Genomic DNA, 57,671 nt, shown 5'->3' with positions numbered 1-57,671 from the left:
TGCTGTGAACCACGCCGTGCGCTGGCTTGCCCCGGACCTGCTGGCGGCCCCTGCCGCCCCGCAGGACGACCATTACGACCTCGACGAACCGGTTGCCGAACACGAGCCCGAGCCGCTGCTGCAGCTGCCGACCCTGGAAGAAATCCAGGCGATCCAGGACGCTGCGGAGAAAGACGGTTTCGAACAGGGCCACGCCGACGGCCAGGCCCAGGGCCAGGCCGAAGTGCGCCGCCTGGTCGCGCAGATCGAAGGCATCCTGGACAACTTCGGCCGTCCACTGGCCCGTCTCGAAAACGAAGTAGTGGCCGCGCTCGGCGAACTGGCCGTGCGCATCGCCGGCACCCTGGTCGGCCGCGCCTACGAGGCCGACCCCGCCCTGCTCGCGCAGTTGGTTGGCGAAGCGGTCGACGCGGTGGGCGGTGCCAATCGCGACGTCGAAGTGCGCCTGCACCCCGACGACATCGCCGCACTCGCCCCGCTGCTGCAGCTCTCGCCCACCCAGCGCCTCACCGCCGACCTCACCCTGAGCCGTGGCGACCTGCGCGTACACGCCGAAGCCGTGCGCATCGACGGCACCCTCGAGGCGCGTCTGCGCGGCGCGCTGGATGCAGTGCTGCGCAAATCCGGAGCCAGCGCATGAACCCCGAACCCCTGCCCCCGCCCGCCGCGGACTGGTCCGCCGCGCGCAACCTGCGCCTGGCCGCGCGCCTGGACGGTATCAAGCCCGACGGCGCACATGGTCGCGGCCTGATCCGCGAAGGCGTGCTGCGCCGCGCGGTCGGCCTGACCCTGGAAGCGGTCGGCTGCGAATCGCCGATGGGCGCCAGCTGCAAGGTCGAAGTGGCCGATGGCGGCTGGGTCGATGCCGAAGTGGTCGGCTTCGCCGGCGAACGCACCTACCTCATGCCCAGCGCCGAGCTGCACGGGCTGCTGCCCAACGCCCGCGTGGTGCCCTCGCTGGGCCGTGGCGGCGTGGAAGTCGGCGAAGGCCTGCTCGGCCGCGTCATCGACAGCGACGGCGTGCCCCTGGACGGCAAGGGCCCGATCCGCGCCGAAGGCACCGTCGGCATGGCCGGCGTCTCGATCAACCCGCTCGCCCGTGAACCGATCACCCAGCCGCTCGATGTCGGCGTGCGCGCCATCAACGCCCTGCTGCCGATCGGCCGTGGCCAGCGCGTGGGCCTGTTCGCCGGTTCCGGCGTCGGCAAGTCCACCCTGCTGGGCATGATGACCCGCTACACCGCCGCCGATGTGATCGTGGTCGGCCTGATCGGCGAACGTGGCCGCGAAGTGCGCGATTTCGTCGAAAGCACCCTCGGCGAAGAAGGCCTGCGCCGCGCCGTGGTGGTGGCCAGCCCCGCCGACCGCCCACCGCTGGCCCGCCTGCACGGCGCCTACCGCGCCACCGCCATTGCCGAATGGTTCCGCGACCAGGGCCTGAACGTGCTGCTGCTGATGGACTCGCTGACCCGCTTCGCCCAGGCCCAGCGCGAAATCGGCCTGTCCGTCGGCGAACCGCCGACCACCCGCGGCTACCCGCCCTCGGTGTTCGCCAAACTGCCCGCGCTGGTCGAACGCGCCGGCAACGGCGCCAAGGGCCGCGGCTCCATCACCGCGTTCTACACCGTGCTGACCGAAGGCGACGACCCCCAGGACCCCATCGCCGACGCCGCCCGCGCCATCCTCGACGGCCACATCCTGCTCTCCCGCCGCGTGGCCGACAGCGGCCTGTACCCGGCCATCGACGTCGAATCGTCGGTCAGCCGCGTCGTCACTGAAATCGCCGACGAACCCTGGCGCCTGCGCATCCGCAAGCTCAAGCGCCTGGTCTCGGCCTACTCCAGCAACCGCGACCTGATCGCCATCGGCGCCTACCAGCGCGGCAACGATCCGGCCACCGACGAAGCACTGGAACGCTGGTCGGACATCGTCGATTTCCTCGGCCAGGACGTCGGCAAAGCCGCCGACCTGCCGCACAGCCAGGCCGCGCTCAAGCGCCTGGTGGAACCTGAGGGCTAACCCATGCAATCCAAGCGCATCGATCCCCTGCTCAAGCGGGCCCAGGACCACGAAGACGAAGTCGCCCGCGACCTCGCCGAACGCCAGCGCGTGCTCGACACCCACCTCTCACGCCTGGAAGAGCTGCGGCGCTATGCCGAGGAGTACGCGAACGCACAGATGGCCGCCACCAGCCCGGCCCAGCTGCTCAACCGCCGCGCCTTCCTCGACCGCCTCGACACCGCCGTCGCCCAGCAGCGCCAGACCGTCGACAGCAACCGTGAAAAGGTCGAAGCCGAACGCGCCCGCCTGATCCTGGCCAGCCGCGACAAAGCCGTGCTCGAACAGCTCGCTGCCAGCTACCGCGCCCAGGAAAAAGTCCTGGTCGACCGCCGCGACCAGCGCGAAATGGACGACCTCGGCGCCCGCCGCAGCCGCCTGGCCCGCGCCGAAGACACCGACAGCGGAGACACCCCGTGATGCCCCCCAGCCTGCTTGGCAGCAGCGCCGGCCCCACCGCCAGCAGCAGCGCCACCCCCACCAGCCCCAGCGCGCGCAGCACCGCCAGCGGCGGCAGCGACCGTCGGGACTTTGACGCCCTGCTGAAAGCCGACGGCGGCCCTAAAGACGCGCCCGCCAAGGCCACCAAAGACAAACCCACGACCGCCGACGCCGGCGGCAGCAGCACGGGCGACGCCCCCGGCCGCCCCGGCGCGGACGCGCCAGCCGAGGCCACCGACCCGGCCACCGCCCCCACGACTGCCGCCAGCGACACGCCGACCGCCAGCGACGCCACCGACGACGCCGACACCGCTCCATGGCCGCCGCTCGGCCTCGCTGGCCTGGCCTTGGCCGGCGTCGAAGCCGTCAGCGTCATGGCCGCCCCCGCCGCCAATGCCGACACCGCGCTGGCCAAGGCCGACCCGGCACTCCCCACCGCGCCCACCACCCCCACCAGCGCACTGCCCGCCGCGCTGCCCGGCCTCGCCCCCGCCGCCACTGCCAGCAGCGCCGCGCCCATCGCCCTGCCGGCCGACGCCCAGGTCACTGAAGACGTCGCCCTGCCCGATTCGCTGAAAGACGCCATCGCCAACGCCGGCAGCGACACCGACGCCCCCACCACCTCGCTCCTGCACGCCCTGCACGCCGCCGCCGAACTCAAGGCCGCCGCCACCGCCAGCACCCCGTTCCAGGGCGACCCCACCGCCACCCCGCACATCGGCGGCGACGACTTCGACGACGCCATGAGCGCCCGCATCGGCTGGCTGGCCGACCAGAAAATCGGCCACGCCACCATCAAAGTCACCCCGCACGACCTCGGCCAGATCGAAGTCCGCCTCCAGATGGACGGCGACAAGGTCCACGCCAGCTTCAGCAGCGCCCACGCCGACGTCCGCCACGCCCTCGAATCCAGCATCCCGCGCCTGCGTGAAATGCTGAACGACCAGGGATTCCAGCTGGGCAATGCCGACGTTGGCCACCAGCAGACCGCGCAGGATGGCAAGGCAAACGGCGGCCAGGCAGGCCACGGAACCACCGACGGCGACCCGGCATTGGTCGAAACGACAATTTCCCCATCGCAATTGATGCGCCAGCGCGGTTTGGTCGACGCATACGCGTAAAGCCGGCCCGACCAACGGTCGGGCCCTACCGCTCTTGCCTTCCGTGAATGACACACTGTCATAGGTGGGTCGGGGCCGGTTTGCGGGGGTGTGAGCGGCATGGATGCCGCGACCAAGCCCCCAGGGATGGGTTCACGGCGTCCCCCGCAAACCGGCACCGACCCGCCAAGCCTCAGACAGCGCACAGCCGACGCCGTTGCCGTTGCTGTTGCCGTTGCTGTTGCCGTTGCCGTTGCCGTTGCCCTTGCCCTTGAAACGTCAAATTCCCGACAACGAAACACCGGCGCATTACGGCACGCCCTTTGCATGTAGCCAGGAAGCAATCCTATGGAGCTTCCCCTCGTGGCCGCAGCCGCTGACAAAACCAAGAAATCCACCGACAAGGACAAGGCCGCCAAGCCGCGCAGCCCCCTCCTCGTCACCGCCCTGATCGCCGTCGTCGCCGCTGGCGCCGCCGGTGGCGGCGTGTGGTACTTCACCCAGTCCCACGACGAGAAGACCCCCGCCAAAGCCGCCACCGCCAAATCGGCCGTGCCCGCCCCCGCCCAGTACTTCGGCCTCGAACCCCCGTTCGTCGTCAACCTCAGCAGCAGCTTCGACGGCCCCCGCTACCTCCAGGTCGAAGTCCAGCTCATGACCCGCGACCCGGCCGCCCTTGAAGCCATCAAGCTTCACGCCCCCGCCATCCGCGCCAAACTGCTCATGCTGTTCTCCCAGGTCGAACCGGCCCAGATCGCCGACCGCGCCGGCAAAGAACGCCTGCAGGCCGACTCCCTGGCCGAAGTGCAGAAACTGCTCAAAGCCGAAACCGGCAGCAAGGGCGTCGACGAACTGCTGTTCACCAGCTTCGTCACCCAGTAAGGGCATCCCATGAATGACCTGCTTTCCCAGGACGAAATCGATGCCCTGCTGCATGGCGTCGATTCCGGCGCCGTCGAAACCGAAGTCGACGCCATCGCCCCCGGCGAAGCGCGCAACTACGATTTTGCCAGCCAGGACCGCATCATCCGGGGGCGCATGCCGACCCTGGAAATGGTCAACGAGCGCTTCGCCCGCCTCTGGCGCATCGGCCTGTTCAACCTGATCCGCCGCTCCGCCGAACTGTCCGTGCGCGGCATCGAACTGATCAAGTTCAACGACTACATGCACTCCCTGTATGTACCGACCAACCTCAACCTGATCCGCTTCAAGCCCCTGCGCGGCACTGGCCTGATCGTCTTCGAGCCTACCCTCGTGTTCGCCATCGTCGACAACTTCTTCGGCGGCGACGGGCGCTACCCCACCCGCATCGAAGGCCGCGAGTTCACCGCCACCGAAATGCGCGTCATCCACCTCCTGCTCAAGCAGACCTTCGCCGACCTGCGCGAAGCCTGGGCCCCGGTGATGGATGTCGAACTCGAATACATCAACTCCGAAATCAACCCCCACTTCGCCAACATCGTCACCCCCCGCGAATACGTCGTGGTCTGCCGCCTGCATGTCGAACTCGACGGCGGTGGCGGCGACATCCACGTAACGTTGCCGTACTCGATGCTCGAACCGATCCGCGAACTGCTCGACGCCGGCATCCAGAGCGACCGCAACGACCGCGACGAAAGCTGGGGCACCATGCTGCGCGAACAGCTCAACATCGCCGAAGTCACCCTCTCCAGCGTGCTCGCCACCAAGCGCATGAGCCTGCGTGACCTCACCCAGCTCAAGATCGGCGACATCCTGCCCATCGACCTGCCTCCCCACGTGCCGCTGTGCGTGGAGAACATTCCCGTGTTCACCGGCCAGTTCGGCGTCGCCAACGGCATGAACGCCGTGAAGATCACCGCTACCCATCCCCCGGGCACCCGCCCGCGCGCTCCCGTTATCCAGGAAGACCCGCAATGAACGACGACATCGAAACCAACGAACCGGCACCGGCGCAGTTCACCACCCTGCAGTCCGACGAGACCAGCGGTGGCCCGGATCTGAACCTCGACGTGATCCTCGACGTACCGGTCACCCTGTCGCTGGAAGTCGGCCGCGCCCGCCTGCCCATCCGCAACCTGCTGCAGCTCAACCAGGGCTCGGTGGTCGAACTGGAACGCGGCGCCGGCGAATCGCTCGACGTGTTCGTCAACGGCACCCTCATCGCCCACGGCGAAGTCGTGGTCATCAACGACCGCTTCGGCGTGCGCCTGACCGACGTGGTCAGCCCCAGCGAACGGATCCGGAGACTGCGTTGATTTCCCTGGCACTCATTGCCGCCGGTGCACCGGCGGCCAAGGTCGGCCAGCACGCCGCCGCGGCACCCAGCATGTTCGGCGCCGTGCTCGCACTGCTGGCCGTGCTGGCGCTGATCGTCGGCCTGGGCTGGGTGCTCAAGCGCATGCCCGGCAGCGGCTTCAAGCCCGCCGACGGCCTGCGCGTGGTGGCCAGCCTCAACGTGGGTGCCAAGGAACGCGTCGTCGTCGTCGATATCAATGGCGAACAGCTGCTGCTCGGCGTCACCGCCGGCGGCATCAACACCCTGCACCGCCTGCCCGAACCGCTGCCCACCCCGGAACCGGCGCGCCTGCCGGATTTCAAGAACCTGCCGAATTTCGCCCAGCTGCTGCAACAGCGGCTGCGCAAGGAAAAATGATCATGCGTGGCCCCCGTGCATCCTGGACCCGTTACCTGCCGTTGCTGCTGACCCTGCTGCTGTGCGCGTTGCCCGCGCTGGCCATGGCCGCGCCCGGCGCGCCCGCCGTGCCCAACCTGCCCGACGTGAATGTCGGCAAGATCGGGGGCGCCCCGGTCAGCCTGCCGCTGCAGACCCTGCTGCTGATGACCGCGATCACCCTGATCCCGTCGATGCTGCTGGTGCTCACCGCCTTCACCCGCATCATCATCGTGCTGGGCCTGCTGCGCCAGGCACTGGGCACCGGCCAGACTCCGTCCAACCAGGTGCTGCTCGGCCTGGCCCTGTTCCTGACCGCCATGGTCATGCTGCCGGTGTGGCAGAAAGCCTGGGGCAGCGGCATGGCGCCCTACCTCAATGGCGAGATCGACTTCCAGACCGCCTGGACCCTCACCACCCAGCCGCTGCGCGCCTTCATGCTGGCCCAGATCCGCGAAACCGACCTGATGACCTTCGCCGGCATGGCCGGGCATGGCACCTATGCAAGCCCCGATGCCATTCCGTTCCCGGTGCTGGTCGCCTCGTTCGTCACCAGCGAACTGAAAACCGCCTTTGAAATCGGCTTCCTGATCTTCATCCCGTTCGTGATCATCGACCTGGTCGTGGCCAGCGTGCTGATGTCGATGGGCATGATGATGCTCTCGCCGATGCTGGTCTCGGCGCCCTTCAAGATCCTGCTGTTCGTGCTGGTCGACGGCTGGGTACTGGTGGTCGGCACCCTCGCCGCCAGCTTCAACGCCGTCTGAGGTCGTCATGACACCCGAACTTGCCCTGACCGAACTGCGCGGCGGCCTGATCACCGTGCTGTGGGTGGCCGGCCCGCTGCTGTTGACCGTACTGATTGTCGGCGTGGTGGTCGGCGTGGTGCAGGCCGCCACCCAGCTCAACGAACCCACCATCGCCTTCGTGGCCAAGGCCGCCGCGCTCACCGCGGTGCTGTTCGCGCTCGGCAGCCTGCTGATCGGCCACCTGGTCGAATACACCACGCTGCTGTTCCAGCGCATACCGCACCTGATCGGATAGCCCCGCGATGGATTCGGCAACCCAGATGGCCGCCGACGGGCTCAACGCCTTCGGCATGATCGGCACCGTGCTGTGGACCATGCTGCGCATCGGCGCCATGATCATGGCCATGCCGCTGGTCGGCAGCCGCGCGGTGCCGACACGGGTGCGCGTGATGCTGTCCGGCGCACTGGCCATCGCGCTGTCGCCGATGCTGCCGCCCGTCCCGGCCTGGACCGGTTTTGACGCGGCCACCGTACTCAGCATCGCGCGCGAACTGGCCATCGGCATCTCCATCGGCTTCCTGCTGCGGCTGGTGTTCGAAGCCGGTGCCATGGCCGGCGAACTGGTTTCGCAGGGCACCGGCCTGGCCTTCGCGCAGATGAGCGATCCGATGCGCGGCGGCACCTCGGGCGTGATCGGTCAGTGGTTCTATCTTCTGTTCGGCCTGCTGTTCTTTGCCGCCAACGGGCATCTCGCGTTGATCTCACTGGTGATGGACAGCTACAAGGCCGTGCCGATCGGCGCATCGCTGCCCGACCTCGATGCGTTCATCAGCACCGCGCCCACGTTCCTGCTGCAGGTGCTGCGCGGTGCGTTGACGCTGTCGCTGCCGATCACGGTCGCCATGTTGGCGGTGAACCTGGCCTTCGGCGTGCTGGCGCGTGCCGCACCCGCGCTCAACCCGATCCAGCTGGGCCTGCCGGTCGCCCTGTTGCTGGGCCTGTTCCTGCTGACCGTGCTTGCCGGTGAAATGGGCCCCCCGGTGCAACGCCTGTTCGACGCCGCGTTCCAGACCGCCGACGGCCTCATCCGCTAGCGCCGGCCCCGTCGCGTACGCGGCCGTATGCAAAACGGGTGACGGTCGCGTGATGGCTGCATGAAATTTGGCCGGATTTGCGCTTGCTTTCGCCCCCTCCTGTGTCGTTACCATGCGCTCACGGCAGGGGGAACGTGCCTGAGCAGTCCGCGCAGAAGCGTGGCCCAGTCTTTTTTAGATTGCAGCTGTGTACGCCAGGGAGAGTCATGATGCTCGTCGGCAGTTACACCCCATGGTTGGTCGTGGTTTCGCTGCTGGTCGCCATCATGGCGTCCTTCACCGCGCTGGACATGGCCAATCGGGTCACCACCGCGCCATCGCCAAGGATCAGCGTGCTGTGGCTGCTGGGCGGTGGCTGCGCCATGGGACTGGGAATCTGGTCCATGCACTTCATCGGCATGCTGGCCTTCAAGCTGCCCATCCCATTGGGGTACGACCTTGAACTGACCGCAGTATCGCTGCTGGCGGCGATCGCCTCCTCGATCTTCGCGCTCTGGCTGGTCTCACGCGCCACCTTGCCGCATTCGCGCCTGGCGCTGGGTGCATTGCTGATGGGCAGCGGCATCGCCAGCATGCACTACCTGGGCATGGCGGCCATGCTCATGCGCCCGGGCATCGAATACCACCCGGGCTGGTTCACCCTCTCTCTCATCATTGCCGTCGCGGCGTCGTGGGTCGCGCTGTACGTTGCCTTCCGCCTGCGCCACAACGACACCCGGCTGCAGCATCGCGTGGCGCCGGCGGTGGTGCTGGGCGCGGCGATCGTCGGCATGCACTACACCGGCATGGCCGCGGCACGGTTCCCGGCCGACAGTGTGTGTGGCGCCGCCGCCGGCACCGGCCTGCAGACCCAGTGGCTGGGGGCGCTGGTGATGGTGCTCACCATCGGCATCCTGGCCGTGGTGCTGCTGGTGTCCTGGCTGGACCAGCGCCAGCAGGCGCAGCTGCTGCGGTTGCGCAACCTGCACCTGCGCACGTCGCTGGACGATGCGCACGCCGAGCTCAGCCAGGCCGCCCTGCATGATCCGCTGACCCACCTGCCCAATCGCCTGCTGCTGCAGCAGCGCATTGAACAGGCCCTGGTGGATGCCGAACAACGCGGCGGGCGGTTCGCGGTGATGTTCATGGACCTGGATGGCTTCAAACAGGTCAACGACGCCTACGGTCACCAGACCGGCGACGCCCTGCTGGTCGCGGTGGCCACGCGCACCCGCCAGCTGCTGCGTGCCGCCGACGTGATGGCCCGCCTGGGCGGCGACGAATTCGTGCTGGTGGTCGGCATCGACAACGACGAGGACGTGTCCAACCTGGCCGGCCGCATCATCCAGGCCGTGGGCACCGGCAACCTGGTGCCCGGGCATGAGCTGCAGGTCACCGCCAGCATCGGCATTTCCATCTGCCCCGACCACGCCACCACCGAACGCCAGTTGATGGGGTATGCCGACGCGGCGATGTACCAGGCCAAGGAAGCCGGACGCAACGCGTTCGTGGTGTTCGCCGAGTGGATGAGCGACAGCGCCGAACAGCAGTTCCGGCTGCTGGCCGACCTGCGCCGCGCGATCCAGTCCAACCAGCTGTTCCTGCACTACCAGCCCAAAGTGCGGGTCAGCACCCACCAGGTATGTGGCGCCGAGGCCCTGGTCCGCTGGAACCACCCCGAGCACGGCCTGATTCCACCGGATCGTTTCATCCGCCTGGCCGAACGCAGCGGGGTCATCCACGAGATCGGGCGCTGGGTGCTCAACGAAGCCTGCCGCCAGCTGCGCCGCTGGCATGACGCCGGCCATGACAGCTGGTCGGTATCGGTGAACCTGTCGCCGATCCAGTTCGGCTCCCCGAACCTGCTCGGCGAGATCAGCGACGCGCTGAAACTGCACCGGGTGGAACCGCGCCGGCTGGTCCTGGAGATCACTGAAAGCGCGGTGATGCGCGACACCGAGACCAGCCTGCGCCTGCTGCAGGCCCTGGCGCGGCTGGGTGTGGGCATTTCCATCGACGATTTCGGCACCGGCTATTCCAGCCTGCTGTATCTCAAGCGCCTGCCGGCCACCGAGATCAAGATCGACCACGCCTTCGTGCGCGACCTGGAAAACAGCTCCGAAGACGTGGTGATCGTCTCGGCCATCGTGGCGCTGGGGCATGCGCTGGACATGGACATCGTGGCCGAAGGCGTGGAAACCGCCGGCCAGCGTTCCTACCTGGAGCGGCTGGGCTGCGACTTCCTGCAGGGCTACCTGCTCGGCCGCCCGGTCGACGCCGAGCGCTTCCTGCAACTCCACGACCTGCCACGCCCACGGATGGTGGTGTCACAGGACCACAAAGCCTCGCAGGGCGGGCATTTCCTGGATTAGCCGCACACGCGCAGCACCACCGCTCCTGCAACGATCAATCCGGCGGCGACCCATCGTTGTCGGGTGACCCGTTCGCGTAACACCAACGCAGAGATCAGCACGCCAAACAGGATCGAGGTCTCGCGTAGCGCCGAGACCATCGCCACAGGCGCCTGCGTCATCACCCAGAGCACCACGCCGTAGGATGTCAGCGTACCTACGCCGCCGACGAGGCCATAGCCCCAGTTCGATCGTGCATAGGCGAAAAGCTGCGGCGCGCGGGTAGCGAGGGCCCAGACCAGCAATGGCAGCCCCGACAGCAGGAACAGCCACAAGGTGTAGCCCAGCGCCGAACCGGACTGGCGCGCCCCCAAGGCGTCTACCAGCGTGTAAGTGGCAATCACTCCGGCGTTGAGCAGAGGCAGCCACATCTGCCGACGCACGATCCCGTGCGACATGCACAGAATACCGAAGCAGATCAGCCCGATGCCGGCCCATGCCAATCCCGGCAGGCGCTCGCCGAGAACGACCCCGCCCACCACCGCCACCAGGATCGGCGCGCAACCCCGCATCAACGGATAGGCCGCGCTCATGTCGGTCACCCGGTAGGTACGCGCCACCAGCAGGTAATACCCCGCCTGCAGCACGGTCGACGCCGCCAGCCACGGCCAGCTGCGCGGATCCGGTGCGGTCACGAAAGGCAGGCAGAGCGCCGCGATCAACGCCGCCGAGCCGGTCACCAGGATCGTGGTGAACAGCGTATCGCTGCCGCGTTTGACGATGGCGTTCCAGCTGGCATGCAGCAGCCCGGCCAACAGGACAACGCAGAACAGGAAAGGCGACATCGATTACCGCAGCAGCCAGTTGGACCTGGATGATGCCATTGATGATGCCGGTGGCGCCGGGCTGTTGGGCTGTTGGGCTCTTGCTGGTAGGGTCGCATCCCGATCGACTGCACGTGGATTGCCCGCGTTCGATGGCGGCATGACCTCCGCCGGGGAAAGCTTCTGCGCTTCCCGTCATGCGTTACCGGACGTTGACCCCGTATCGGCGGTCGTTTGGGAACCGACCCTACTCTCCCGTCGCCGTCGCCGTCGCCGTCGCCGTCGCCGTCACCATCACCACCCCGATCCCGATCCCGGTCCCGAGCCCGAGCACTGTCCCTGTCACGTGCTCTGCTCCCGGCACGTCGTCCGCAATGGAACACTTCTTGCACCACCCCGGGTAATCCCCGCGGTGCCCTGCTCCCGATGTCCGACGAAGAACAAGCCGGCGAAAAAACCGAACAACCTACCGAAAAACGCCTGCGCGATGCCCGTGAACAGGGCAATATCCCGCGTTCGCGCGAGCTGGCCACCGCCGCCGTGTTCGGCGCCTCGGTGCTGGCGCTGATGGCGTTTTCCGGGGGCATGGCCAGCAGCGCCAAGGACTGGATGAAGCTGGCCCTGACCCCGGAACCGGGCCTGCGCTTCGAGCCGCTGGGGTTGTTCAACCATTTCGGGCACCTGTTCCTGCAGCTGATGCTGGCCCTGTGGCCGCTGCTGCTGGTCTGCCTGCTGGCCAGCTTCCTGGCCCCGGTAGCCATGGGCGGCCTGCGCTGGTCGAACAAATCGCTGATGCCGCAGTTCAACCGGCTCAGCCCGATGGCCGGCATGAAGCGCCTGTATGGCGCCGAAGCCATCGGCGAATTCACCAAATCCCTGCTGCGCATCGTGTTCGTCGGCACCGCCGCCGGGCTGGTGGTCTGGCATGGCATCCGCGGGCTGCGCGACCTGGTCCACCAGCCGCTGGAGGCGGCCATGGTCCACGGGCTGGGCTTCACCCTGAAACTGATGCTGGCCACCGGCGGCGCCATGATGCTGCTGGCCGCCATCGATGCCCCGTACCAGCGCTGGAACTGGATGCGCAAGCTGAAGATGACCCGCGAAGAGCTGCGCCGGGAAATGAAGGAAAGCGAGGGCAGCCCGGAAGTGAAGGGCCGCATCCGCCAGCTGCAGCAGCAGATGTCCAACCGCCGGATGATGGAAGCGGTGCCCACCGCCGACGTGGTGGTGGTCAACCCCACCCACTACGCCGTGGCCCTCAAATACGACGGCGGCAGGATGGGCGCCCCCACCGTGGTGGCCCTGGGCGTGGACGAAACCGCCCTGCGCATCCGCCAGGTGGCCGACGGCAACAAGGTCGCCATCGTCTCGGCCCCGCCTTTGGCACGCGCCTTGTATCGGGAAGGTCAACTTGGAAAGGAAATTCCCGTGAGACTGTATTCGGCCGTTGCCCAGGTGCTGTCCTACGTCTACCAGCTGCGTACCTGGCGGGGTGGACCGATGCCGGCCGCGCCCAGCATCGACGTGGATGAGTTCGGCAAGGGAGGCCGCCCATGAGCGCCCAGCCCGCCGGCATGAACACCCGTCGCGCCCTGGACATGATCCGCCAGGGCCTGGGCGCCCCGCTGATCGTGCTGGCCCTGCTGGCCATGGTGGTGGTGCCGCTGGCCGCCCCCGTGCTGGATGCGCTGTTCACCTTCAACATCGCCATCTCGCTGATGGTGCTGCTGGCGGTGGTGTACGTGAAGCGCCCGCTGGATTTCACCATCTTCCCGATCGTGCTGCTGATCACCACCATGCTGCGGCTGGCGCTGAACGTGGCCTCCACCCGCGTGATCCTGCTCAACGGCCAGAACGGCCATGAAGCGGCCGGCAAGGTGATCGCCGCATTCGGCGAATTCGTCATCGGCGGCAACTACGCCGTGGGCATCGTGGTCTTCGCGATCCTGACCATCATCAATTTCGTGGTGATCACCAAGGGTGCCGGCCGCGTGTCCGAAGTGACCGCGCGCTTCATCCTGGACGCCATGCCCGGCAAGCAGATGGCGATCGACGCCGACCTCAACGCCGGTTTGCTGACGCGTGAAGAAGCCAAGCTGCGCCGTGAAGAAGTCCGCGAGGAAGCCGACTTCTACGGCGCCATGGACGGTGCCAGCAAGTTCATCCGCGGCGATGCCATCGCCGGCATCCTCATTCTTTTCATCAACATGATCGGCGGCCTGGCGGTCGGCGTGCTCCAGCACGGCATGCCGTTTGGCGAAGCCGCAGCCACCTACACCCTGCTGTCGATCGGTGACGGCCTGGTGGCGCAGCTGCCGGCACTGCTGGTGTCCTCGGCCGTGGCCATGCTGGTCACCCGCGCCTCGCGCTCGCAGGACATGGCCCAGGCCATGATGGGCCAGGTGTTCGGACAGCACCGCGCTCTGACCATCGCCGCGGCGATCCTGGGCCTGGTCGGCCTGGTCCCGGGCATGCCCAACGTCGCCTTCTTGACGCTGGCTGCCATCCTCGGCTTCATCGCCTGGAAGCTCTGGAAGAAGAGCCAGGCGGCCGAGCGCGCCGCCGCCGCGCCTGCGGCCGGCCCTACCAATGCGCTGGGCCTGCCCGGCGCCAGCAGCCCCTCGCCCACCGCCGAACTGACCTGGGACGAACTGCGCCCGGTCGATCCGCTGGGCCTGGAAGTGGGCTACCGGCTGATCCCGCTGGTGGACAAGAACCAGGGCGGCGAACTGATGGCGCGCATCAAGGGCGTGCGCCGCAAGCTCACCCACGACATCGGCTTCCTGATTCCGTCGGTACACATCCGTGACAACCTGGAACTGGGCGCCAGCGCCTACCGGCTGCTGATCCACGGCGTGCCGGTGGCCACCGCCGAAATCCACCCCGACCGCGAACTGGCCCTGGACCCGGGCAGCGCGCTCGGCGCGCTGGAAGGCATTGCCGGCAAGGACCCCGCGTTCGGCCTGGATGCCACCTGGATCCAGCCGCACCAGCGCGCCCACGCCGAATCGATGGGCTACACCGTGGTCGACCCGGCCACCGTGGTCGCTACCCACCTCTCGCACCTGATCCGCGAACACGCCCCGGAGCTGCTCGGCCACGAAGAGGTGCAGCAGCTGCTGGCCAACCTGGGCAAGAGCGCGCCCAAGCTGGTCGAGGACCTCACCCCGAAGGCATTGCCGCTGTCGGTGGTGGTGCGGGTGCTGCAGAACCTGCTGATCGAACGCATCCCGGTGCGCCAGCTGCGCAAGATCGCCGAATCGCTGGTGGAGAACGCGCCGATGAGCCAGGACCCCGGCGTACTGACGGCCGCCGTGCGCAACGCGCTGGGCCGTTTCATCGTCCAGGAGATCGCCGGCATGTCCGCCGAGCTGCCGGTGTTCACCCTCAACCCGCAACTGGAACGCGTCTTGCAGGAGTCCACTCAGGGCAACGGCGCCGCGCTGGAACCCGGACTCGCTGAGCGACTGCACCAGAGCCTGGCCGAATGTGTCAGCAAGCAGGAAGCGAAGAACGAGCCCGCGGTGGTGTTGGTGCCCGGTCCGGTACGTGCCGCGCTGGCACGGCTGGTACGCCACAGCGTTCCGTCGCTGTCCGTGCTGGCCTACAGCGAGGTCCCCGAGGACAAGCGGCTGAAGCTGGTCGGCACGATCAGCTGAGCCGGAACTCCGACAGCAACGCGTCAGAAAACAGACACCCCCATTTCGCAATCACCGCAGCAGGACAAGAAGGGAAACCCGGACCGTGCAGACCACCGACAACCAGCGCTTCCCTTCCACCCCCCAGCCGCCCCAGTCCCGGTACCACAGCATGAAAATCAAACGCTTCGTCGCTCCCGATATGCGCTCTGCCATGAACCTGGTGCGCAAGGAACACGGTCCGGATGCCGTGATCCTGTCCAATCGCCGGATCGAGGAAGGCGTGGAAATCGTGGCCGCGGCGAACTATGACGAAGGCGCGGTGCAGCGTGCGCTGGAAGCGGCGCGCAAGGACGTGGCGCCGCCGCCGCCGGCCCCGCGCCCGCGCAACGCCGCCGATGCGGTGATCGCCGCGGTGACCCGCCGCAAGGCGCCGGCCGCCGCGCCGGAACCGGTGGCGGCCACCACCTCGGCCGTGGCCGCCCTCGCCCGCGCCGCCGTGGGCGCCACCGGCCGCACCCTGGACAGCGCCAACGAAATCGTGCCGCCGCCGGGCAGCAGCGGCTTTGCCGCCACCCTGGCCCGCGCCAACGTGCAGCCGGCCACCCAGCTGCCAGAACAGATCTTCGCCCCGTTCAATGTTGAACAGGCTGCCGCCGCCGAACGCGCCGTGGTTGCGCCGGTCGCCGACGCCGCACCGGTGGCGGTTGAAGCACCGGTCCGCGCCGCTGCGCCGGTCCCGGCCAACCGCGCCCGCTTCATCATCGACCCGCCGCTGGACGAAGCACCGCTGTTCGAGATGCACGCTCCGGCAGGCCGCACCAGCGTCCCGCCGCAGCTGCCGCAGATGCCGGCGCAGCAGATGCAGCGGGCTCCGCTTGAAGCCCCGGCGGCTCCGCTGTGGGAAACCGTGCCGGTGGTCCCGGCCGCGGCCAGCCCGGCCATCCAGATCGACGATTCGGCGGTGTTTGCCGCGCCCGCTCCGGTGGTTGTGGACGCCATCGCCGCGCCGGTCGCCGCCATGACCGTTGCTGCACCGGTCGAGCCGTCGCTGCAGGCCGCCAACGAACCGACGGTGCCGGCCGAGGTCATCACCGCCCCGGTGCCTGCCGTCGCCGCCCCGGTGACCCTGGTCCGCGACGATGAGGAACTGCGCCAGCTGCGCAATGAAGTGGCCGGCATGCGCACCGTCATCGAGCGCGAAATGAACCGCTTCACCGACGAGCGCCTGCGCGGCTCGGCGGTGCGTGCCGCCGCGCTGGACCTGATGGACGAATACGGCTTCGACGCCGGCATCTGCCGCGACGTGGCCCTGCAGATCCCGCTGGACACCGAAGCCCACCGTGGCCGTGGCCTGATGCTGGGGCTGCTTTCCAAGAAGCTGCCGATCGCCCCGGTCGACCCGCTGGAAGCCGGCGGCGTGATCGCCCTGGTCGGCCCCACCGGTGCCGGCAAGACCACCACCATCGCCAAGCTGGCCTCGCGCTTCGCCGAAGCCCACGCCGCCCGCGACGTGGCCCTGGTCACCACCGATACCGCCCGCATCGGCGCCCGCGAACAGCTGTATGGCTTCGGCCGCCAGCTCGGCATCGCGGTGCATGAAGCCAACAGTGGCAGCGACCTGGCCCAGCTGCTGGAGCGCCTGAAGGACTACAAGCTGGTGCTGATCGACACCGCCGGCCTGGGCCCGCGTGACCGCGCCCTGGCCGCCCAGCTGCAGTGGCTGCGCGCCGCCCCGCAGATCCGCACCCTGCTGGTGCTCCCGGCCAACACCAGCTTCGGCGACATGGACGAGGTGGTCCGCCGCTTCAGCGGCGCCAACCCGCAGGGCGTGGTGCTGAGCAAGCTGGACGAGACCGGCCGCTTCGGTACCGCCCTGTCGGTGGCCGTCGACCACCGCCTGCCGATCACCTGGGTCACCGATGGCCAGGACGTTCCCGAAGACCTGCACCGGGCCAGTGCAGCCAATCTTGTACTTCGCCTTGAAGATTTGCGCCGCGCGGCCGATATGCCCTGCAACCCGGAGTTGAACCATGCCGTCGCGTGAGTATGAAAACCTGACCAGGACCTTCCCGTTGTCGGCCACCCGCAGCCAGCCGCTGGGCCCGGTCCGCACCATCGCCGTCACCGGCGGCAAGGGCGGCGTGGGCAAGACCAACGTGTCGGCCAACCTGGCCGTGGCGCTGGCCGACATGGGCAAGCGCACGCTGCTGCTGGATGCCGACCTGGGCCTGGCCAACATCGATGTGATCCTGGGCCTGCAGCCCAAGCTGACCCTGGCCGACCTGGTCGCCGGGCGCTGCACGCTGGATGAAGTGATCCTGGAAGGCCCGGGTGGCGTGCTGGTGGTGCCGGCCGCGTCCGGCCGCCGCCACATGGCCGAACTGCAGCCGGCCGAACACGTGGGCCTGGTCAACGTGTTCTCCGAACTGGAACGCGATCTGGACTTCATGGTGGTCGACACCGCCGCCGGCATCACCGACGGGGTGCTCACCTTCTGCCAGGCCGCCCAGGACACCGTGGTGGTGGTCTGCGACGAACCGGCCTCGATCACCGACGCCTATGCGCTGATCAAGGTGCTCTCGCGCGAACGTGGCGTGGACCGCATCCAGGTGGTCGCCAACATGGTGCGTGATCCGAACGAAGGCCGCGTGCTCTACGAAAAGCTGAGCCGGGTCTGCGACAAGTTCCTGGCCGATGTCTCGCTGAACTACCTGGGCTGCGTGCCGCAGGACGACTGGTTGCGCCTGTCGGTGCAGCGCCAGCAGCCGGTGGTGAAGGCCTACCCGTCCAGCCCGTCGGCGCAGGCGATCGCCGAGATCGCCCGGCGCACCGCCCGCTGGCAGGCCCCGACCGAGCCGCGCGGCGGCGTTGAATTCTTCCTGGAACGCATCCTCAAGCAACGCGGGGTGACCGCATGAAAGGCGCCGCACAATACAAAGAGGTGCAGCGCGCCGCTGCCAACGAGTGCATTGCCCAGCACTCGGACCTGGTCCGGCGCATCGCCCACCACCTGGCCGCACGCCTGCCGGCCAGCGTTGAAGTCGACGACCTGATCCAGGCCGGGATGATGGGCCTGATCGAGGCCTCGCGCAGCTACGACGCCGACCAGGGCGCCTCGTTCGAAACCTACGCCTCGATCCGCATCCGCGGCTCGATGATCGACGAGATCCGCCGCGGCGACTGGGTGCCGCGTTCGGTGCACCGCCGTGCCCGCGACGCCGCGTCCACCATCCGCCGGCTGGAGCAGACCACCGGCCGCGCCGCCAGCGCCACCGAAGTGGCCGCCGCGATGGACATGCCGCTGCCCGACTACCTGCGCCTGATGGAAGACGCCGCGCGTGGCCAGGTGCTGAGCCTGGAATCGCGGATCGAAGACCAGGGCGAGCTGGATACCGTCGCCCAGGGCGGCCCGACCCCGCAGCAGGTGCTGGAGCGCGGCGAGTTCGGCCGCGAACTGGGCAATGCGATCGGCCTGCTGCCCGAACGCGAACAGCTGGTGCTGTCGCTGTACTACGAGCAGGAGCTGAACCTGAAAGAGATCGGCGCGGTGCTCGGCGTCAGCGAGTCGCGCGTCTGCCAGATCCATGGCCAGGCAGTGCTGCGCCTGCGTGGCCGACTGAAGATCTTCGAGGCGGCCGACGCCGGCCTCGAGAACACTTGATACCGAGGAAAGTGCTTTGAACAAGAACATGCGTATCCTGATCGTCGACGACTTCTCGACCATGCGTCGTATCGTCAAGAACCTGCTGGGCGATCTGGGCTTCACCAATACGGCCGAAGCCGAGGACGGGCATGCCGCGCTGGCCCTGCTGCAGAGCCAGTCGTTCGATTTCGTGGTCACCGACTGGAACATGCCGGTCATGACCGGTATCGACCTGCTCAAGGCGATCCGCGCCGACGCCAAGCTCAAGACCCTGCCGGTGCTGATGGTCACCGCCGAAGCCAAGCGCGAGCAGATCATTGAAGCCGCCCAGTCCGGCGTGAACGGCTACATCATCAAGCCGTTCACCGCCCAGACCCTGGAAGAAAAGCTCGGCAAGATCTTCGAGCGCCTGGCGGCCAGCGCGTGATGGAAACCCTTCGCGACAAATCGGCGCTGGTGCAGCGCCTGCAGGATGCCCTGGCTGCGCTGGAAAGCGGCGACGAAGCGGGCTGGCGCCGGGAAATCGACGCCCTGGCCGCGCTGCGCACCCAGCCGATGATGGCCGGGCTGAACCGGCTTGCCCGCGAACTGGGCCAGGCGCTGGGCGAACTGCCCACCCTGCCCAGCGAAGCCGGCGAGCTGGACGATGCCTGCGCGCGCCTGGACCACGTGGTGGCGATGACCGAACAGGCCACCCACCGCACCCTGGACCTGGCCGAGGAATGCCGCGCGCTCACCGAGCAGCTGCGTGCCAACGGGTTGAGCCCGGACCAGGACCAGCAGCTGGACCGCATCCGCCACAACCTCACCGAGATCGCGCTCACCCAGAGCTACCAGGATCTCACCGGGCAGATCATCCGCCGCGTGGTGGGCATCGTGCGCCGCGTGCACGAAGGCTTCGGCGCGCTCGGCCTGCCGCCGCCGGACGACAGCGCGCACAAGCGCGACAACGGGCTGGCCGGTCCGGCCGTGAGCGGCCTGGACCGCCATCAGGTGTCACAGGTCGACGCCGACGACCTGCTTTCCGATTTGGGGCTTTGAAACCATGAGTGCTGTTCCAGACGACATTGCTGCAGACTTCATCCTCGAGGCCCAGGAGATACTGGATCGCCTCGGCGAACAGCTGGTGTCGCTGGAGCAGTCGCCCCAGGACAGCGACCAGCTCAACGCGGTGTTCCGCGGGTTCCACACGCTCAAGGGCGGTGCCGGCTTCCTGGGCATCCAGGCCATGGTCGAGCTGTGCCACGCCGCCGAAGAAACCCTTGGCATGGCCCGCTCGGGCCAGGCCGTGCTGCAGGCCCACCATTTCGACGCCGGCCAGCAGTCGCTGGATTACCTGCAGTCGATGCTGGATTCGGTGGCCGCCGGCACCGAGCCGGGCTATGCCCCGCCGGAACTGATCGCGCAGTTCGACGTCAACGGACCGGCCACGCCGGCACCGGCCGCGACGGCGGCCGCCTCCAGCGGCGACCTGATCACCGACGATGAATTCGAAGCCCTGCTGGATACCCTGCACGGCGGCGCGGCTCCCACTGCCGTGGCGAAAAAGAACGACGATGGCCTGATCGGCGAAGACGAATTCGAAGCGCTGCTCGACCAGCTGCATGGCGGCGCCGCTCCCGGCGCGCAGAGCGTGGCCGCAGCGGCACCCGCCCCGGCCATCGCACCGCGCCCGGTCGCCGCTCCGGCCCCGGCCAAGCCGGCCGCCAACAAGCCGGTGGCCGAAGCCGAACACACCGTGCGCGTGGATACCAAGCGCCTGGATGCCATCGTCAACCTGATCGGCGAACTGGTGCTGTCGCGCAACCGGCTCAAGACCCTGCGTGCGCGCCTGCACGACGAAGAACTGGACCGCGCCGTGTCCACGCTGGATATCGCCACCGCGCGCCTGCAGTCGGCGGTGATGCGCACCCGCATGCAGCCGGTGGGCAAGGTGTTCTCACGCTTCCCCAAGGTCGCCCGCGACGTGGCCCGCAACCTGAAGAAGGAAGTGGAGCTGGAACTGATCGGTGCGGAAACCGAACTGGACCGCAACCTGGTCGAAGCCCTGGCCGACCCGCTGGTGCACCTGGTGCGCAACGCGATCGACCACGGCATCGAAATGCCCGAGCTGCGCGAAGCCCAGGGCAAGACCCGCAGCGGCAACGTACGCCTGTCCGCGCAGCAGGAAGGCGACTACGTCAGCATTGAAGTGCAGGACGACGGCGCCGGCATCGACCCCGAGCGCCTGCGCGCCAAGGCCCGCGAAAAGGGCCTGATCGATCCCGAAGCCGCCGCCCGCCTGACCAGCGAGGAATGCCTGCACCTGGTGTTCCTGCCCGGCTTCTCGACCAAGCAGGAAGTCACCGATATCTCCGGTCGTGGCGTCGGCATGGACGTGGTGCAGTCGCGCATCCGCGAGCTCAGCGGCCAGATCCAGATCCAGTCCGAACTGGGCCGCGGCAGCCGTTTCATGATCCGCGTGCCGCTCACCCTGGCGATCCTGCCAACCCTGCTGGTGCAGGCCGGCGAGGACGTCTACGCACTGCCGCTGGCACGCGTGATGGAAGTGCTGCACGCGCCGAACACCTCGCTGGGCTGGTTCGACGGCCGCGCCGTGCTCGACCGCAGGACCCATACCCTGCCGCTGGTGGACCTGCGCCACTGGCTCGATGTGGATCCGGCGCCCTCGCCCCTGCTCACCATCGTGGTGCTGCAGGCCGGCGAAGCCCGCTTCGGGCTGGTGGTGGACCAGGTGCGTGGCCGCGAGGAAGTGGTGATCAAGCCGCTGCCCAAGGCCCTGCGCGGCCTGCGCGGCTACGCCGGCGCCACCCTGATCGGCGACGGCCGCATGTCGCTGATCCTCGACGTGGACGGCCTGCGCACCCCGCACGATTGATCCAGGGCCACCGCATCGACGGGTGCCCCCAACGCGTAGAGCCACGCCATGCGTGGCTGAACCGCCGATAGCCCCACAACTCAAGTCCCCCCCAAGCAAGCCGATATCGGACAAATGGACAGACTCAGCCTCATTGGACTTTTCCTCGCCCTGGCCTCGCTGGTCGGCGGCAGCATCCTCAAGGGTGCCGGGCTGGCGTCGCTGTGGTCCCCTGCCGCCTTCGTGATCGTCATCGTCGGCACGCTGGCCGCCATCCTGCTGCACACCTCGCCGGCCGTGTTCAAGCACGCCTTCAGGATCGTGCGCTGGGTCGTGCGCCCGCCGGCCAGCGACCGTGCCGAGCTGATCCGCCAGATCGTGGAATGGAGCAACATCGCCCGCCGCCAGGGCCTGCTCGGCCTGGAAGCCCAGGTCGACGCCCAGGACGACCCGTTCCTGCGCAAGGGCCTGCAGCTGCTGGTGGACGGCGTGGAGCCGGAAACCATCCGGCACATGATGGAAATCGAACTGGGCAGCCAGGAAAGCCAGGACCTGGCCGCCTCCAAGGTGTTCGAAGGCATGGGCATCTACGCGCCCACGCTGGGCATCATCGGCGCCGTGCTCGGCCTGATCGCGGTGATGAAGAACCTGGCCGACCCGAGCAAGCTCGGCCACGGCATCGCCGCTGCGTTCACCGCCACCATCTACGGCATCGCCTCGGCCAACCTGCTGTTCCTGCCGGTGTCGGCCAAGCTCAAGAGCGTGATCCACCACAACAGCCGCGACCGCGAAATGATCATCGAAGGCCTGATCTCGATTGCCCAGGGCGAGAACCCGCGCAACATCGAGACCAACCTGTCGGGGTTCCTGCACTGACATGGCCCGCCGCAAAGCCCACGAAGAGCACGCCAACCATGAGGCCTGGGCGATTCCCTACGCCGACCTCATGACGCTGCTGCTTGCCTTCTTCGTGGTCATGTACGCCATCTCCTCGCTCAACGAAGGCAAGTACCGGGTCATGGCCGATGCGCTGACCACCGCCTTCGGTGGCGCGCCGCGCACCATCAACCCGGTGCAGGTCGGCAACCAGCAGGTGCAGGGCGGCGGCTGGGACAGCCCCTCGGTGATCAAGGCGGGCAACCGCGTTGGCCCGTCGGCACCGTCGCCCAGCAACGACCCCACCCTGCTGCCGGCGATGGCCTCGCAGATGCGCATGCCGGTGTCGGTGCACAACCAGCAGCAGCTGCAGGCTGCAGAGCGCCAGCTCAACAGCATCGCCGACCGCCTCACCGCCACGCTGGCCCCGCTGATCGACCGCGGCATGATCACCGTGCGCCGCACCGAGCTGTGGATCGAGGTGGAGATCAACAGCGACATCCTGTTCACCACCGGCTCGGCCACGCTCGACGTGCACGCACGCGACACCCTGTCTTCGCTGGCGCAGGTGTTGCACGACGCGCCCAACGGCGTGCGCGTGGAAGGCCACACCGATGATGTGCCGATCGCCACCGCGCTGTTCCCCTCCAACTGGGAACTGTCGGCCGCGCGTGCGGCCAGCGTGGTGCACCTGTTCGCCGACCGGGGCGTGCAGCCGGCGCGGCTGGCGATGGTCGGCTATGGCCAGTTCCGCCCGCGCGAAGACAACACCAGCGCGCAGGGCCGCAACCGCAACCGCCGGGTGATGGTCATCATCCTGGCCGACACCGCGCAGGGCACGGACCCGCTGGGCCCGCAGCTCACCGCCGAAACCGGCACCGCGCCGGCGCCGGCCACGCCCTCCCCCGTTTCCCCCCTCGCCCCGGTGCAGCTGCCACCGGTGCCGGCCGGCAGCCGCGTTGGCGCCGCCGTTCCCCCCGCAATGAAGGAGTAAGCCGATGCGTATCTGGGCAATCGCCAACCAGAAGGGCGGCGTGGGCAAGACCACCACCACCCTCGCGCTCGGCCGCGGCCTGGCCGCCCTGGGCCACCGCGTGCTGCTGATCGACCTCGATCCGCACTCCTCGCTGACCCGCGCTTTCGGCGTGCCGCTGGATCCGCCGCCGGCCGGCGTGCTGGAGCTGTTCGGCACCCCGCCTGCGGAACTGGGCAGCCTGGCCCATGGCAGCCAGGTGCCCGGCCTGGACTTCATCTGCGCGCAGGCCGCGCTGGCCACGCTGGAACGGCGCAGCGCCAACCAGCCCGGCCTGGGCCTGGCCCTGCAGCACGCAATGACCCGCCACCAGGGCCAGCACGACTACATCCTGCTCGACTGCGCGCCCACGCTGGGCCTGCTGATGATCAACGCGCTTGCCGCAGCCGATCGCCTGATCATTCCGACCCAGGCCGAGCCGCTGGCCCTGCACGGCCTGGATGGCATGGTGCGGACCGGCGAGATGGTCGAGCGTTCGCGCCGCCGCCCACTGCCGATGTCGATCCTGCCGACCCTGTTCGACCGGCGCACCCGCGCCGGCAACGAAACCGTCAAGCAGATGCAGGACCGCCACGGCCACCGCGTGTGGGAAGACGCCATTCCGGTGGATACGCGCATCTGCAACGCCGCCAGCCTGACCGTGCCGGCGACCTCCGACGACTACCCGGGCCGTGGCCTGGCCGCGTACCGGCGTGCGCTGGAATGGATCCTGGCCGACGACGCGCTGCAGATGGAGCGCGCGGCATGAACAGCGCCGGCGTACTCGACGATTATCTAGAGGAACTGCTCGGCGATGCCGTGCCGGTGACCGCCGTGGCGACCACCGACACGGAAGACGCCAACGGCGCACCCGCCTTCGACACCCCGACCTCACCGGGCGCACCCGCCGCCATGGCGTTGCTGGACGAACTGATGAACGACCCTGCACTGGGTCCCGTGGTGGAGGCTGCTGCTCCAGCGGCGGAGTTTGATACGCCCACCTCACCGGGCGCGCCGGCCCACTTGGCCCTGCTGGACGAACTGCTCAACGACCCGGCCCTGGGCCCGGTCGAGGTGGCCGCTACACCGGACGCCTCGCGCCCCAGTTGGGACGATCTGCCAGCGGAAGCGCTCCACGACACCGTGGCGGCGCCCGTGCGCGCAGCGGTCCCGGTCGCTGCCCCGGCACCGGTCGCCCGCACTGCACCGCCGCCGCCCCCACCCGTGGCCGCACCGCGCCCGGTGGCACCCGCTCCCGTTCCCGCCCCCTCCGGCCGCCCCAGCAGCTGGCAGGAGCTGCAGGCCCAGGCCCGCAACCCGGCCTCCAGCCCCCGCGGCGATCGCCGCGCCGCCGAGCGCACCTCGCGCTGGCTGCGCCTGCGCTGCGGCCCCCAGGCCTACGCGCTGGAGCTGCTGAAGGTGCAGGAGGTGGTGCTGCCGGTACCGCTGCTGCCGCTGCGCGGCACCCCGTCGGCGATGCTGGGCATCATGAACCTGCGCGGCCAGGTGGTGCCGGTGATGGACCTGGGCATCCACCTGGGCACCGGTCCCGCCAGCGACGACGCCAACACCCGCATCGTGGTGCTGGAAGAGGACGGCGAGACCATGGGCCTGCGCGTATCGGCCGTGGAAGACGTGGCCAACCTCACCGATTCGCAGATCGAACCGCCCGATACCGCGCGCATCTGCCAGATTTCCAACGACCTGTTCCGCGGCGTGGCCCGGGTCACGGCCCAGCCGATGATTCTTTTGGATGCCACGCAGCTGTTGAATTAGGAATGTGGCCGGCCGTGCGTGGGACACGCATGGCGTGTCGCTACATCGCGGCGGCGTAGGGACACGCCATGCGTGTCCGCGGGATGTCCGTCGGCATCGGAACAACGCCCACCCTAAAGGTTTCCAGAAATACGCCGTTATAGACCTCGGAACCGTTTGTCCGGAGCAACGATGAGCACTGTGGCCCTGGGTGATGATCTCGGAATCGAGACCAGCACCGAGCTCAAAACACGCCTGGCCCCCTTGGTGGACCAGGGCGGCGACCTGACGCTGGATGCCAGCCAGGTGGGCCGTATCCATACCGCGTCGGTGCAGGTCCTGTGCGCGTTCGTCGAGGCCCGCCGCCTGGCCGGCCACCCGACCGCGTTCGACGGCTGCACGGCCACCTTCCGCGATGCCGCGCGCCTGCTCGGTGTCACCCAGGCCCTGGGCCTGGACGCAACCCATGACAACCTGAAATCTGTGGAGAACGCGGCATGAGCGCACGTATCTTGGTGGTGGACGATTCGGCGTCAATGCGCCAGATGGTTTCCTTCGCCCTCACCTCGGCCGGCTTTTCCGTCGAGGAAGCCGAAGACGGCGCCGTCGCCCTGGGCCGGGCGAAGGGCCAGCGCTTCAACGCGGTGGTGACCGACGTGAACATGCCGAACATGGACGGCATCTCGCTGATCCGCGAGCTGCGCCAGCTGCCGGACTACAAGTTCACCCCGATGCTGATGCTCACCACCGAATCGGCCGCCGACAAGAAGTCCGAAGGCAAGGCGGCCGGTGCAACCGGCTGGCTGGTCAAGCCGTTCAACCCGGAACAGCTGGTCGCGACCGTCCAGAAAGTCCTGGGCTGATCCCCACCCGCCTTCCCCTCCCCCTTTGGTAACCGGACCCGAACGCCCATGAGCATGGACCTGCAACGCTTCCACGCCACCTTCTTCGAGGAAAGCCGCGAGGGCCTGGACGCGATGGAAGCGGGCCTGCTGGCACTGGAATCGGGCCAGCAGGATCCGGAAATCATCAACTCGGTGTTCCGCGCCGCGCACTCCATCAAGGGCGGCGCCGGCACCTTCGGCTTCGACGCCATCGCCGCGCTGACCCACGTGCTGGAAACGCTGCTGGACGAACTGCGCGCCGGCAAGCGCGCGCTGGAAGCGGCGGCCGTGGATGCCATGCTGTCGTCGGTGGACGTGCTTCGCGCCCTGCTGCGCGAAGCCGAACACGGCCAGCCGGCCGACCCGCAGGCCGTGGCCGCGGTCAAGGCACGCCTGGAAGCGGTGCTGTCCGGCCAGGCGCCGAGCGCGGCCGCGCCGACTGCCGCCAAGGTCGATGACACCCCTGAAGCGTGGCAGATCGGTTTCGTGCCGGCGCCGTCGCTGTTCATGAGCGGCAACGATCCGCTGCGCATCATCCGCGAACTGGAACACCTGGGCTCGCTGCAGGTCGCCGCGCGACTGGAACGCCTGCCCGGCTTCGACCAGCTCGACCCGCTCGAGGCCCACCTGGCATGGGACCTGGGCTTGGTCGGCAAAGTGCCGCGCAGCAAGATCGAAGACACCTTCGCCTGGGTCGTCGACGACTGCGAACTGGACATCCGTCCGGCCGCACCGCCGAGCCTGGCCACCAGCGCCCCGGCCGCCGCGCCAGCTGCCCCCGTGGCCGCCCCGGCAGCGCCTGCCGCCGCAGCCGCACCAGCCGCACCAGCTGCCACCAGCGAAGCGGAAACCTCCATCCGCGTCGCCGTGGAAAAGGTCGATGCGCTGATCAACCTGGTCGGCGAACTGGTCATCACCCAGGCCATGCTCAAGCAGGTCTCGCACGCCCTGGACCCGGTGCATGCCGAGCAGCTGTTCGCCGGCCTGGACCTGCTGGAACGCAACACCCGCGACCTGCAGGAAGCGGTGATCGGCGTGCGCATGCTGCCGGTGGACGCGGTGTTCCGCCGCTTCCCGCGCCTGGTCCGCGATCTCTCCTCGCGCCTGGGCAAGCACGTGCGTCTGCGCACCATCGGCGAAGGCACCGAGCTGGACAAGGGCCTGATCGAAAAGATCGCCGATCCGCTGGTGCACCTGGTGCGCAACTCGATCGACCACGGCCTGGAAATGCCCGACGTCCGCCGCGACGCCGGCAAGGACGAAACCGGCACCATTACCCTGGCCGCATCGCACCAGGGCGGTCACATCGTCATCGAAGTCAGCGATGACGGCCGTGGCCTGAACCGCGACAAGATCCTGGCCAAGGCGCTCGAACGCGGCCTGGCCGTGCCGGACAACCCCACCGATGCGCAGGTCTGGGACCTGATCTTCCAGCCTGGCTTCTCCACCGCCGATGCCGTCACGGATCTGTCCGGTCGTGGCGTGGGCATGGACGTGGTCCGCCGCAACATCCAGTCGCTGGGTGGCGAAGTGCAGCTGGAAAGCAGGGCCGGCAATGGCACCCGCGTGCTGATCCGCCTGCCGCTCACCCTGGCCATCCTCGACGGCATGACCGTGGCGGTGGCGGGCGAAACCGTGATCCTGCCGCTGGCGTACGTGCTGGAAGCGCTGCAGCCGCAGCCGGAAGACGTGCGTTCGATGGCCGGCGAAGGCCGTGTGCTGCGCGTGCGTGGCGAGTACCTGCCGATCCTGTCGCTGAGCGAGTATTACGGCTTCGGCCGCCGCACCACCGATGATTCGCTGGTGGTGGTGGTGGAAGGCGATGGCCAGAAGATCGCGCTGGAAGTGGACGAACTGGTCGGCCAGCAGCAGGTGGTGGTCAAGAACATCGAGAACAACTACCGGCGTATCAGCGGTGTGTCCGGTGCGACCATTCTCGGCGACGGCCGCGTTGCGCTGATCGTGGATATCGGTGGCCTGGTGCGTTCGCTGCGGGTGCCGCAGGCGGCGTAAGCGTCCCTGGCTCTGCCGGCTCGAAACGCCCCCGTTTGGTGACGGGGGCGTTTTTCGTTCTGGACGCCTGATGGGTGGCTTCGGTTTGCTCTAAACGTTGGACCCACGACGGCAACCGTTCGGACGTGCGCTTCGGATGCTTGGGCCGCGCTGCGCGCGGTGTCCGGCCGACGGCCGGGGCTACGAATTGTTACGGGCCCATCCAGATCATGATCAATCAACCAGAAGCGGTAGCCCCGGCCGTTGGCCGGATGCTCTTCATTCCGGCGCCATGAACGTTTGATGGAAAACCGTGATGTCGGTCGGACGCGATACGGTCGCGTATCGGTGACCCATTCGCCACCGCATGGCAAACCCATTGGTATTGCTTGCTTTCGCAACCATCGACCGCAACCCGCGCCGCTGCGTGGGCCGGGAAAAAATGTGACATCGCGCACTCAAGAAACCGCCCCGCGCCGCCGTTATCCGCAATAGCGATGACACATTCATCGCCAGCCTGACGCCCTACCGCTTTGCCGCCTTCGCCCCTTGCCCTTCCGCCCAGCGTTCCCACGGCTGTGCGCCCCTGCCCTGCCCGGAGTTTCCCGCATGAAGTGGTTCCATGATCTGCCCATCAGCCGCAAACTCGCGGTCGGGTTCGCCCTCACCACCCTGATGACGGTCGCGCTGGGCGTGTTCGCCCTGGTGCGCCTGAACAGCCTCAACGCCGAACTCGCCGCGATGGCGAGCAACGACATTCCGTCCGTGCAGCACCTGGGCGAAGTCCGCGCGCAGCTGGGTGAGTTCCGCACCTTTGAACTGGCCCAGCTGAGCATGCTGGACCAGCCGGACAAGGTCGCCGACTACAACAAGCGCATGGATGCCACCGCCAAGACCGTGCGTGAGGAGCTGGGCGCCTACGCCGCCCTGCCGGCCGGCGAGAAGGAGAAGGGCCTCTACAGCAAGGTTGCCGCCGACCTCGAGGCCTACTTCGCCGCCAATGCCGAGATGCGCGCGGCCGTCGCCGCCGCCGATGGCGTACTGGCCCAGCAGATCTCCGATGAGAAGTCGCGGCCGGCGCGCCGCAAGATGTTCGACGACCTCAAGGAGCTCGGCGCCTTCAGCAGCGGCCTGATGCAGGCGAAGATCGCCGACGCCAACGCCACCCACCACAGCAGCGTGGTGGCCATCATCACCAGCATCGTGCTGCTGTCGCTGCTCGCCGTGGCAATGGGCGTGGTGATCTCGCGCGCGGTGACCCGGCCGATCCGCCAGGCCATGCAGGCCATCCAGGCGGTCGCCCGTGGCGACCTGACGGTGAACATCGCCTCCAGCACCACCGCCGACGAAGCCGGCCGCATGCTGGCGGCCACCCGCGACATGACCCTGATGCTGCGCCGCTACTCCAGCGAAACCCAGCAGATGGTCGAAATGCATGCCGGACCGGACATCAGCCACCGCATCCCGGAAGATTTCCCGGGCGTGTACGGCCAGCTGGCCGTGGGCGTGAACACCGTGATCTTCGAGCACCTGGACTCGATCAAGGACGCCATCAACGTGCTCAACCAGTACGCCGCCGGCGACCTGTCGCAGAACGCGCGCCGCCTGCCCGGCACCCGCGCGATCCTGCATGAATCGATGGACGCAGCGAAGGCCAGCCTGCTGGCGATCAATACGCAGATCCAGACCCTGGCCCAGGCTGCGGCCGCCGGCGACTTCAGCCAGCGCGGCGATGCACTGCGCTTCGACCACGACTTCCGGGTCATGATCGAGCACCTCAACACCATGATGGAAGTGGCCGACGGCAACCTGTCGCAGCTGTCGCACCTGCTGCAGGCCATCGCCAACGGCGATCTCACCGCGCGCATGCAGGGCCAGTTCCACGGCGTGTTCGCCAGCATGCGCGACGATGCCAACACCACCGTGGCCCAGCTGACCCAGATCGTCAGCCGCATCCAGCACGCCTCGGGCAGCATCAGCACCGCCGCCGGCGAAATCGCCTCGGGCAACAACGACCTGTCGCGCCGTACCGAACAGCAGGCCGCCAACCTGGAAGAAACCGCCGCCTCGATGGAGGAACTGACCTCCACCGTGCGCCAGAACGCCGAACACGCCCGCCAGGCCAACCAGCTCGCCATCGGCGCGCACTCGGTGGCCTCGCAGGGCGGCGAAGTGGTCGGCAAGGTGGTCAGCACCATGCACGAGATCGACGCCTCCTCGCGCCGCATCGCCGACATCATCACCGTCATCGACGGCATCGCGTTCCAGACCAACATCCTGGCCCTGAACGCGGCGGTGGAAGCCGCCCGTGCCGGCGAGCAGGGCCGCGGTTTCGCCGTGGTCGCCTCCGAGGTACGCACCCTGGCCCAGCGCTCGGCCAGCGCTGCCAAGGAGATCAAGGGCCTGATCGACGAGTCGGTCGGCAAGGTCGCCGAGGGCTCGGCCCTGGTCAACCAGGCCGGTGCCACCATGGGCGAGATCGTGGCCTCGGTGCAGCGCGTGACCGACATCATGGCCGAGATCTCGGCCGCCTCGCAGGAACAGTCGGCCGGCATCGAGCAGGTCAACCAGACCGTGATGCAGATGGACGAAACCACCCAGCAGAACGCGGCGCTGGTTGAAGAAGCCACCGCCGCCGCCCGCTCCATGGAAGAACAGGCCGGCCACCTCACCGATGCGGTGTCGCTGTTCAAGCTCGAGGGCCAGGCGGCCCCGGTCGTCGCCGCTGCGCCGGCCACGCGCCACGCCGCCCCGGCCCGCCCGCGTGCCCCGGCCGCGCCGGTCCGCCGCGCGGCGGTGCGCGAACCCGTACTGGCCAACGAAGGCGACTGGCAGGAGTTCTGATCGTCGCCGCTGCACGCCCCTGACACCACCCCGCCGCGGCGGGGTGGTGTTTCTTGGCCGAAGGTACCGCTACACACATTGGCCCTACATTATTGTGAACTGCTGCCGATAAACGGACAGAGACCTGATATCGCACGATATCCGTACCCGCCCAACGCAGCAGAGTCCATGTCCGAAGGCAGCCTTGACCCCCATGACGCATCCCATGCCGCCCATGATGACGGCACGGACGATCGTTACCTGGTCCGCAACCCCCGGCAGATCCGCCAGCTGCTGCAGGCGCTGATCGACCAGCGCTCGCTGATCAACGCGCACCTGGGCGGTCGCGACCAGTCCTTCCCGACCGCGATCCTGGAACTGGACGAAGACGACGACTGGCTGCTGCTCGATGGCAGCCCGTCTGAGCCGGCCAACCGCGCCGCCGAGGACGCCGGCCACCTGCTCTGCTTCGCGCAGCTGGACCGTGTCATGGTCCGCTTCCGGCTGGACCACCTGGAGCGCACCGGCGGCCACCGCCACGTCGCCTTCCGCGTGCCCTTCCCCACCGAGCTGGTGCACCTGCAGCGCCGCGAACTCTACCGGCTGGAAACCCCGTTCACCGACTCCCCGCATTTGCTGTTCCCGATCAACGAAGACCGCAGCGAAGCCCTGCACCTGCGCGTGGTGGACATCAGCGGCGGCGGCCTGGCCGTGACCGTACCGGTGGACTGCAACGTCTTCAGCATCCAGAAGCGTTACGACGCCCGCCTGGACATGCCCGAAAGCGGCCCGCTTCAGATCTCGCTGATCGTCTGCAACCAACTGGCGGTCAAGCTGCCCAGCGGCGTGGAAATGAAGCGCATCGGCATGCGTTTCGATGGCCTCCCCCGCGGCGGCGACAGCGCCATCCAGCGCTACATCTTCCGCATCGACCGCCAGCGCAGCGCCCGCAAGAACGGGGAATGACAGCGACGTCGGAACCGATTGGGAGGCCCGCGTAGGTCCGACCGTTGGTCGGACGCTCTTTCCTAAAGTCGTCGCCATCCAGGCCGATATCCGGAATGACGCCCCGGTTTTCCGACCGCCACGCCCGACCCAGGATTCCTTCCATGAACGACAGCAACCCCAACGCCGCCAGCAGCGGTGGCGAGTACCTCAGCTTCACCCTCGGCGCCGAGCACTACGGCGTGGACATCCTCAAGGTGCAGGAAATCCGCGGCTACGACTCCGTCACCCGCGTGCCCGATGCCCCCGATTACATCAAGGGCGTGATCAACCTGCGCGGCACCATCGTTCCCGTCATCGATCTGCGCCTCAAGCTGCGCCTGGACGAAGCACGCTACGACGCCTTCACCGTCATGATCGTCCTCAACGTCGACAACCGCGTGGTCGGCATCGTCGTGGACAGCGTCTCCGACGTGATCCCGCTCAACGCCGACCAGATCCGCCCCACCCCCGAGTTCGGCGCCGCCGTCGATACCCGCTTCATCTCCGGCATCGGCACCCAGGACGATCGCATGCTGATCCTGCTCGATATCGAAACCCTGCTCGACAGCGCCGACATGGGCCAGCCGGCCGTTGTCGAAGACGCCGCCGCCTGATCCGCCCGCTGCGACAGATCGGAACGACTTTCGTTCAACAAAGTCCTTAAGTTGTGTCGCAACTGGCCGATAGCTGGATTCAGGAACCGGACGCGCGGCTTCGCCACGCCCCGGACCACTTATCCATATCCCCCGGAGAATCTCCCGATGAAGTCCCTGCTTGCTCTGCTTTCGGTCGCTGTCCTCGCCTCGTCCGCCTCGTCCGCTTTCGCCCAGTCGGCTGAAATGATCCCGCCGGAGCTGGCCGCGCGCGCCGTTGGCAAGGATGGCATGGTCTGCGGCAAGGTCGAAAAGGCCCGTTACGCCGAAGGTTCCGAAGGCCAGCCGACCTTCCTGTACATGGGCGGCGCCTTCCCGCGCCACACCTTCTCGGCCCGCATCGCCGGTGAGAACCGCGGCAAGTTCAGCTTCCCGCTGGAAACCCTGGAAGGCAAGACCGTCTGCGTGATCGGCAAGATCGCCCGCGACGCCTCGCGCGCTGAAATCGAAGTCAGCTCGCCGGCCGGCCTGAAGCTCGCCAACATCAAGTAATCGCCACACGCCCTGCCACGCCGGCCCAGGCCGGCGTGGCCGCTGCAACCGGGCGCCACGCCCGGACGCGTCTGCCACCGGAGAGTGCACCACCATGCAATGGATCAACAACCTCAAACTGATGCCGAAGTTGATGCTGACTTTCGGTGTAATCCTGCTGGTGATGCTGCTGCAGGGCGTGGTCGCCTATCGCGGCCTGCACTCCCTCAACAACGTGACCACCGAACTGGCCGGCAACCGGATGGAAAGCATCCGCATGGCCGGCGAAATGCGTGGCATGCTCGGTGAATACCGCAACTCGGCCTACCAAGGCCTGATCCGCGCCAGCGATGACGTCAAGGCCGAAGCCAAGACCCGCGCCGCCGACCTGCGCACCAAGATCGATGCTTCGATCAAGAAGTACCCCGCCCTGATCGACAGCCCGCAACAGAAGAAGCTGTTCGACGCCTTCGCCAAGGACTGGAACGACTCGCTGGCCTCCTACGACTCGGTCACCGAGATGCTCGAGCTGGACCTGCCGGACGATGCCATCGACACCTTCGTCGGCGAAACCCGCACCAAGCATCTCAAGGCTTCTGCCGCCCTCGAGACCCTGATCGCCGAAGACAACCGCCTTGCCCGCGCCTCGCGCGAAGAGGCCGAAAGCACCTACGCCACCTCCGCCACCCTGACCATCATCGCCCTGCTCGGCGGTGCCGCCATGGGCCTGGTGCTGGTGTACCTGTTTGCCCGCTCGCTGGTCGGCAGCGTCCGTGGCGCCGTCTCGGTCGCCAACGAAGTGGCCGGTGGCAAGCTCGACGGCCATATCGACGTCACCCGCAAGGACGAAGTCGGCGACCTCATGCAGGCCATGCAGCGCATGCAGCGCGACCTGCGCGACCGCACCGAAACCGAACAGGCCGTGGCCCGCGAGAACCTGCGCATCCGTACCGCGCTGGATTACAGCTCCACCGGCGTGTACCTGACCGACAACAACCTCAACATCGTCTACGCCAACCGTGCGCTGGAGCAGACCCTGTCCCAGTACCAGGACGACCTGCGCCGCAACCTGCCGGACTTCGACGCCTCCGTTTCGCTGGTCGGCCGCCCGCTGACCGTGCTCGAACACCGCGGCGAAATGGACGCCACCCTGCTGGCCAACCTCAAGCAGCACGGCGTGGCCCGTCGCGCCATGCAGTTCGGCGATGCCCAGTTCGCCCAGGTCGTGTCCACCATCCGCAACGAAGACGGCGAGAGCGTCGGCCACGTGGTCGAATGGCGTGACCGCACCCCCGAAGCGCTGGTCGAAGCCGAAGTGGCCCGCGTCATCGCCCAGGCCGCCGCCGGCGACCTGTCCGGCCGCATCAGCGCAGAAGGCAAGGATGGCTTCTTCCTGCAGCTGGCCCAGCAGATCAACGGCCTGCTCGACGCCAACGCCTCCAGCATCGAACAGATCTCCGGCCTGCTCACCGCGCTGTCGCAGGGCGACCTGACCGTGCGCATGCACGGCGACTTCGAAGGCGTGTTCGCCACCATGCGCGATGACGCCAACGCCACCGCCGAACAGCTCAGCAGCATCGTCACCCGCATCAAGCAGTCCAGCCAGGCCATCAGCTCGGCCGCCAGCGAAATCGCCACCGGCAACAGCGACCTGTCGCGCCGTACCGAACAGCAGGCCGCCAACCTGGAAGAAACCGCCGCCTCGATGGAGGAACTGACCTCCACCGTGCGCCAGAACGCCGAGCACGCCCGCCAGGCCAACCAGCTCGCCATCGGCGCGCACACCGTCGCCTCGCAGGGCGGTGAAGTGGTCGGCCAGGTGGTCACCACCATGAGCGCGATCCAGACCTCGTCCAAGAAGATCGCCGAGATCATCTCGGTCATCGACGGCATCGCCTTCCAGACCAACATCCTGGCGCTGAACGCCGCGGTCGAAGCGGCCCGTGCCGGTGAACAGGGCCGCGGCTTCGCCGTGGTGGCCTCCGAAGTGCGCACCCTGGCCCAGCGTTCGGCCGGTGCGGCCAAGGAGATCAAGGGCCTGATCGACGACTCGGTCGGCAAGGTCAACGACGGTTCGGCGCTGGTGCACAAGGCCGGCGCCACCATGGGCGAGATTGTCGCCTCGGTGCAGCGCGTGACCGACATCATGGCCGAGATTTCCGCTGCCTCGCAGGAACAGTCGGCCGGCATCGAACAGGTCAACCAGACCGTGGTGCAGATGGACGAAACCACCCAGCAGAATGCCGCGCTGGTGGAAGAAGCCACTGCGGCTGCCCGCTCGATGGAAGAACAGGCCGGCCAGCTCAGCGACGCGGTCTCGATCTTCCGTCTCGACGAGCAGGACGTCGTCGCTGCCGCACCGGTGTTCGCACCGGCACCGCGCGCCGTGACCCGCCCGGCCGCCGCCCCGGCGCCGTCGCGCAAGCCGGCCAGCCGCGCGGTAGCCGCCGAGCTCGCCGAAGGCGACTGGCAGGAGTTCTAAGCCGCACCGCGCAGCAGCGCAGCGCTGGAAAACGCAGGCCCCGATGCCCCGGCATCGGGGCCTTTCCATGTCTGAAGCTGAATGCGCTCAGCTCACGCACCTCAATAGCTGCGGTTTTCTGCCGATAACAGCATTGCCACGACACGTTCGTCGACGTCGGCCCCCACGCAGTACGCCCCCGTTCGAAAAGACCCCACGCCCATGAATCTTTCCAGCCGCTTCTCCAACCTGTCCGTCCGGGGCAAGTTGAACCTGCTCACCGCCCTGATCGCCGTCGGCGTGATCGCCCTGGCCATCATTGCCGCGCGCATGCAGTACCTCGATCTGGCCGAGACGCGCAAAGAAGGCCTGAAGACCCAGGTCGAACTGACCTACGGCATCTTTGACCACTACAAGCGCCTGGCCGGCACCGGCGAGCTGACCGAAGAAGCGGCCAAGGCGGCCGCGCTGCAGGCACTGAACAGCATGCGTGCCGACGGCGACAGCGCGTACTACAACGTCCTGGCGACCGATTACACCCTGCTCATGCACCCCTTCGCCCCGGCGCGGGTCGGCAAGGTGCAGAAGGACTACACCTCCAAGGATGGCGTGCCGATCTACCTGCAGCAGGTGGACATGGCCAAGACCGGCGGTGGCTTCACCTACTATTCCACCACCAAGCCGGGCGCCGGCGACGACCTGATTGAAAAGGCCACGTACGCCGGCATGTACGCGCCGTGGCAGTGGGTCGTCACCAGCGGCGTCTACATGGACGACGTGCAGACCGATGCGCTGGCATTCACCGGCGTCATGGCCGCTACCGGTGGCGCGCTGGTGCTGATCGTGCTGGCCCTGAGCTGGCTGATCGGCAACCGCATCACCGGTCCGCTGCGCCAGGCCACCGGCGTGGCCGAGAGCATCGCCGGCGGCAAGCTCGACAGCCGCATCGGCCCGCAGGCCCAGGACGAACCGGGCCGCCTGCTGGAAAGCATGGGCCGCATGCAGCAGCAGCTGCACGCCGTGATCGGCGCGCAGCGCGAAATGGCCAGCCAGCACGACGCCGGCCAGACCGGCTACCGCATGGACGAAACCGCCTTCCCGGGTGAGTACGGCCGGATGGTGCACGAAACCAACACCCTGGTCGGCGCCCACGTGCAGACCATGCAGGATGTGCTGGCCGTGATGCAGCGTTACGCCGTGGGCGACCTGAGCGCCGACATCGCCCGCTACCCGGGCGAAAAGGCCGCCATCAGCACCACCGTGGACACCGTCAAGCACAACCTGGCCAGCATCAACGCCGAGATCAAGCGCCTGGGCGCTGCCGCGGCCGCGGGCGACTTCAGCCAGCGTGGCGATGCCGCCCGCTTCGACCACGATTTCGGCCAGATGATCGCCAGCCTCAACGCGATGATGCAGGTCAGCGACGACAACCTCGGCAAGCTCTCGCAGCTGCTGTCGGCCATCGCCGAAGGCGACCTCACCGCGCGCATGCAGGGCGAGTTCCAGGGCGTGTTCGCGACCATGCGCGACGATGCCAATGCCACCGTGGCCCAGCTGACCCAGATCGTCGGCCAGATCCAGGAAGCGGCGGGCAACATCAACCTGGCCGCGGGCGAAATCGCCACCGGCAACAGCGACCTGTCGCGCCGTACCGAACAGCAGGCCGCCAACCTGGAAGAAACCGCCGCCTCCATGGAGGAACTGACCTCCACCGTGCGCCAGAACGCCGAACACGCCCGCCAGGCCAACCAGCTGGCGATCGGTGCGCACAGCGTGGCCTCGCAGGGCGGTGAAGTCGTCGGCCAGGTGGTCACCACGATGAGCGCGATCGAAGCCAGCTCCAAGCGCATTGCCGAAATCATCTCGGTCATCGACGGCATCGCCTTCCAGACCAACATCCTGGCATTGAACGCCGCCGTGGAAGCAGCCCGTGCCGGCGAACAGGGCCGCGGTTTCGCCGTGGTCGCCTCCGAAGTGCGCACCCTGGCCCAGCGCTCGGCCGGTGCCGCCAAGGAGATCAAGGGGTTGATCGACGAATCCGTGTCCAGCGTGGCCGACGGTTCGGCCCTGGTGCACAAGGCCGGCAGCACCATGGGCGAGATCGTCGCCTCGGTGCAGCGCGTCACCGACATCATGGCCGAAATCTCGGCCGCCTCGCAGGAGCAGTCGGCCGGCATCGAGCAGGTCAACCAGACCGTCGTGCAGATGGACGAAACCACCCAGCAGAACGCTGCACTGGTGGAAGAAGCCACCGCCGCTGCCCGCGCCATGGAAGAGCAGGCCACCCAGCTGGCCGACGCGGTGTCGATCTTCCGCCTCGACAACCAGGTGGCGGCGGCCGTCAGCGCGGTGACCGCCCGCATCGCCGCACCGGCCACGCCGCGCAGCGTGAAGCCGGCGGCGCCGACCAAGCCCAGCACGGTGAAGCCGGCCCCGGCCGCGCGTGCACCGCGCACCACCGCCGATGACGGCAACTGGCAAGAGTTCTGAGCGCCGGCGGCGGCCGCGCGGCCGCCGCCTCCCTTCTTCGATCGAGTTCGCCCGTGACCACGCCTACCGCACCTGCTTCCGCTGCCTCCTCGACCGGACGCGAATTCGAGTTCGCCGACCGCGACTTCCGCCGCATCTGCGACCTGATCTACCAGCGCGTCGGCATCTCGCTGGCGCCGGCCAAGCGTGACATGGTGTACGGCCGGCTGTCCCGGCGGCTGCGTGCGCTTGGCCTGCGCAGCTTCCAGGAGTACCTGGACCAGCTGGAAAGCCAGGGCGGGGATGAGTGGCAGGCGTTCACCAACGCGCTGACCACCAACCTGACCGCGTTCTTCCGTGAGCCGCACCACTTCGAGAAGCTCGATACCGAACTGCGCGCGCGGGCTGGAAATGGCACCCTGCAGCTGTGGTCGTGCGCGGCCTCCACCGGTGAAGAGCCCTACTCCATGGCCATCACTGCCTGCGAGGCGTTCGGCACGCTGAAGCCACCGGTGCGCATCCTGGCGACCGATGTGGACACCCAGGTGCTGGCCACCGCCAGCCGCGGCGTGTACGCCATCGATCGCGTGTCCGGTCTGGATCCGGCCATCAAGAAGCGCTACTTCCAGCGCGGCAGCGGCCCCAATGAAGGCCAGTGCCGCGTGCATCCGGCGCTGCGCGAGCTGATCGACTTCCGCCCGCTCAACCTGCTGGCGCCCCACTACGACGTCGGCGGCCCGTTCGACGCCCTGTTCTGCCGCAACGTCATGATCTATTTCGACAAGCCCACCCAGCGCGGCATCCTGTCGCGGCTGATCCAGCAGATGGGCGACGATGGCCTGCTCTACACCGGCCACTCGGAGAACTACCTGCACGCCGCCGACCTGATCCAGCCGTGCGGGCGCACCCTGTACAAGCGCGCGCCCGGAGCCCCGGCATGAACCTGGCCGCCCGTCCTGATGACGTGATGCGTTACTTCGACAGCCGCTTCAAGGTCACCGCCGCCAAGCTGCTGCCGACCCAATACCTGGTGGTCGACGACGAGACCGCGCTGACCACCACGCTGGGTTCCTGCGTGGCCGCGTGCCTGCGCGACCCGGTGCTGAAGATCGGCGGCATGAACCACTTCCTGCTGCCCGAAGGCAATGTCGGCGATGGTGCCCCGGCGCGCTACGGAAGCTATGCCATGGAACTGCTGATCAACGACCTGCTCAAGCGCGGCGCGCACCGCAAGCGCCTGGAAGCCAAGGTGTTCGGCGGCGCCAACGTGCTCAAGGGCTTCACCAGCAACCCGGTGGGCACCCGCAACGCCGAATTCGTGCGCCAGTACCTGCAGGCCGAACATATCCCGGTGCTCGCCGAGGACCTGTGCGGCATCCACCCGCGCAAGGTGTGGTTCTTCGCCGACACCGGCCGCGTGGTGGTGCAGCGCCTGCCGCATGCGCACGAGGCCGAAGTGGCCGCGACCGAATCGGCCGTGCGTGCCCGCCTGTCCAAGGCCCCGGTCACCGGTGGCGTGGAGCTGTTCGAATGATCAACGGTTCACCCTGCAGGGTTTTGATCGTCGACGATTCGGCGGTGGTGCGGCAGATGCTGAGCGAGATCCTCGCCAGCGACCCGGCGATCGAAGTGGTCGGCACGGCGGCCGATCCGTTGCTGGCGCGCGAGAAGATCAAGCGCCTCGCCCCGGACGTGATCACGCTGGACGTGGAAATGCCGCGCATGGACGGGCTGGCGTTCCTGGAAAACCTGATGCGCCTGCACCCGCTACCGGTGGTGATGATCTCCTCGCTGACCGAGCGCGGCGCCGACACCACCCTGCAGGCACTGGCGCTGGGCGCGGTGGATTTCATCTCCAAGCCCAAGTTCGACGTGGCGCGTGGCCTGCAGGGCTATGCCGAAGAGATCATCGGCAAGGTCAAGATGGCGGCGCGCTCGCGCGTGCGCACCCTGGCCCGCCCGATCACGCCGCGCATCACCCTGGACGCCGTGCCGCCCTCGCCCGCACGTTCGATCCAGTTCCGTACCACCGACCGCCTGATCGCCATCGGCGCCTCGGCCGGCGGTACCGAAGCGCTGCGCGTGGTGCTCGAAGGCCTGCCCGCCGATGCCCCGGCGGTGGTGCTCACCCAGCACCTGCCCGCCACGTTCAGCACCGCCTTTGCCGAGCGCCTGGACCGCCACTCGGCGATGTCCGTACGCGAAGCCAGCGACGGCGAAGCCGTGCTGCCGGGCCATGCTTACCTGCCACCCGGCGGCAAGCACCTGCGGGTGATCCGTGACGGTGCGCGCTGGCGCTGCCGGGTGGATGACGGCCCGGCGGTGAACCGGCACAAGCCGGCGGTGGACGTGCTGTTCCGTTCGGTGGCAGAAAGCGCCGGTGCCAACGCCATCGGCGCGATCCTCACCGGCATGGGCGACGACGGCGCGCGTGGGCTGCTGGAACTGAAGAACGTCGGCGCGCCCACCCTGGTGCAGGACGAAGCCACCAGCGTGGTCTGGGGCATGCCCGGCGCCGCCTTCAAGCTCGGCGCTACTGACGAGCAGGTTCCGCTGGAGCGGATCGCCGAACGCCTGATGGCGCTCGCGCGAGGATAACACCCCGACGCTGCGCGTCGCCGCACGACCAACGGTCGTGCGCTACCTGCCTCGACCTGGCCGCATGACCAACGGTCGTGCGCTACCGGGTCCGACCTGGCCGCACGACCAACGGTCGTGCGCTACTTGCCTCGACCTGGCCGCATGACCAACGGTCGTGCGCTACCGGGTCGACCTGGCCGCATGACCAACGGTCGTGCGCTACCGGGCCTGACGTGGCCGCACGACCAACGGTCGCTGCCGAACCCGACTTGGTAGGTCACGACCGTTGGTCGTGACGCTCTCAACCGTCACGCCCAATACAACCGCATCGGGTTGTCCACCAGCAGCTTCTGCTGCTGGTCGGCGGTGACCGCAATCCGTGGAATGAAATCCACCAGCTTGCCGTCATCGGGCATGTGCGATTTCAGGTTCGGGTGCGGCCAGTCCGTGCCCCACAGCACCCGGTCCGGGAACTGCTCCACCAGGTGCCGTGCGAACGGCACCACATCGTCATACGTGGGCGGCCCGGACTGCGACAGCCGCTCCGGGCAGCTCACCTTGCTCCATACATTCGGGTGCTCGCGCATCAACCGCACGAAACGCTGGAACTCCGGCCCGTCCACAGGCTGGGTCACGTCCGGCCGGCCCATGTGGTCCACCACCACCGTGGTCGGCAGCGAGGTGAAGAAATTCCAGCGCTCGGCCAGGTCCGCCGCCTCGAAGTACACGACAACATGCCAACCCAGCGGCGCGATCCGTTCAATGATGGCGTGGTAGTACGCATCCGGCTTCGGATCCACCAGCCGCTTCACGAAATTGAAGCGCACCCCGCGCACACCCGCCTCATGCAGCTCGCGCAGTTCCTCATCGGTGACCGTATCGCGCACCGTGGCCACGCCGCGCGCGCGGCCGTCGGCACTGCGCAGCGCATCCACCAGCGCCCTGTTGTCGGCACCGTGGCAGGTTGCCTGCACGATCACGTTGCGCTCGAAGCCCAGGTGATCTCGCAGCGCGAACAGCTGCGCCTTACCCGCATCGCAGGGCGTGTACTTGCGCTCGGGCGCATACGGGAACTGGTCCCCCGGGCCGAACACATGGCAATGCGCATCCACCGCGCCCGGCGGCGGCACGAACACCGGCCGGCTCGGGTCCGGACAGAAATCCAGCCAATCGGCATCCTTCACGAAATCCGCCATTACAGCCCCCTCGCCTTCAGCTGCGCATCCAGCCGCGGGTACACCCGACGCGCGTTGCCCGACAGCACCTTGCTGCGATCCGCTGCCGACAGCCCCAGCGCTTCCACATAGCGCAGGGTGTCGTCGAAGTACTGCCCGGTTTCCGGATCGATGCCGCGCACCGCGCCGACCATTTCCGAGCCGAACAGGATGTTGTCGATGTCGATCACCTTGAACAGCAGGTCTATGCCGGGCTGATGGTAAACGCAGGTGTCGAAGAACACATTCTTCATCACATGCTCGTTCAGCGGCGGCTTGCCCAGCATGTCGGCCAGGCCGCGGAAGCGACCCCAGTGGTAGGGCACCGCGCCGCCGCCGTGCGGAATGATGAAGCGCAGCTCCGGGAAGTCACGGAACAGGTCGCCCTGCAGGAACTGCATGAACGCGGTGGTGTCGGCATTGAGGTAGTGCGCGCCGGTGGCGTGGAAATTGGCATTGCAGCTGCCCGACACATGCACCATGGCCGGCACGTCCAGCTCCACCATCTTCTCGAAGAACGGGTACCAGGCCCGGTCGGTCAGTGGCAGCCCGTTCCAGTGGCCCCCGGAAGGGTCCGGATTGAGGTTGCAGCCGACAAAGCCCAGCTCGTTGACGCAGCGCTCCAGCTCGGCGATCGAGTTGGCGATGGGGACGCCGGGCGACTGCGGCAGCTGGCACACGCCGATGAAGGTCTCCGGGTACAGCGCCACCACCCGCGCGATCAGGTCGTTGCAGCGCCGGGTCCATTCCGCGCTCACCGCTTCGTCGCCGATGTGGTGGGCCATGGTGCTGGCACGCGGCGAGAAGATCGTCATGTCCGCGCCGCGCTCGCGCAGCAGCCGCAGCTGGTTGCCTTCCACGCTCTCGCGCAGTTCGTCGTCGCTGATCACCGGGTACACCGGCGCCGGCAGCGTGGGGTCGTTGAAGTGGGCCACCTGCGCCTTGCGGAACGCATCGTGGCTGGCGGGGGCGGTCGTGTAGTGACCGTGGCAATCGATGATCATGTGGGGCCTCGTGGGGGAGGAATCACCAGCCGAACAGCTGGGCGAAGTGGACATCCACGCGCAGCCCGACGATCAGCGCGTCGGGAATGTCGGTGGTGCGGGTCGGCGCGTAGATCGGGTCCGGGTTGATCACGTACTGCAGGTTGGGCATCAGCCGGATGCCCTTGTGCACCGCCCAGCCATAGCTCAGCTCGGCAATGATCTCGTCGGCATTCGGCGCACCGCTGCCGCCGTTGCGTGCGCGGCGGTCGCGCAGGAACGCGATCTGCTCATCGCTGAAGTGGGTGTTGGACACGAACATCGCCAGGGTGTCCTGGTCGCGTCCGGCGAAGGTGCCGGTCTTGACGAAGCCGACGGCGGCGAACTCGTCCACCGGCGCTTCATTGCCGGTGTTGACGTAGGCGCGGGCGAACAGCGCCAGGTTGCGCTTGCCCTCCCCGCGCCACACGGTCTGGTCGGCCATCGCGTACCAGCCCGCGCGTGCGCCCTCCTGCATCGCCGTCGGCTTGCCGGTCAGCGCGGCGGAGTCGCCGTTGGCGTCGAAATAGGAGCTCTTGCCGCCATCGGTGTTGCGGTACATGCCCACTCGGTAGGTGCGCGGCAGGCGGTCATTGGCGAAGCTGGTCTGGTAGCCGGCCTCATAGGCCGTGATGGTGCCGGTGCCCTCGCCCACCGAGAAGTCCAGGCCGTTCTTGCCGGCCTTGTTCAGCTCGTTGTTGTAGTCGAATGCGCCGCCCTGCACATACCAGCGATCATTCACGTCGTAGCGCAGGATGCCGGCCCACGACGAATTCGGGAAGGCGGTAATGCCCAGGTCGGTGATCGCACCATAGGGGGTGAGGCACATCGCGTTGCTCATGAACACGCAGTTGAGCGCGGAGTTGTTGAAGTAGCTGTTCACCGGCGCGCGGCCGGCGGTGATGCTCAACCCGTTGTCGAAGCGGTGGCGCACGGTCAGCCGGGTCAGGCGGCCCCCGGCCACCGGGCGCCAGGTCTGCTGCGCGCTGATCGAGTTGCCGATCTTCTCGCGCGCCAGGTTGCGCCCGGCGAACCAGGCCCACTGCGCGTCCACATCGGTGTTGTGCACGCCGAACAGTTCGTCCAGATCGAACTTCGACTGGGCCATGATCCAGTACGAGCCTTCGGTACCCTGCTCCACCCCGCCCACGGGGTTGGAGGCAACGTTGCCGACGAAATCCAGGGTCAGGTCGACGCCCTTGGGCACGGTGCCCTCGGCGGCGGCCGGTGCGGCCAGCGCAGCGCTCAGCAGCAGCGCCAGCGGGGTGTGACGGAGGATGGACATGAAATCTCCCTCCCCGCTGCCGTGGGCAGCGGGTTCAATGCATTCGGGGGGGCGCCGCGGGCAGCCCGCGGCGCGTCGGTCAGGCTTCGCGCACGCCGAGATGGCGCAGGCGGGCGCGGCGGGTGCCGATCTGTTCGGCCATCACCTTCTCGTCCAGCTTGCCTTCCCACTTGGCGATCACCAGCACCGCGATCGCGTTGCCGACCAGGTTCACGAAGGTCAGGCCTTCGGCCAGGATGCGGTGGATGCCCAGGATCAGCGCGATGCTGGCCACCGGAATCGTCCCGGTGGTGCCCAGCGTCGCCGCCAGCACCACGAACGCCGCACCGGCCACGCCGGCGGCGCCCTTGGACGTCAGCAGGAGTACCGCGATCAGCCCCAGCTGGTGCCACACGGTCAGCTCGGTGTTGGTCGCCTGGGCCAGGAACAGCGCCACCGTGGTCAGGTACAGGCAGGTGCCATCGAGGTTGAACGAGTAGCCGGCCGGAATCACGAAACCCACCACGCCCTCTTCGCAGCCGAGCTTTTTCATCTTCTCGATCAGGCGCGGCAGCACCGTTTCGGTGGAGGTGGTGGCCGCCACGATGACGATTTCATCGCGCAGGTACGCCAGCAGCCGCCACAGGCTGGCACCGGTCCACCAGCACACCGCGCCCAGCACGAACACCGTAAATGCCGCGCAGACCACGAAGAACTCGATGATCAGCTCACCCAGCGACAGCAGTGACCCCGCGCCGAACTGGCCCACGGTGAAGGCGATGGCACCGAACGCACCGATCGGCGCGAAATACATGACGTAGCCGATGATCTTGAACAGCACCGACGACGTGCCTTCGATGACCTTCATCACCGGCGCGCCGCGCTCACCGACCGAGGCCAGCGCCACGCCGAACAGCACCGCCACGAACAGCACCTGCAGCACGTGCGCCTCGGTGAACGCGCTCACCAGCGTATTCGGGATGATCGCCATGATGTAGGACACGATCGACTGGTCGTGCGCGGTATGCACATACCCCTGGATGCTGGCCATGTCGATGGTGGCCGGGTCGATGTTCATGCCGGCGCCGGGCTGCCAGAGATCCACCGCGACCAGCCCGACGATCAGCGCCAGGATGGTGATCACCTCGAAATAGATCAGCGATTTCAGCGCGAGCCGGCCCACGCTGCGCATGTCGCGCATGCCGGCGATGCCGTGCACCACCGTCACGAAAATGATCGGCCCGATCATCATGCGGATCAGCTTGATGAAGGCATCGCCGAACGGCTTCATCGCCGAACCCCAGTCCGGCTGCAGCCAACCCAGCACGACGCCGATGATGGTGCCGGCCAGCACCTGGAACCACAACTGGCCAAAGACGCCGAAGCGGCCCTGCCGCTTCTCAACAACAGTCATAACAACCCTCCCAGGTCATAAGAATAGAGACGTCGTGCGTATTCAGTCGAACAGCACGCCGTCGAACAGCTTTCGGGCGGTGCGCAGGATGGCCGCAGCGGCCACCTGCCCGTGCGCGTCACGCTCCAGCACGCAGCCGGTGCTGCCGCTGGGGTGTTCGATGTCCAACTGCAGGCGGCTGCCTTCGGGCACCACCGCGAGCGCGTGGGCCGGTGAGCCGGGCAGCAGGCAGGCCGTGGCCACGGTGACCGCGCCCAGCACGCCGATGGAGGCGTGGCAGCGGTGAGGAATGAACGAACGCACGCAGATCGCGCCACCGTCGCGCGGAGCAGCCACCAGCATCATCTTGGGTACCGACTGCGCGCTTACATCGCCCAGGTTCATCAACGGCCCGGCCTGCAGGCGGATCGCCTCCAGCCGCGTCTTCAGCGTGTCGTCGGCATCCAGCGTGGCGCGGTCTTCGTACCCGCTCACGCCCACATCGCTGGCGCGCAGCACCACGCACGGCATGCCGTTGTCGATCAGGGTGAGCTCCACCCCGTCGATCACATCCACCGCGTTGCCGGTCGGCAGCAACGCGCCGCAGCTGGAACCGGCGATGTCGGCGAAGGTCAGCGGAATTGGCGCCGCCGTGCCCGGCACACCGTCGATCCGCGCCGAACCGTCGTAGCGCACCTGGCCGCCGGGCGTCTGTACGTTGGCGATGGCTACCTTGCCGGTGTTCACCATGAAGATGCGCACGTCGGTGCTTTCGCCGGTGGGTTGCACGAGCCCGCGTTCAAGGGCGAACGGCCCGACCCCGGCGAGCAGGTTGCCGCAGTTCTGTGCGTCGCTCACCACGGCCTGGTCGACGAACACCTGCAGGAACAGGTAATCCACGTCCGCGCCGAGGTGGCGCGAGGGCGAAACCACCGCGACCTTGGAGGTCAGCGGATCGGCGCCGCCCATGCCATCGATCTGGCGTGGGTCCGGCGAGCCGTACGCGCGCAGCAGGAACGCGTCGCGCGCGGCCGCATCGGCCGGCAGGTCGGTGGCCAGGAAGTAGCCGCCCTTGGAGGTGCCACCGCGCATCCACATCGCCGGCACGCCGTTACTCATAGCGCAGGCCCTTGGCCGCCAGGCGTTCGCGCATCGCGTAGATGTCCAGACCCAGCTCGCCCTTGGCCAGGCGTTCGCGCTTCTCCGCCTCGCGCGCCTCGCGCGCCTGCGATTCGGCGGCGACACGTGCCGCGTCGGCACGCGGCACGATACACACGCCGTCATCGTCGGCGATCACCACGTCGCCGGGGTGGACCAGCGCGCCGCCGCACACCACCGGCACGTTGACCGATCCCAGCGTCTCCTTGACCGTACCCTGCGCGTGGATCGCCCGGCTCCAGACCGGGAAGCCCATTGCGGTCAGGTCGCGCACATCGCGTACGCCGGCATCAATCACCAGCCCACGGCAGCCACGCACCTGCGCCGAGGTGGCCAGCAGGTCGCCGAAGTAGCCATCGGTGCAGTCGCTGGTCGGCGCCACCACCAGCACATCGCCTTCGCGCAGCTGCTCGATGGCCACATGCATCATCCAGTTGTCGCCGGGGGGCACCGACACGGTGATGGCGCTGCCGGCAACGCGGGCGCCGCTGAAGATCGGGCGCAGCCGCGGGTGCAGCAGGCCACTGCGACCCTGCGCCTCATGCGCGGTGGCCACGCCTGCTTGGGCCAGGAGCTGGAGTGCGCCGGCAGCGGCGCGTTCGACACGGGTGATGACGCGGGACATCCATCCATCCTTCAATGACGATGATGGAGTCTTGTCCGCCAGCGCCCACCCCCTCAAGATCGATTTCCGCAACAGCCACTGGTTTGGTTATAGTTGATCCATGAACCGGCCCTTTGAGTTGAACCTGAAGCATCTGCATGCGCTGGTTGCCGTGCACCACCACGGCGGCATCAGCGCCGCTGCGCCGCACGTGAATCTTTCCCAGCCGGCGTTGACCCAGGCCATTGCCCGTCTGGAAACCCAGCTGGATGCAACCCTGTTCGACCGCCAGCCGGGTGGGATGGCGCCCACCGAAGCGGCAGAGCTGCTGGTGCCCCGCATCGAGCGCGCATTGGGGTACATCGCCGATGGCGTGCGGGTGGCAAGGCGTGCACAGCGCCTGCCTGCGTTGCCTGCCGTTGAACGACGCGTCACGCTCGGCCAGCTGCGCGCACTGGTGGCGGTGGATGACGCCGGCAGCTTCACCCTGGCCGCAGCGCGTGCCGGCATCTCACAGCCGGCGATCTACCGCGCCGTGCATGAGCTGGGTACCGCCATCGAAACCCCGCTGACCGAACGCCACGGCAAGACCGTGCAGACCACCCCGGCGGCCACCCGCATGCTGCGGCTGGTGCGGCTGGCCCTGTCCGAACTGGCCGCGGGCCTGGACGAAGTGGCCCTGCTGCGCTCCGAACAGGGCGGCAAGGTCACGCTCGGGGTGATGCCGCTGGCCCGCGCGATCCTGCTGCCGCAGGTGCTGGCGCGCTTTGCCCGCGCCCACCCGGGTGCATCGGTCAATGTGATCGAAGGGCCTTATGCGGAACTGCTGGGCGATCTACGCGCCGGCAGCCTGGACCTGTTGATCGGCGCGATGCGTGACTCCCTGCCCGTACGCGACGTCGCGCAGGAGGGCCTGTTCGACGATGACCCGGTAATCGTCGCGCGCAGCGGGCACCCGCTGGCCGGCAGCGACCCGCTCGACTTCGACCGGCTGCTGGCGTTCCCGTGGGTGATCGCGGCCACCGGCGCGCCGGTGCGCGCCCGTTGGGAACGAATGTTCCGCCAGCATGGCCATGAACCGCCGCGCCTGCGCATCGAATGCGGCTCGGTGCTGATCACCCGCGGCCTGCTGCTGGAAGACGACTGGCTCACTCTGATGTCACGCGACCAGTTCGTGATCGAACGCCGCGCCGGCCTGCTCAGCGAAATCGGCAGCGCCGGCGACGACCTGCGCCGCCGCATCGGCCTCACCACCCGCGCCGACTGGCACCCCACCCGCCTGCAGCAGGCGTTCGTTGAAACCTTCCGCGCCGTCTGCGCCGAACGCAGCAACGATGCCGACAACGCGTGGCCGTTCCGCTATCCCACGCGTTGATGCCATCGGAAACCGGCGCCGGAACGGTGGGGTCGGCTTCCAAACGCCCGCCGGCCACGGTTCTGGGCGCATTGACGCATGGACCCCGAACAAAACCGTCTTAGGTACGTTCGCTCCGTCACACGTCAATGCCCCAATGAACCAATCACCACCCTGACAATCGATCGAGAGGCGACCCTACCGGCGGCATAGCGAGTGATCGGCTACGACGCGCACTTTTCTGAATGCGAAGGCATTGGAACGGTTCGCAACGCGCATCTCGCTGAAAGTCATTTATCCAAGCCTTGCGGCAGCCTTGGCTGCAGGTCAGCGCACGAGCCAACAAATGGAAGCATCCCTGGGCCGCTTGCGACCGTCACAGTTCCCAACGTCGCAAAGTCTCCAAACGGCTTATCGCGATAAATCCCTTGCACAGTGATTGGACACAGGGCCTCGTACTTCCAGTCGCCCTCACCTGGGATAGGACGCATCTCGGAAAATGCGGCCTCCAACGTTGCCTGGTCCATTTGCACCGCGATGCCACCGACTGCCTTCTGATACAAAAAAAAGTCCTTTCCGGGATACAGAACCAGTTGACCAAAACCACGGACCAGGTATCCACTGATTTCTATCCGGCGTCCCGCGTACTGCTCACGGGAGCTCCAAAGGTCGCCAAAGGAAAGTGCGCAGGTCTGGTCCTTCCCTTCACCGTAGCACTGCCGCGGCGCTGACGCTTCCGCACCAGATACAGACGCAAAAAACAGCCAACTAAGGAGTGGAATACTTAACATTCGCATCAGTTTTTCCATCATTCTGCAAGTATGACCAACCATACATCTTACCGTTTGTTAGTCCAACAAACGCTTCAACATCCAGAGGAACCGACCGGCCGTAATTCACCTCTCTATACATCGACTGTGCCATCTGGATGTCTGCACCACTGAAGAAGTCTGTACCGGGATGTGTATGAGCGTAGCCGATGGGGGCGAACTTTTCCCCAAGCCCCGACAAAGAGCTGTAGAGCGTCATGCGTGTGATTGAATATTTCATTCCGTCGCTGACCGAGTTACCCAAGACCGCGCCTTGGCCCATGCCCTGAAAGATCCTGACACCAATTTCAGATTGATACTTGATGCCTACCGGCATTACGGCTTTGAACCAGGCACGAGCGGCCGAACGAGCGTTCGGGTGCTCCGTTGCGCGGAGACCCGAAGTGCGGGCCGTGGCCTCTGCTGCGGCTTTCGCAGCGATCTTGACTGCCTCATTTTCACTCCGGTCATTCTGAGAGCCGGAGCCGCTCCTTATTACGGACCCTGCCTCACCTTGCAACAACCTGCACGTCGTGCTCTGACCGCAGGCTCGTCTGCCATCCGGGTCAACGTATGCATAGGGATTGCCGTTGGCATACCGATATCGGCTGAACATGCCGACAGGGTCTGACGTCGCCGTTACCGGGTCGACCGACAGGAACTGAGCCAAGTCAGGATCGTAGTACCGTTGCTGCATGTAGGTCAGTCCGGTGCTTTTGTCCGATACATGGCCCGTGAACCCCGGGCCATCCTCAATCCCTGCACCGACAGATCCGCCGTAGGGTTCGTACGCGAACCTGACGACAATATTGCCGCCTTCATCACTCTCCGCTACTGGAGACCCCAGCGCGTCAGTATGAATATAGCGCACCACCTCCTGCGCACTGGTTGCGAACGCAGAAAGTCCCAGGCAGACGGTCGCAGCACCGCGCAGTAGCATGTTGATTCTCATCGGAGTATCCAGCGCACTCATCGCGGCACCCCGCCACCATCTTCATCCAGGTCCCCAAGGTCATTGATGGGTTGGGGCGTGGGTGGATCGGACCACGCCGAACAACCACTGGCGTTGCATGCGCGAATCACGTGGCTCGGGGCGCAGTAATTTGAGGAGTTCTGAGGCGAGGACACAGACGTTGCGGTGCCGTCGTACTGAAGACTTCCGCCAGGCACCTGCAATTGGTAAGAGGTGGCACCCACACTGGCCGTCCACTTCATATCGCAGCGCTGCTTGTAAAGGCGGGCGATACGCCAACGGGTCTGCAGCGAATACGTGATCTGGGGCGTCGCGGGCGGCGGCGTGGAGACAACGCTGGCAGTGTTGGAGTAGCCACTGCAGCCCGCCTCATTGCAGGCCTTGACCTGGTAGAGGTACGTAGCGAACCCCAGCCCCGTGAGCGTGGCCTGGGTGGATCCATCGTGCTGGACGCCCGTCCAGCCCGCGCCATTGACGTTCTGCTCCAGCAGGTAGCTGACAGCCATCGGAACGGGCGTCCAGTTGACCGTGACGCTGCCGTTGGAGCTGCTTCCCGGCGCACTGAGCGAGGGCGCCGTCGGCGGTTGGATCACTGTCACGGCACCTGCACCCGAGTACGGACCCCAGCCCGCTGCATTGCCGGCGCGAACGCGGTAGGAGTAGGTGCCGGTTGGCTTGCTCCCGAAACCCTGCGACGTTGACGCGTGGGACACCACCAGTGCCCAGCCGCCGCCATTGATGCTCTCTTCCAGCCCGTACACGTCCGCACCGGCGACGGGTGCCCAGCTCACGGTGTAGGTGCCGCCCAGGCTGGTGGCCGGAACAGAGAGGCCCGGCGCCGAAGCTGGCGCGTAGACCACGGTGGTGGATGCCATGTTGCCAGGCCCGCAGCCTGCTGCGTTGCAGCCATGCACACCATAATTGTATGGACCGGCAGGCTTCGCGGTGAGGGTCAGCGTCCGCCCTTCCAGGCATTGGAGCGATGCCCACGTCCCGCTGCCGATCTGCTCGGTCACGCAGTAGCTGGAAGCACCTGCTACTGCAGTCCAGCTGAGGGCGATGGTTCCGCCCCCGGAGACGCTGGGCACGCTGAGCTGGGGCGCCACCGCAGGCGGCAGTTGAACCGAAACCTTGGCCGCTGCGCTCCACGCGCCGCAGACAGTCTGGAGGCAGGCCCGAACGGTGTAGGCGTAAGTCCCGCCCGGCCTGCCTGTGGTCGACCAACTACGCCCCGCGCCCGAGAAGACGTCGGTGGCCGCCGCGGAGTCGATCTCCTCCCGAAGCTCGTAACGATCCGCCGTAGCCGCAGCTGTCCACGACACCTCGAACGTGCCGGTCCCGCTGAAGGCCGGAGCCGTCACGGTCGGCGCGGCCGGGGCGATGTATTGCGTAGCTTTCGCCACGAGGCTGCCATTGAGGTGGACATACTCGGTGCTGGTGCCGGCGCGGTAGTTGCGCTGGCGCTTGAGCAGGCCGTCACTGCCGTAGAACGACCAGATCGAGGCAGAACCATCCGACGCCAACTGCAACAGACGACGCCCATGCATGTCATATCGGTAGCTCTCGGCGCCGGTTGCCTGCAGCAGTCGATTGCCGAAGTCGAACACGAAGGCAGCCCCGTTGCGCTTGACCATGTTTCCCTGCACGTCGTAGTCGAGGGCGATGGTCGTTGCGCCACCGCTGTTCTGCACATTTGTCATGCGATTGCGCGCGTCGTACCAGTAGCCATGGTCTTTCACGCCGCCCAGCCGAGCCGAGCGGATGTTGTCCAACGCATCGTAGGTATAGCGGAACGCGCCATCTCCACCGAACGAGGGAGAATCAGCGCTCACCAGACGATCGAGCCCGTCATAGGCCATCGTCCGCGTACGGTTGGCATCAAGATGGTCCACGATTCTGCCCACGTTGCCGTTGGCGTCGTACTCATAGGTGGTATCCAAGGCCCCGCCGCCGTCGGTCACGCGCGCCGGAAGCTGCCGGGCGTTCTGTGCCATGGAATGGACCAGTCCATTGCCGTAGGTGAACTGCTTCATGCCACCGTTGGGGTAGTACTGCACTCTCGAGGCATACGAACCTGCCTTGGTTGCCTGTCCCAGGGCATTGGGCGCGTAATCCACCTGGCGGCCGCTGGGATAGATGATCGACGCCAATGCCCCACTTGGGTCGTATGCATACTGGATGACTTCCGAGCCGAGCGTCATCTCGCCGACGTACTCTGCACTGATCAATCCACGCTTGTTGTAGATATAGGAGTTGGCGGCATGCGATGTTCCGCCTTCACTCAGCGTGTAGACCTTGAGCGGCTTCCCATCCGGCGTGTACTCCCAGTTCTGGTCGCCATTGAGGTCTGGAAAGTGCAGGTTCGTTATCCGATTCCGCGCGTCATACCTGCGGATCACCTGTCGGGCAGTCGCCGCCGCAGCGCCGGCGTCGCAGCTGTCTGTCGAAGGCAGGTCCAGGCCTGCCGCACTCCACGCAAGGTTTCCAGCCCCGTCGTAGGCCATCAACGTGGAACCGGTTTCGGGTTCGACGCTCTTGCACAGCAGCTGATTGCCGTCGTACACATAACTCCGGGTCAGGCGCGTGCTTCCATCCTGGCTGCGGCGGGTGATGCTGCGTGGTTTGCCGAACACGTCCCGCTCAATTTCGGTGACCACGCCTTCCGGGTGAGCGATGGTCAGCGGTGCATCGGTTGAAGGGCCACCGAAGGCCTGGAAGCGTGTCGTCGTGCTCTGGCCACGCGGGTTGGTGACACGCACCTGGCCACCAGGCAGATAGTCGGTCAGCGTGGTCAACAGGCCCTGTTCGCTGTCTACCGAAGCGGATCGCGCACGCCCCAGCGCGTCGTAGGTCGTCCACATGCCGACGCTGACTGCGGGCGAGGTCGAGGGCTGCGATGCGAAGGCCTGACGCCCCGCCTCATCGTAGGCGAACCGCTGGAACCGCTGGGTAGTACCCTGCTGCGCGGCGTCATACTCTTCGGTGACCAACGGCCGCCAGAATGCATCGAAGTACACGTACTTCCGCGCGTTCCCGGTTGCCGTGGTCTGGCGCCAGTGCCCTTCCCCGATTCCATGTTCGGTTCCTGCAACCTGCTCGAACGACTGCGTTGTCTTTGCCCACGCGGTCGTGTCGCCACTCGGCCAGTTGATACCCGAAACCCGCCCCATCGGATCGTACTCATAACCTATCTGAGTACCGACTTCATCAGTGACACTGGTCAGCCAGCCATTGTCGTCCACCAGCGCAGAGCGGCTGGTGCCATCGGCAAACCCAACCGATTGTGGAATGCCCCGCTTCCACCCGGAGAGACTTGTCACGTTTCCGTTGCCGTCGATCACCGTGGCTACAGTGCCGTCCCCGTTCCACGTGAGCTTCTGTGCCACCTTGCCATACTTCAGAATCTGCACAGGACGCATCAGCTCGTCGTACTGGGTCTGCTCGACGACTGCTCCCGTCTCCGCATTCGTCGACTTTGCCGTGCTGCCCAGGATCCAGCGAGCACGGTCGTCCTGGAACTCTGTAATGTCCGTACGGGAGCCCGTGGTGCTCGACTGGTTCACCCGGGTCGGTCGCGCCAGATCATCGAACGCCAGCATCGTGGTCTGATAGCTCACGCCGTCCTGCTCGACCGCCTCAGCCACCACAGGGCGCACCTGGGCCGTACTGGGGTCTTCCCCGTTCCAGATGATGCCGAAGCGCGGCGCGAACGGCTGGCCCGCCACTTCGTCGCTGGTCATATACACACTGGTGCTGGTCTTCACCACATTGCCAGCAGCATCCAGCACGCTCGAACCCAGCAAACGCCCTTCGTTGAGCGCGTACTGCGAACCATATCGGTAGCGGACGGCCGAGCCATCAGGATTGGTGACGGTGACCGCTTTCTCGCTCTTGCACGTGGTGCATGGATATGCGCCGCCCGTGTCAGGGTTGCCCCAAAGTCCCTCGTAGCCGCTGCCGTAGCCGTACGACCAGGCCAGCGGCGCGTCGATTCCCGGCCCCGTGATGGTCTTGGAGAACAGCGAGACAACGTCAAAGAAGTAAGGCGTGGCCAGCTCATAGTAGTAGGAGCCGTTCCTGGCGATCTTCCGCGCGCACTCGGATGCATGTACCCCGCTTCGGTAGTGGCGTACGTTGCCGAACTTGAACTCGCCGACCGCACCGGCGGGATGACCGATGGTCATGGTCAGCGCACCCGTCAGCTCAGGCGGCTGCTCGCCACATCCCGGCTGTGAGTTTCCGTCCCACAAAGGGGAAGAAACCCGCAGAGCGCTCGAGTAGGCATAGGTCCAGCGACTTCCATCCGGCTGTACGACTGTTCCCAGCCGGTCCACGCCGTCAACCTGACCATGGTAGTAGGACCATGTGCGCCCTGCCGCAGACGCCGTGGCCAGGAGCTTGCCGTTGTAGACAAGGTTGATTTCGCGGCCATCGCTGGACCAGATGCGAACGGGCCTTCCATCGCCGTTGTAGGCGTACTGAACCCAGTTTCCATATCGATCCTCAACACGCGTGGCAAGGACATAGATCCGCTCGCGTGATGAGGTCGCACGCGCTCCTTCACCGATGGACTTCTCAAGGGTGCCACCATATCGGGTGGTAGCGGTGTCGAAATAGTAGGAGATGCCTTCCGTTGTCCGCACACGGTAGCCCTCGCCGGTCAGACCAGATTGCATCGGAATGCAGTCGATGGCGTCGCGCTGCGAGGTGGACCATTTGCGCGCGATACCATCGGTTGGGCGAGGCGTATTGGACTCTGCCAGCAGCATGACGCGATCGCTGCCTTCCGGTATGTGGATGGTATTGCCCTGCCAGATATCGGTGAGCTTGAAGGCGATGTTGTACGTCGGCGCCATATTGACCGAGCACCGGGTGTCGGCCCACGAGCCGACGCCTCCGAAGGTTCCGGAGATGTGCGGCACATCCACTTCCCACCCACCGACGCCATCGAGATTGGCATTGAAGTTGGCGGCCGTGCCTACCAGGTCCAGCTCCACGCTGAAGCGGCGCGTCAGGCGAACCGGCAGGCTGTTGTTCCCGGGCAGATCGATATCCGTGGCCGAGAACTGGGTCTTGCCGGTGTAGAGATTGACCTTTTCGCCGAACAGATCGTCCTGCAGTGCGGTCAGGTTCTGCGCCGATTCGATAAGTTTGCGGTATTCCTGATACGGCTCAACCGCGCTTGCGGGCGTGACCACCGCATTCACCAACACCGCCACTGCCATGCGCAGTCGCCACTTTCTTGCTTGCACCTACGGATCACTCCCCTATGACCGCATGCGCTCGTGCTGCCATCAGCTAACGACGCGTCCATGCGCTTTACCATCAACAAAGTTTATCAATGACACCGCGCGCAAAAGGGAGACGGAGTACGCACAATCAGGTGTTCGTGGCTCCTTGCGCGCGCATCACGCCGCCGCAAACAAAAACCCCCGGTTCTCACCGGGGGTTTTCGTTCAACACATCAGCCGATCAGGCTCAGGCAGCGACCGTCTTGGCCACGTCCTGGTAGTCCTCGATCTGGTCGAAGTTCATGTAGCGGTAGATGTCCTTGCTGCTGGCATCCAGCACGCCGATGTCGGCCATGTACTCTTCCTTGGTCGGGATGCGACCCAGGCGCGAGCAGATCGCGGCCAGCTCGGCCGAACCCAGGTACACGTTGGAGTTGCGGCCCAGGCGGTTCGGGAAGTTGCGGGTCGAGGTCGAGAACACCGTCGCGCCCTCGCGCACCTGTGCCTGGTTGCCCATGCACAGCGAGCAGCCCGGCATTTCCATGCGCGCACCAGCGGTGCCGAAGGTGCCGTAGTGGCCTTCCTTGGTCAGCTCCGACGCATCCATCTTGGTCGGCGGGGCAACCCACAGCTTGGTCGGGATGTCGCGCTTGCCTTCCAGCAGCTTGGCGGCCGCACGGAAGTGGCCGATGTTGGTCATGCACGAACCGATGAATACTTCGTCGATGGCCGCACCGGCCACGTCCGACAGCGTCTTGACGTCGTCCGGATCGTTCGGGCAGGCCACGATCGGCTCGTGGATGTCGGCCAGGTCGATCTCGATGACGGCGGCGTATTCGGCGTCGGCATCCGGCTCCAGCAGCTCCGGGTTGGCCAGCCACGCTTCCATCTTCTCGATGCGACGCGCCAGCGAACGGGCGTCCTGGTAACCCTCGGCGATCATCCACTTCAGCAGCGTGATGTTGCTGGTGAGGTACTCGATGATCGGCTCCTTGCTCAGGTGCACCGAGCAGCCGGCAGCCGAACGTTCGGCCGAGGCATCGGACAGTTCGAACGCCTGTTCGACCTTCAGGTCCGGCAGGCCTTCGATTTCCAGGATACGGCCGGAGAAGATGTTCTTCTTGCCCGCCTTGGCGACGGTCAGCAGGCCCGACTTGATCGCGTACAGCGGAATCGCGTTGACCAGGTCACGCAGGGTCACGCCCGGCTGCATCTTGCCCTTGAAGCGCACCAGCACCGATTCGGGCATGTCCAGCGGCATCACGCCGGTGGCAGCAGCGAAGGCGACCAGGCCCGAGCCGGCCGGGAACGAGATGCCCACCGGGAAACGGGTGTGCGAATCGCCGCCGGTGCCGACGGTGTCGGGCAGCAGCATGCGGTTGAGCCAGCTGTGGATCACGCCGTCGCCCGGGCGCAGCGAGATGCCGCCACGGGTGGAGATGAACTCCGGCAGCGTGTGGTGGGTCTTGACGTCCACCGGCTTCGGGTACGCGGCGGTGTGGCAGAACGACTGCATCACCAGGTCGGCCGAGAAGCCCAGGCAGGCCAGGTCCTTCAGCTCGTCACGGGTCATCGGGCCGGTGGTGTCCTGCGAGCCCACCGAGGTCATCTTCGGTTCGCAGTAGGTGCCCGGGCGCATGCCCTGGCCTTCCGGCAGGCCACAGGCGCGGCCGACCATCTTCTGTGCCAGCGAGAAGCCCTTGCCGGTGTCCGGCGGGTCCATCGGCAGCCGGAACAGGTCGGTCGGGGCCAGGCCCAGCGCTTCGCGCGCCTTGGCGGTCAGGCCACGGCCGATGATCAGCGGAATGCGGCCACCGGCGCGCACTTCGTCGAACAGCACGTCGGACTTCACCTGGAACTCGGCGATGACCTGGCCATCCTTCAGCGCCTTGCCGTCGTAGGGACGCAGCTCGACCACGTCGCCCATGTTCATCTGCGACACGTCCAGCTCGATCGGCAGCGCGCCGGCATCTTCCATGGTGTTGTAGAAGATCGGGGCGATCTTCGAACCCAGGCACACGCCACCGAAACGCTTGTTCGGAATGAACGGAATGTCCTCACCGGTGAACCACAGCACCGAGTTGGTGGCCGACTTGCGGCTCGAACCGGTACCCACGACGTCGCCCACGTAGGCCACCAGGTGGCCCTTGTCCTTCAGCGATTCGATGAACTTGACCGGGCCGCGCTTGCCGTCTTCTTCCGGTTCGATGCCATCGCGCTTGTTCTTCAGCATCGCCAGCGCGTGCAGCGGGATGTCCGGGCGGGTGGTCGCATCGGGGGCCGGCGACAGGTCGTC

General features: G+C 67.0%; 48 protein-coding genes and 1 pseudogene (2 of these 49 only partly in view). 38 read left to right on the top strand and 11 right to left on the bottom strand.

Annotated features, from left to right (window positions below):
• The 13 genes from fliG to AC06E7_RS16625 all read left to right on the top strand — a co-directional run.
• Positions 1-8: the 3' end of a flagellar motor switch protein FliG gene (gene fliG, locus AC06E7_RS16685; protein WP_210132790.1), read on the top strand. Its footprint begins 979 nt before the window's first position; only the last 8 of its 987 coding nucleotides appear in the window; its start codon lies off the left edge, out of view; its stop codon occupies positions 6-8.
• Positions 5-640 (top strand): FliH/SctL family protein, encoded by a 636-nt coding sequence (locus AC06E7_RS16680; protein WP_068851678.1) that lies wholly within the window; start codon positions 5-7, stop codon positions 638-640. Before fliG ends, AC06E7_RS16680 begins: the two co-directional genes overlap by 4 nt.
• Positions 637-2,019 (top strand): FliI/YscN family ATPase, encoded by a 1,383-nt coding sequence (locus AC06E7_RS16675; RefSeq protein ID WP_068851675.1) that lies wholly within the window; start codon positions 637-639, stop codon positions 2,017-2,019. The genes AC06E7_RS16680 and AC06E7_RS16675 overlap by 4 nt, the downstream gene beginning before the upstream one ends.
• A 3-nt stretch (positions 2,020-2,022) precedes the next feature.
• Positions 2,023-2,478, top strand: a complete 456-nt coding sequence (gene fliJ, locus AC06E7_RS16670; RefSeq protein WP_068851672.1) for a flagellar export protein FliJ — start codon at positions 2,023-2,025, stop codon at positions 2,476-2,478.
• Entirely contained in the window at positions 2,478-3,620 is a 1,143-nt protein-coding gene (locus AC06E7_RS16665; RefSeq protein ID WP_478065387.1) for a flagellar hook-length control protein FliK, read from the top strand. Before fliJ ends, AC06E7_RS16665 begins: the two co-directional genes overlap by 1 nt.
• A 327-nt stretch (positions 3,621-3,947) precedes the next feature.
• The gene (locus AC06E7_RS16660; protein ID WP_176472652.1) at positions 3,948-4,481 is read left to right on the top strand and encodes a flagellar basal body-associated FliL family protein; all 534 of its coding nucleotides are present in this window, start codon (positions 3,948-3,950) and stop codon (positions 4,479-4,481) included.
• A 9-nt stretch (positions 4,482-4,490) separates the two neighbouring features.
• Positions 4,491-5,498: a flagellar motor switch protein FliM gene (fliM, locus tag AC06E7_RS16655; protein WP_068851665.1), complete on the top strand. Its 1,008-nt coding sequence runs from the start codon at positions 4,491-4,493 to the stop codon at positions 5,496-5,498.
• Complete coding sequence (gene fliN / locus AC06E7_RS16650) at positions 5,495-5,836, top strand: flagellar motor switch protein FliN (RefSeq protein WP_068851662.1); 342 nt, start codon at positions 5,495-5,497, stop codon at positions 5,834-5,836. Before fliM ends, fliN begins: the two co-directional genes overlap by 4 nt.
• On the top strand, positions 5,833-6,234 hold the full coding sequence (gene fliO, locus AC06E7_RS16645; protein WP_068851659.1) for a flagellar biosynthetic protein FliO: 402 nt from the start codon (positions 5,833-5,835) through the stop codon (positions 6,232-6,234). The genes fliN and fliO overlap by 4 nt, the downstream gene beginning before the upstream one ends.
• A 2-nt stretch (positions 6,235-6,236) precedes the next feature.
• Entirely contained in the window at positions 6,237-7,019 is a 783-nt protein-coding gene (gene fliP, locus AC06E7_RS16640) for a flagellar type III secretion system pore protein FliP (protein ID WP_068851657.1), read from the top strand.
• 7 nt (positions 7,020-7,026) lie between these two features.
• Positions 7,027-7,296 carry a flagellar biosynthetic protein FliQ gene (locus tag AC06E7_RS16635; RefSeq protein WP_017356083.1) on the top strand — a complete coding sequence of 90 codons (270 nt, stop codon included), beginning with the start codon at positions 7,027-7,029 and terminating at the stop codon, positions 7,294-7,296.
• 7 nt (positions 7,297-7,303) lie between these two features.
• A complete protein-coding gene (fliR, locus tag AC06E7_RS16630; RefSeq protein WP_478065379.1) occupies positions 7,304-8,095 on the top strand; it encodes a flagellar biosynthetic protein FliR in 792 nt (263 codons plus the stop codon).
• A gap of 209 nt (positions 8,096-8,304) precedes the next feature.
• Complete coding sequence (locus AC06E7_RS16625; RefSeq protein ID WP_478065378.1) at positions 8,305-10,446, top strand: putative bifunctional diguanylate cyclase/phosphodiesterase; 2,142 nt, start codon at positions 8,305-8,307, stop codon at positions 10,444-10,446.
• On the opposite strand, the gene AC06E7_RS16620 is transcribed toward AC06E7_RS16625, so the two are convergent.
• Complete coding sequence (locus AC06E7_RS16620; RefSeq protein WP_478065377.1) at positions 10,443-11,270, bottom strand: EamA family transporter; 828 nt, start codon at positions 11,268-11,270, stop codon at positions 10,443-10,445. The two genes, AC06E7_RS16625 and AC06E7_RS16620, sit on opposite strands and share 4 nt — an antisense overlap.
• Positions 11,271-11,675: 405 nt before the next feature.
• On the opposite strand from AC06E7_RS16620, the gene flhB reads away from it, so the two are divergent.
• The 24 genes and pseudogenes from flhB to AC06E7_RS16500 all read left to right on the top strand — a co-directional run bounded on the left by flhB (position 11,676) and on the right by AC06E7_RS16500 (position 40,371).
• Positions 11,676-12,806: a flagellar biosynthesis protein FlhB gene (flhB, locus tag AC06E7_RS16615; protein WP_426804017.1), complete on the top strand. Its 1,131-nt coding sequence runs from the start codon at positions 11,676-11,678 to the stop codon at positions 12,804-12,806.
• Entirely contained in the window at positions 12,803-14,908 is a 2,106-nt protein-coding gene (flhA, locus tag AC06E7_RS16610) for a flagellar biosynthesis protein FlhA (protein WP_478065376.1), read from the top strand. The genes flhB and flhA overlap by 4 nt, the downstream gene beginning before the upstream one ends.
• 151 nt (positions 14,909-15,059) lie before the next feature.
• On the top strand, positions 15,060-16,934 hold the full coding sequence (locus AC06E7_RS16605) for an AAA family ATPase (RefSeq protein ID WP_478065375.1): 1,875 nt from the start codon (positions 15,060-15,062) through the stop codon (positions 16,932-16,934).
• Complete coding sequence (locus tag AC06E7_RS16600) at positions 16,921-17,808, top strand: MinD/ParA family ATP-binding protein (RefSeq protein WP_068851643.1); 888 nt, start codon at positions 16,921-16,923, stop codon at positions 17,806-17,808. Before AC06E7_RS16605 ends, AC06E7_RS16600 begins: the two co-directional genes overlap by 14 nt.
• Positions 17,805-18,551, top strand: a complete 747-nt coding sequence (locus tag AC06E7_RS16595) for an RNA polymerase sigma factor FliA (RefSeq protein ID WP_068851640.1) — start codon at positions 17,805-17,807, stop codon at positions 18,549-18,551. The genes AC06E7_RS16600 and AC06E7_RS16595 overlap by 4 nt, the downstream gene beginning before the upstream one ends.
• Before the next feature lie 16 nt (positions 18,552-18,567).
• Positions 18,568-18,960, top strand: coding sequence for a chemotaxis response regulator CheY (gene cheY, locus AC06E7_RS16590; RefSeq protein ID WP_068851637.1), 393 nt, complete (start codon positions 18,568-18,570; stop codon positions 18,958-18,960).
• A complete protein-coding gene (locus AC06E7_RS16585; RefSeq protein WP_068851634.1) occupies positions 18,960-19,574 on the top strand; it encodes a protein phosphatase CheZ in 615 nt (204 codons plus the stop codon). The genes cheY and AC06E7_RS16585 overlap by 1 nt, the downstream gene beginning before the upstream one ends.
• A gap of 4 nt (positions 19,575-19,578) precedes the next feature.
• Entirely contained in the window at positions 19,579-21,411 is a 1,833-nt protein-coding gene (locus AC06E7_RS16580) for a chemotaxis protein CheA (RefSeq protein ID WP_478065374.1), read from the top strand.
• A gap of 114 nt (positions 21,412-21,525) precedes the next feature.
• Positions 21,526-22,266, top strand: a complete 741-nt coding sequence (locus AC06E7_RS16575; RefSeq protein ID WP_184123714.1) for a flagellar motor protein — start codon at positions 21,526-21,528, stop codon at positions 22,264-22,266.
• 1 nt (position 22,267) lies between these two features.
• Positions 22,268-23,152: pseudogene (gene motD, locus AC06E7_RS16570) on the top strand (flagellar motor protein MotD); the annotation flags it as partial.
• A 112-nt stretch (positions 23,153-23,264) separates the two neighbouring features.
• Complete coding sequence (locus AC06E7_RS16565; RefSeq protein ID WP_307107031.1) at positions 23,265-24,047, top strand: ParA family protein; 783 nt, start codon at positions 23,265-23,267, stop codon at positions 24,045-24,047.
• Positions 24,044-25,054 carry a chemotaxis protein CheW gene (locus AC06E7_RS16560; protein WP_478065373.1) on the top strand — a complete coding sequence of 337 codons (1,011 nt, stop codon included), beginning with the start codon at positions 24,044-24,046 and terminating at the stop codon, positions 25,052-25,054. Before AC06E7_RS16565 ends, AC06E7_RS16560 begins: the two co-directional genes overlap by 4 nt.
• 171 nt (positions 25,055-25,225) lie before the next feature.
• Complete coding sequence (locus tag AC06E7_RS16555) at positions 25,226-25,534, top strand: STAS domain-containing protein (protein ID WP_068851616.1); 309 nt, start codon at positions 25,226-25,228, stop codon at positions 25,532-25,534.
• Positions 25,531-25,896: a response regulator gene (locus AC06E7_RS16550; RefSeq protein WP_038688521.1), complete on the top strand. Its 366-nt coding sequence runs from the start codon at positions 25,531-25,533 to the stop codon at positions 25,894-25,896. Before AC06E7_RS16555 ends, AC06E7_RS16550 begins: the two co-directional genes overlap by 4 nt.
• A 48-nt stretch (positions 25,897-25,944) precedes the next feature.
• Positions 25,945-27,930: a chemotaxis protein CheA gene (locus tag AC06E7_RS16545; RefSeq protein WP_478065372.1), complete on the top strand. Its 1,986-nt coding sequence runs from the start codon at positions 25,945-25,947 to the stop codon at positions 27,928-27,930.
• Positions 27,931-28,518: 588 nt separating this feature from the next.
• A complete protein-coding gene (locus AC06E7_RS16540; protein ID WP_478065371.1) occupies positions 28,519-30,753 on the top strand; it encodes a methyl-accepting chemotaxis protein in 2,235 nt (744 codons plus the stop codon).
• Positions 30,754-30,921: 168 nt separating this feature from the next.
• Positions 30,922-31,698: a flagellar brake protein gene (locus AC06E7_RS16535; protein ID WP_068851609.1), complete on the top strand. Its 777-nt coding sequence runs from the start codon at positions 30,922-30,924 to the stop codon at positions 31,696-31,698.
• 143 nt (positions 31,699-31,841) lie between these two features.
• The gene (locus tag AC06E7_RS16530; RefSeq protein WP_068851606.1) at positions 31,842-32,333 is read left to right on the top strand and encodes a chemotaxis protein CheW; all 492 of its coding nucleotides are present in this window, start codon (positions 31,842-31,844) and stop codon (positions 32,331-32,333) included.
• Positions 32,334-32,480: 147 nt separating this feature from the next.
• Positions 32,481-32,864, top strand: a complete 384-nt coding sequence (locus AC06E7_RS16525; protein WP_068851603.1) for a hypothetical protein — start codon at positions 32,481-32,483, stop codon at positions 32,862-32,864.
• Positions 32,865-32,958: 94 nt separating this feature from the next.
• Positions 32,959-35,325 carry a methyl-accepting chemotaxis protein gene (locus AC06E7_RS16520; RefSeq protein WP_478065370.1) on the top strand — a complete coding sequence of 789 codons (2,367 nt, stop codon included), beginning with the start codon at positions 32,959-32,961 and terminating at the stop codon, positions 35,323-35,325.
• A gap of 201 nt (positions 35,326-35,526) precedes the next feature.
• The gene (locus tag AC06E7_RS16515; RefSeq protein WP_478065369.1) at positions 35,527-37,794 is read left to right on the top strand and encodes a methyl-accepting chemotaxis protein; all 2,268 of its coding nucleotides are present in this window, start codon (positions 35,527-35,529) and stop codon (positions 37,792-37,794) included.
• A gap of 53 nt (positions 37,795-37,847) precedes the next feature.
• Complete coding sequence (locus AC06E7_RS16510; RefSeq protein WP_478065368.1) at positions 37,848-38,714, top strand: CheR family methyltransferase; 867 nt, start codon at positions 37,848-37,850, stop codon at positions 38,712-38,714.
• Complete coding sequence (gene cheD, locus AC06E7_RS16505; protein WP_068851592.1) at positions 38,711-39,307, top strand: chemoreceptor glutamine deamidase CheD; 597 nt, start codon at positions 38,711-38,713, stop codon at positions 39,305-39,307. The genes AC06E7_RS16510 and cheD overlap by 4 nt, the downstream gene beginning before the upstream one ends.
• Entirely contained in the window at positions 39,304-40,371 is a 1,068-nt protein-coding gene (locus AC06E7_RS16500) for a protein-glutamate methylesterase/protein-glutamine glutaminase (RefSeq protein ID WP_093536293.1), read from the top strand. Before cheD ends, AC06E7_RS16500 begins: the two co-directional genes overlap by 4 nt.
• 290 nt (positions 40,372-40,661) lie before the next feature.
• Here AC06E7_RS16500 and AC06E7_RS16495 read toward each other — a convergent pair whose 3' ends face one another.
• The 6 genes from AC06E7_RS16495 to AC06E7_RS16470 form a co-directional block, all read right to left on the bottom strand.
• Positions 40,662-41,549 carry an amidohydrolase family protein gene (locus tag AC06E7_RS16495; protein ID WP_478065367.1) on the bottom strand — a complete coding sequence of 296 codons (888 nt, stop codon included), beginning with the start codon at positions 41,547-41,549 and terminating at the stop codon, positions 40,662-40,664.
• Positions 41,549-42,571 (bottom strand): amidohydrolase family protein, encoded by a 1,023-nt coding sequence (locus tag AC06E7_RS16490; RefSeq protein WP_095363820.1) that lies wholly within the window; start codon positions 42,569-42,571, stop codon positions 41,549-41,551. The genes AC06E7_RS16495 and AC06E7_RS16490 overlap by 1 nt, the downstream gene beginning before the upstream one ends.
• 22 nt (positions 42,572-42,593) lie before the next feature.
• Positions 42,594-43,874 (bottom strand): carbohydrate porin, encoded by a 1,281-nt coding sequence (locus AC06E7_RS16485; RefSeq protein ID WP_478065366.1) that lies wholly within the window; start codon positions 43,872-43,874, stop codon positions 42,594-42,596.
• Positions 43,875-43,953: 79 nt separating this feature from the next.
• Complete coding sequence (dctA, locus tag AC06E7_RS16480; RefSeq protein ID WP_095363822.1) at positions 43,954-45,267, bottom strand: C4-dicarboxylate transporter DctA; 1,314 nt, start codon at positions 45,265-45,267, stop codon at positions 43,954-43,956.
• 42 nt (positions 45,268-45,309) lie between these two features.
• Positions 45,310-46,365, bottom strand: a complete 1,056-nt coding sequence (locus tag AC06E7_RS16475; RefSeq protein WP_478065365.1) for a 4-oxalomesaconate tautomerase — start codon at positions 46,363-46,365, stop codon at positions 45,310-45,312.
• Positions 46,358-47,029 carry a 4-carboxy-4-hydroxy-2-oxoadipate aldolase/oxaloacetate decarboxylase gene (locus AC06E7_RS16470; RefSeq protein WP_478065364.1) on the bottom strand — a complete coding sequence of 224 codons (672 nt, stop codon included), beginning with the start codon at positions 47,027-47,029 and terminating at the stop codon, positions 46,358-46,360. The genes AC06E7_RS16475 and AC06E7_RS16470 overlap by 8 nt, the downstream gene beginning before the upstream one ends.
• 100 nt (positions 47,030-47,129) lie before the next feature.
• Between AC06E7_RS16470 and AC06E7_RS16465 the strand changes: the two genes are divergently transcribed.
• Positions 47,130-48,383 carry a LysR family transcriptional regulator gene (locus tag AC06E7_RS16465; protein ID WP_478065363.1) on the top strand — a complete coding sequence of 418 codons (1,254 nt, stop codon included), beginning with the start codon at positions 47,130-47,132 and terminating at the stop codon, positions 48,381-48,383.
• A 269-nt stretch (positions 48,384-48,652) separates the two neighbouring features.
• Here AC06E7_RS16465 and AC06E7_RS16460 read toward each other — a convergent pair whose 3' ends face one another.
• The 4 genes from AC06E7_RS16460 to acnB form a co-directional block, all read right to left on the bottom strand.
• Positions 48,653-49,159 carry a hypothetical protein gene (locus AC06E7_RS16460; protein WP_478065362.1) on the bottom strand — a complete coding sequence of 169 codons (507 nt, stop codon included), beginning with the start codon at positions 49,157-49,159 and terminating at the stop codon, positions 48,653-48,655.
• Positions 49,131-50,123, bottom strand: coding sequence for an RHS repeat-associated core domain-containing protein (locus AC06E7_RS16455; protein ID WP_478065361.1), 993 nt, complete (start codon positions 50,121-50,123; stop codon positions 49,131-49,133). The genes AC06E7_RS16460 and AC06E7_RS16455 overlap by 29 nt, the downstream gene beginning before the upstream one ends.
• A 17-nt stretch (positions 50,124-50,140) precedes the next feature.
• Positions 50,141-55,369 (bottom strand): RHS repeat protein, encoded by a 5,229-nt coding sequence (locus tag AC06E7_RS16450; protein WP_478065360.1) that lies wholly within the window; start codon positions 55,367-55,369, stop codon positions 50,141-50,143.
• A 253-nt stretch (positions 55,370-55,622) separates the two neighbouring features.
• Positions 55,623-57,671, bottom strand: partial view of a bifunctional aconitate hydratase 2/2-methylisocitrate dehydratase gene (gene acnB / locus AC06E7_RS16445; protein ID WP_068851565.1) — the 3' portion only. 537 nt of this gene lie beyond the right edge of the window; only the last 2,049 of its 2,586 coding nucleotides appear in the window; its start codon lies beyond the right edge, outside the window; its stop codon occupies positions 55,623-55,625.

It is taken from the genome of Stenotrophomonas sp. Steno-Z4 (assembly GCF_056393145.1).
This window is presented reverse-complemented; position numbering and strand designations above follow the sequence as displayed.

What these genes read in the sequence shown, in the direction of transcription:
- AC06E7_RS16550 (WP_038688521.1), top strand. Translation starts at nt 25,531, where the DNA reads ATGAGCGCACGTATCTTGGTGGTGGACGATTCGGCGTCAATGCGCCAG.
- AC06E7_RS16605 (WP_478065375.1), top strand. Translation starts at nt 15,060, where the DNA reads ATGAAAATCAAACGCTTCGTCGCTCCCGATATGCGCTCTGCCATGAAC.
- fliN (WP_068851662.1), top strand. Translation starts at nt 5,495, where the DNA reads ATGAACGACGACATCGAAACCAACGAACCGGCACCGGCGCAGTTCACC.
- AC06E7_RS16580 (WP_478065374.1), top strand. Translation starts at nt 19,579, where the DNA reads ATGAGTGCTGTTCCAGACGACATTGCTGCAGACTTCATCCTCGAGGCC.
- AC06E7_RS16520 (WP_478065370.1), top strand. Translation starts at nt 32,959, where the DNA reads ATGCAATGGATCAACAACCTCAAACTGATGCCGAAGTTGATGCTGACT.
- AC06E7_RS16665 (WP_478065387.1), top strand. Translation starts at nt 2,478, where the DNA reads ATGCCCCCCAGCCTGCTTGGCAGCAGCGCCGGCCCCACCGCCAGCAGC.
- AC06E7_RS16545 (WP_478065372.1), top strand. Translation starts at nt 25,945, where the DNA reads ATGAGCATGGACCTGCAACGCTTCCACGCCACCTTCTTCGAGGAAAGC.
- flhA (WP_478065376.1), top strand. Translation starts at nt 12,803, where the DNA reads ATGAGCGCCCAGCCCGCCGGCATGAACACCCGTCGCGCCCTGGACATG.
- AC06E7_RS16465 (WP_478065363.1), top strand. Translation starts at nt 47,130, where the DNA reads ATGAACCGGCCCTTTGAGTTGAACCTGAAGCATCTGCATGCGCTGGTT.
- AC06E7_RS16560 (WP_478065373.1), top strand. Translation starts at nt 24,044, where the DNA reads ATGAACAGCGCCGGCGTACTCGACGATTATCTAGAGGAACTGCTCGGC.
- fliJ (WP_068851672.1), top strand. Translation starts at nt 2,023, where the DNA reads ATGCAATCCAAGCGCATCGATCCCCTGCTCAAGCGGGCCCAGGACCAC.
- AC06E7_RS16460 (WP_478065362.1), bottom strand. Translation starts at nt 49,159, where the DNA reads ATGCGAATGTTAAGTATTCCACTCCTTAGTTGGCTGTTTTTTGCGTCT.
- AC06E7_RS16660 (WP_176472652.1), top strand. Translation starts at nt 3,948, where the DNA reads ATGGAGCTTCCCCTCGTGGCCGCAGCCGCTGACAAAACCAAGAAATCC.
- AC06E7_RS16600 (WP_068851643.1), top strand. Translation starts at nt 16,921, where the DNA reads ATGCCGTCGCGTGAGTATGAAAACCTGACCAGGACCTTCCCGTTGTCG.
- AC06E7_RS16450 (WP_478065360.1), bottom strand. Translation starts at nt 55,369, where the DNA reads ATGGCAGTGGCGGTGTTGGTGAATGCGGTGGTCACGCCCGCAAGCGCG.
- dctA (WP_095363822.1), bottom strand. Translation starts at nt 45,267, where the DNA reads ATGACTGTTGTTGAGAAGCGGCAGGGCCGCTTCGGCGTCTTTGGCCAG.
- AC06E7_RS16500 (WP_093536293.1), top strand. Translation starts at nt 39,304, where the DNA reads ATGATCAACGGTTCACCCTGCAGGGTTTTGATCGTCGACGATTCGGCG.
- AC06E7_RS16620 (WP_478065377.1), bottom strand. Translation starts at nt 11,270, where the DNA reads ATGTCGCCTTTCCTGTTCTGCGTTGTCCTGTTGGCCGGGCTGCTGCAT.
- AC06E7_RS16585 (WP_068851634.1), top strand. Translation starts at nt 18,960, where the DNA reads ATGGAAACCCTTCGCGACAAATCGGCGCTGGTGCAGCGCCTGCAGGAT.
- AC06E7_RS16635 (WP_017356083.1), top strand. Translation starts at nt 7,027, where the DNA reads ATGACACCCGAACTTGCCCTGACCGAACTGCGCGGCGGCCTGATCACC.
- AC06E7_RS16595 (WP_068851640.1), top strand. Translation starts at nt 17,805, where the DNA reads ATGAAAGGCGCCGCACAATACAAAGAGGTGCAGCGCGCCGCTGCCAAC.
- AC06E7_RS16535 (WP_068851609.1), top strand. Translation starts at nt 30,922, where the DNA reads ATGTCCGAAGGCAGCCTTGACCCCCATGACGCATCCCATGCCGCCCAT.
- AC06E7_RS16625 (WP_478065378.1), top strand. Translation starts at nt 8,305, where the DNA reads ATGCTCGTCGGCAGTTACACCCCATGGTTGGTCGTGGTTTCGCTGCTG.
- AC06E7_RS16455 (WP_478065361.1), bottom strand. Translation starts at nt 50,123, where the DNA reads ATGAGAATCAACATGCTACTGCGCGGTGCTGCGACCGTCTGCCTGGGA.
- AC06E7_RS16555 (WP_068851616.1), top strand. Translation starts at nt 25,226, where the DNA reads ATGAGCACTGTGGCCCTGGGTGATGATCTCGGAATCGAGACCAGCACC.
- AC06E7_RS16495 (WP_478065367.1), bottom strand. Translation starts at nt 41,549, where the DNA reads ATGGCGGATTTCGTGAAGGATGCCGATTGGCTGGATTTCTGTCCGGAC.
- AC06E7_RS16515 (WP_478065369.1), top strand. Translation starts at nt 35,527, where the DNA reads ATGAATCTTTCCAGCCGCTTCTCCAACCTGTCCGTCCGGGGCAAGTTG.
- AC06E7_RS16475 (WP_478065365.1), bottom strand. Translation starts at nt 46,365, where the DNA reads ATGAGTAACGGCGTGCCGGCGATGTGGATGCGCGGTGGCACCTCCAAG.
- AC06E7_RS16575 (WP_184123714.1), top strand. Translation starts at nt 21,526, where the DNA reads ATGGACAGACTCAGCCTCATTGGACTTTTCCTCGCCCTGGCCTCGCTG.
- cheD (WP_068851592.1), top strand. Translation starts at nt 38,711, where the DNA reads ATGAACCTGGCCGCCCGTCCTGATGACGTGATGCGTTACTTCGACAGC.
- AC06E7_RS16490 (WP_095363820.1), bottom strand. Translation starts at nt 42,571, where the DNA reads ATGATCATCGATTGCCACGGTCACTACACGACCGCCCCCGCCAGCCAC.
- AC06E7_RS16485 (WP_478065366.1), bottom strand. Translation starts at nt 43,874, where the DNA reads ATGTCCATCCTCCGTCACACCCCGCTGGCGCTGCTGCTGAGCGCTGCG.
- fliM (WP_068851665.1), top strand. Translation starts at nt 4,491, where the DNA reads ATGAATGACCTGCTTTCCCAGGACGAAATCGATGCCCTGCTGCATGGC.
- AC06E7_RS16525 (WP_068851603.1), top strand. Translation starts at nt 32,481, where the DNA reads ATGAAGTCCCTGCTTGCTCTGCTTTCGGTCGCTGTCCTCGCCTCGTCC.
- AC06E7_RS16530 (WP_068851606.1), top strand. Translation starts at nt 31,842, where the DNA reads ATGAACGACAGCAACCCCAACGCCGCCAGCAGCGGTGGCGAGTACCTC.
- flhB (WP_426804017.1), top strand. Translation starts at nt 11,676, where the DNA reads ATGTCCGACGAAGAACAAGCCGGCGAAAAAACCGAACAACCTACCGAA.
- fliR (WP_478065379.1), top strand. Translation starts at nt 7,304, where the DNA reads ATGGATTCGGCAACCCAGATGGCCGCCGACGGGCTCAACGCCTTCGGC.
- AC06E7_RS16675 (WP_068851675.1), top strand. Translation starts at nt 637, where the DNA reads ATGAACCCCGAACCCCTGCCCCCGCCCGCCGCGGACTGGTCCGCCGCG.
- AC06E7_RS16540 (WP_478065371.1), top strand. Translation starts at nt 28,519, where the DNA reads ATGAAGTGGTTCCATGATCTGCCCATCAGCCGCAAACTCGCGGTCGGG.
- fliP (WP_068851657.1), top strand. Translation starts at nt 6,237, where the DNA reads ATGCGTGGCCCCCGTGCATCCTGGACCCGTTACCTGCCGTTGCTGCTG.
- AC06E7_RS16470 (WP_478065364.1), bottom strand. Translation starts at nt 47,029, where the DNA reads ATGTCCCGCGTCATCACCCGTGTCGAACGCGCCGCTGCCGGCGCACTC.
- AC06E7_RS16565 (WP_307107031.1), top strand. Translation starts at nt 23,265, where the DNA reads ATGCGTATCTGGGCAATCGCCAACCAGAAGGGCGGCGTGGGCAAGACC.